The sequence below is a fragment of the Halobacillus seohaensis genome, from assembly GCF_042663045.1.
Taxonomy (GTDB): domain Bacteria; phylum Bacillota; class Bacilli; order Bacillales; family Halobacillaceae; genus Halobacillus_A; species Halobacillus_A seohaensis.
The window spans coordinates 1-44179 of record NZ_JBHSZV010000048.1 but is presented as its reverse complement, the minus strand read 5'-3'; the positions used below and the strand labels follow the sequence as shown (position 1 = coordinate 44179).

Annotated in this window: 38 protein-coding genes and 1 pseudogene; 14 read left to right on the top strand and 25 right to left on the bottom strand. The window is 39.0% G+C overall.

Annotation, left to right across the window (positions count from 1 at the left end; translation table 11 throughout):
- Positions 1–841: 841 nt before the first annotated feature.
- The 5 genes from ltrA to ACFQIC_RS17325 form a co-directional block, all read right to left on the bottom strand.
- On the bottom strand, positions 842–2077 hold the full coding sequence (gene ltrA / locus ACFQIC_RS17345) for a group II intron reverse transcriptase/maturase (RefSeq protein ID WP_204711390.1): 1236 nt from the start codon (positions 2075–2077) through the stop codon (positions 842–844).
- A gap of 649 nt (positions 2078–2726) precedes the next feature.
- Positions 2727–6422, bottom strand: a complete 3696-nt coding sequence (gene addA / locus ACFQIC_RS17340; RefSeq protein WP_204711391.1) for a helicase-exonuclease AddAB subunit AddA — start codon at positions 6420–6422, stop codon at positions 2727–2729.
- Positions 6406–9921 carry a helicase-exonuclease AddAB subunit AddB gene (gene addB, locus ACFQIC_RS17335; RefSeq protein ID WP_204711392.1) on the bottom strand — a complete coding sequence of 1172 codons (3516 nt, stop codon included), beginning with the start codon at positions 9919–9921 and terminating at the stop codon, positions 6406–6408. The genes addA and addB overlap by 17 nt, the downstream gene beginning before the upstream one ends.
- Before the next feature lie 539 nt (positions 9922–10460).
- Positions 10461–10997, bottom strand: coding sequence for a signal peptidase I (gene lepB, locus ACFQIC_RS17330; RefSeq protein ID WP_204711394.1), 537 nt, complete (start codon positions 10995–10997; stop codon positions 10461–10463).
- 54 nt (positions 10998–11051) lie between these two features.
- Positions 11052–11699: a TVP38/TMEM64 family protein gene (locus ACFQIC_RS17325; RefSeq protein WP_390217519.1), complete on the bottom strand. Its 648-nt coding sequence runs from the start codon at positions 11697–11699 to the stop codon at positions 11052–11054.
- A 197-nt stretch (positions 11700–11896) separates the two neighbouring features.
- Between ACFQIC_RS17325 and ACFQIC_RS17320 the strand changes: the two genes are divergently transcribed.
- On the top strand, positions 11897–12301 hold the full coding sequence (locus ACFQIC_RS17320; RefSeq protein ID WP_204711395.1) for a YhjD family protein: 405 nt from the start codon (positions 11897–11899) through the stop codon (positions 12299–12301).
- Here ACFQIC_RS17320 and ACFQIC_RS17315 read toward each other — a convergent pair.
- Complete coding sequence (locus ACFQIC_RS17315; protein ID WP_390217518.1) at positions 12234–12743, bottom strand: competence protein ComK; 510 nt, start codon at positions 12741–12743, stop codon at positions 12234–12236. The two genes, ACFQIC_RS17320 and ACFQIC_RS17315, sit on opposite strands and share 68 nt — an antisense overlap.
- Before the next feature lie 217 nt (positions 12744–12960).
- Here ACFQIC_RS17315 and ACFQIC_RS17310 point away from each other — a divergent pair, with 217 nt between their 5' ends.
- A complete protein-coding gene (locus ACFQIC_RS17310; RefSeq protein ID WP_204711397.1) occupies positions 12961–13416 on the top strand; it encodes a DUF3939 domain-containing protein in 456 nt (151 codons plus the stop codon).
- Positions 13417–13750: 334 nt separating this feature from the next.
- On the opposite strand, the gene ACFQIC_RS17305 is transcribed toward ACFQIC_RS17310, so the two are convergent.
- Positions 13751–15283, bottom strand: a complete 1533-nt coding sequence (locus ACFQIC_RS17305; protein WP_204711398.1) for a fatty acid--CoA ligase family protein — start codon at positions 15281–15283, stop codon at positions 13751–13753.
- 350 nt (positions 15284–15633) lie between these two features.
- On the opposite strand from ACFQIC_RS17305, the pseudogene ACFQIC_RS17300 reads away from it, so the two are divergent.
- Positions 15634–16030 (top strand): annotated as a pseudogene (locus ACFQIC_RS17300) (IS4-like element ISHaha1 family transposase); the annotation flags it as partial.
- A gap of 786 nt (positions 16031–16816) precedes the next feature.
- On the opposite strand, the gene ACFQIC_RS17295 reads toward ACFQIC_RS17300, so the two are convergent.
- Together ACFQIC_RS17295 and ACFQIC_RS17290 are read right to left on the bottom strand one after the other, a co-directional pair.
- On the bottom strand, positions 16817–17815 hold the full coding sequence (locus ACFQIC_RS17295) for a lipoate--protein ligase (protein WP_204711399.1): 999 nt from the start codon (positions 17813–17815) through the stop codon (positions 16817–16819).
- A gap of 66 nt (positions 17816–17881) precedes the next feature.
- A complete protein-coding gene (locus ACFQIC_RS17290; protein WP_204711400.1) occupies positions 17882–18619 on the bottom strand; it encodes an MBL fold metallo-hydrolase in 738 nt (245 codons plus the stop codon).
- 119 nt (positions 18620–18738) lie between these two features.
- On the opposite strand from ACFQIC_RS17290, the gene yhfH reads away from it, so the two are divergent.
- Complete coding sequence (gene yhfH / locus ACFQIC_RS17285) at positions 18739–18867, top strand: protein YhfH (protein ID WP_204711402.1); 129 nt, start codon at positions 18739–18741, stop codon at positions 18865–18867.
- 114 nt (positions 18868–18981) lie between these two features.
- Here the strand turns inward: yhfH and ACFQIC_RS17280 are convergent, their stop codons facing one another.
- The 5 genes from ACFQIC_RS17280 to ACFQIC_RS17260 form a co-directional block, all read right to left on the bottom strand.
- Complete coding sequence (locus ACFQIC_RS17280) at positions 18982–20001, bottom strand: LacI family DNA-binding transcriptional regulator (RefSeq protein WP_204711404.1); 1020 nt, start codon at positions 19999–20001, stop codon at positions 18982–18984.
- A 416-nt stretch (positions 20002–20417) separates the two neighbouring features.
- Positions 20418–21815 (bottom strand): protoporphyrinogen oxidase, encoded by a 1398-nt coding sequence (hemY, locus tag ACFQIC_RS17275; protein WP_204711406.1) that lies wholly within the window; start codon positions 21813–21815, stop codon positions 20418–20420.
- A gap of 1 nt (position 21816) precedes the next feature.
- On the bottom strand, positions 21817–22752 hold the full coding sequence (hemH, locus tag ACFQIC_RS17270) for a ferrochelatase (protein WP_204711409.1): 936 nt from the start codon (positions 22750–22752) through the stop codon (positions 21817–21819).
- 13 nt (positions 22753–22765) lie between these two features.
- Positions 22766–23803 carry a uroporphyrinogen decarboxylase gene (gene hemE / locus ACFQIC_RS17265; RefSeq protein ID WP_204711411.1) on the bottom strand — a complete coding sequence of 346 codons (1038 nt, stop codon included), beginning with the start codon at positions 23801–23803 and terminating at the stop codon, positions 22766–22768.
- Positions 23804–23928: 125 nt separating this feature from the next.
- The gene (locus tag ACFQIC_RS17260) at positions 23929–26091 is read right to left on the bottom strand and encodes a transglycosylase domain-containing protein (RefSeq protein ID WP_390217514.1); all 2163 of its coding nucleotides are present in this window, start codon (positions 26089–26091) and stop codon (positions 23929–23931) included.
- A 94-nt stretch (positions 26092–26185) separates the two neighbouring features.
- Between ACFQIC_RS17260 and ACFQIC_RS17255 the strand changes: the two genes are divergently transcribed.
- Entirely contained in the window at positions 26186–26692 is a 507-nt protein-coding gene (locus tag ACFQIC_RS17255) for an antibiotic biosynthesis monooxygenase family protein (protein WP_204711413.1), read from the top strand.
- 41 nt (positions 26693–26733) lie between these two features.
- Here the strand turns inward: ACFQIC_RS17255 and ACFQIC_RS17250 are convergent, their stop codons facing one another.
- Positions 26734–27213 (bottom strand): thioredoxin family protein, encoded by a 480-nt coding sequence (locus ACFQIC_RS17250; protein ID WP_204711415.1) that lies wholly within the window; start codon positions 27211–27213, stop codon positions 26734–26736.
- On the bottom strand, positions 27213–27638 hold the full coding sequence (locus ACFQIC_RS17245) for a disulfide oxidoreductase (protein ID WP_204711417.1): 426 nt from the start codon (positions 27636–27638) through the stop codon (positions 27213–27215). Before ACFQIC_RS17245 ends, ACFQIC_RS17250 begins: the two co-directional genes overlap by 1 nt.
- 171 nt (positions 27639–27809) lie before the next feature.
- Between ACFQIC_RS17245 and ACFQIC_RS17240 the strand changes: the two genes are divergently transcribed.
- Both ACFQIC_RS17240 and ACFQIC_RS17235 read left to right on the top strand, forming a co-directional pair.
- A complete protein-coding gene (locus ACFQIC_RS17240; RefSeq protein WP_204711418.1) occupies positions 27810–28247 on the top strand; it encodes a ferritin-like domain-containing protein in 438 nt (145 codons plus the stop codon).
- Positions 28248–28564: 317 nt separating this feature from the next.
- The gene (locus ACFQIC_RS17235) at positions 28565–29740 is read left to right on the top strand and encodes a M20 metallopeptidase family protein (protein WP_204711419.1); all 1176 of its coding nucleotides are present in this window, start codon (positions 28565–28567) and stop codon (positions 29738–29740) included.
- Here ACFQIC_RS17235 and ACFQIC_RS17230 read toward each other — a convergent pair.
- Genes ACFQIC_RS17230 through ACFQIC_RS17220 form a run of 3 tightly spaced genes read right to left on the bottom strand, consistent with a single transcriptional unit; the run spans position 29737 to position 32437 of the window.
- A complete protein-coding gene (locus tag ACFQIC_RS17230) occupies positions 29737–30441 on the bottom strand; it encodes an EcsC family protein (protein WP_204711420.1) in 705 nt (234 codons plus the stop codon). The genes ACFQIC_RS17235 and ACFQIC_RS17230 overlap by 4 nt on opposite strands.
- Positions 30442–30486: 45 nt before the next feature.
- On the bottom strand, positions 30487–31701 hold the full coding sequence (locus tag ACFQIC_RS17225; RefSeq protein WP_204711421.1) for an ABC transporter permease: 1215 nt from the start codon (positions 31699–31701) through the stop codon (positions 30487–30489).
- Entirely contained in the window at positions 31694–32437 is a 744-nt protein-coding gene (locus tag ACFQIC_RS17220) for an ABC transporter ATP-binding protein (protein ID WP_204711422.1), read from the bottom strand. Before ACFQIC_RS17220 ends, ACFQIC_RS17225 begins: the two co-directional genes overlap by 8 nt.
- Positions 32438–32587: 150 nt before the next feature.
- On the opposite strand from ACFQIC_RS17220, the gene ACFQIC_RS17215 reads away from it, so the two are divergent.
- The 3 genes from ACFQIC_RS17215 (at position 32588) to ACFQIC_RS17205 (ending at position 34259) form a co-directional block, all read left to right on the top strand.
- Positions 32588–33019: an HIT family protein gene (locus ACFQIC_RS17215; protein ID WP_204711423.1), complete on the top strand. Its 432-nt coding sequence runs from the start codon at positions 32588–32590 to the stop codon at positions 33017–33019.
- A 117-nt stretch (positions 33020–33136) separates the two neighbouring features.
- On the top strand, positions 33137–33664 hold the full coding sequence (locus ACFQIC_RS17210) for a tryptophan transporter (RefSeq protein ID WP_204711424.1): 528 nt from the start codon (positions 33137–33139) through the stop codon (positions 33662–33664).
- Positions 33665–33824: 160 nt separating this feature from the next.
- A complete protein-coding gene (locus tag ACFQIC_RS17205; protein ID WP_204711425.1) occupies positions 33825–34259 on the top strand; it encodes a YtxH domain-containing protein in 435 nt (144 codons plus the stop codon).
- 1435 nt (positions 34260–35694) lie between these two features.
- Here the strand turns inward: ACFQIC_RS17205 and ACFQIC_RS17200 are convergent.
- The 3 genes from ACFQIC_RS17200 to ACFQIC_RS17190 form a co-directional block, all read right to left on the bottom strand.
- A complete protein-coding gene (locus ACFQIC_RS17200; RefSeq protein ID WP_204711427.1) occupies positions 35695–36639 on the bottom strand; it encodes a glycine betaine ABC transporter substrate-binding protein in 945 nt (314 codons plus the stop codon).
- Between the two features lie 70 nt (positions 36640–36709).
- Positions 36710–37561 (bottom strand): ABC transporter permease, encoded by an 852-nt coding sequence (locus ACFQIC_RS17195; RefSeq protein ID WP_204711429.1) that lies wholly within the window; start codon positions 37559–37561, stop codon positions 36710–36712.
- On the bottom strand, positions 37545–38747 hold the full coding sequence (locus ACFQIC_RS17190; RefSeq protein WP_204711431.1) for a quaternary amine ABC transporter ATP-binding protein: 1203 nt from the start codon (positions 38745–38747) through the stop codon (positions 37545–37547). The genes ACFQIC_RS17195 and ACFQIC_RS17190 overlap by 17 nt, the downstream gene beginning before the upstream one ends.
- 272 nt (positions 38748–39019) lie before the next feature.
- On the opposite strand from ACFQIC_RS17190, the gene ACFQIC_RS17185 reads away from it, so the two are divergent.
- Together ACFQIC_RS17185 and ACFQIC_RS17180 are read left to right on the top strand one after the other, a co-directional pair.
- Positions 39020–39517 (top strand): GbsR/MarR family transcriptional regulator, encoded by a 498-nt coding sequence (locus tag ACFQIC_RS17185; RefSeq protein WP_204711433.1) that lies wholly within the window; start codon positions 39020–39022, stop codon positions 39515–39517.
- Between the two features lie 187 nt (positions 39518–39704).
- Positions 39705–40277, top strand: coding sequence for an HTH-type transcriptional regulator Hpr (locus tag ACFQIC_RS17180; protein ID WP_204711435.1), 573 nt, complete (start codon positions 39705–39707; stop codon positions 40275–40277).
- 30 nt (positions 40278–40307) lie between these two features.
- On the opposite strand, the gene ACFQIC_RS17175 is transcribed toward ACFQIC_RS17180, so the two are convergent.
- Positions 40308–40646, bottom strand: a complete 339-nt coding sequence (locus ACFQIC_RS17175; protein ID WP_204711437.1) for a DUF1878 family protein — start codon at positions 40644–40646, stop codon at positions 40308–40310.
- A 213-nt stretch (positions 40647–40859) separates the two neighbouring features.
- Between ACFQIC_RS17175 and ACFQIC_RS17170 the strand changes: the two genes are divergently transcribed.
- Positions 40860–41408 (top strand): DUF3267 domain-containing protein, encoded by a 549-nt coding sequence (locus ACFQIC_RS17170; RefSeq protein ID WP_204711439.1) that lies wholly within the window; start codon positions 40860–40862, stop codon positions 41406–41408.
- Between the two features lie 345 nt (positions 41409–41753).
- Here ACFQIC_RS17170 and ACFQIC_RS17165 read toward each other — a convergent pair whose 3' ends face one another.
- Entirely contained in the window at positions 41754–41837 is an 84-nt protein-coding gene (locus ACFQIC_RS17165) for a YjcZ family sporulation protein (protein ID WP_204711449.1), read from the bottom strand.
- Positions 41838–42007: 170 nt separating this feature from the next.
- Between ACFQIC_RS17165 and ACFQIC_RS17160 the strand changes: the two genes are divergently transcribed.
- Positions 42008–42916 (top strand): peptidylprolyl isomerase, encoded by a 909-nt coding sequence (locus ACFQIC_RS17160; RefSeq protein ID WP_204711441.1) that lies wholly within the window; start codon positions 42008–42010, stop codon positions 42914–42916.
- A gap of 33 nt (positions 42917–42949) precedes the next feature.
- Here ACFQIC_RS17160 and ACFQIC_RS17155 read toward each other — a convergent pair whose 3' ends face one another.
- Positions 42950–43162: a sporulation YhaL family protein gene (locus ACFQIC_RS17155; RefSeq protein ID WP_204711443.1), complete on the bottom strand. Its 213-nt coding sequence runs from the start codon at positions 43160–43162 to the stop codon at positions 42950–42952.
- Between the last annotated feature and the right edge of the window lie 1017 nt (positions 43163–44179).

Below are 44179 nucleotides of genomic sequence, written 5' to 3'. Positions count from 1 at the left end.
CCTGCAAAACAGAGAAACTGATAGGTAGTTTTTTATCAGTGTCTGTTTTACAGGGTCCATTTTATAATGTCCAATCGTTTTTTTATATTTTCTTGTTAAACTAAACCCCAGATTGTTTAATAAAAGAATGGCGGTTCCGTTGCTTTTTATCGGGGGATGGGAAACCACTCGCTTTCCGCGGGGAAGACGACAAGCCTCCTCGAGCTAAAGCTGAGGCCGCTGAAAAAGTGTTTAAATTTAATAAGAGCAGAGAATCACAGTCAACATGTAGCGAACACAGAAGACGACTTATGGCAGTAGGGCCGTTCATTAAAAGCAAAGGATGGGTGGATAGGAAACGGGGAGATTCTCAAGCCCCCCCATTCGATGTGTGAGAAACGAATCCCTTTCCCAGAAGGACTATTCTTCCACTATCCGTGTTCTATTGCAATGAATCTCTCTATATCAAGGGTTTTAATAGGACCGCCCGCTATCAAGATGTGCATGCAAACTTAGGAATGACTGCCTTTTCTTGAAGTGGTATCGAGACACTTATATGGTAAAGGGGCGGAGGGAAACGGGGAGACTCCTATGGGATGTGCGGGACAGCTGAGACCCCACAGGACGAAGTCCGAGGAGGCTCAGCGCCCGCCCCATGGAAAGCGAGCCGTTTCCCGCAGCCCCTACATTCACACAAACATCTCGAGTTCACACAATCTCTGATTTTTTATGCAATTTATATGTTAAATACCGATAATCGTTGATATAACAAGGAATCGAGTAGAAGGAGGTGACTAACCTCCGTCCTCTCACACCACCGTACGTACGGTTCCGTATACGGCGGTTTCATAAAATTCTAACGTTAGTTCAATGACTTCAAACCCATACGATGCCAATATTGGTCATTGAGGGTCCGATGGAGGATGGGGCTACTGGCGATGCGCCAGTAGCCCTTTCTTGTGTTTCCCCATTCAAAAGCTTTCGCTTTCGTCACACCCAAGGACATCAAGTTCTTCACTTTCGTCTTTGGCATCTTCCATTCCTTCCACCGAATCATTCGGAGTCTTCTTCTCAGCCATTCCATTATCCTTTTGAAGACAGAAGGCGTTTCCGCCAATTTGAAGTAGTTATACCATCCTGTAAGAAATTGATTGATTTTCTTTAACCGGAATTCCATATCAGTACTCCATTTTCGGCTTGTCAGTTGACGTAAACGTTGTTTAGCCTTTTGAATCGACTCTTTGTGGACGCGAACTCTAGCTTTTCCTTTCACCGAAGAGGTAAAGCTGAACCCCAGAAACTTACGTTTCCATGGGCGGCTTACCGCACTTTTCTCTCGGTTGACCTTGAGTTTTAACGTCTTTTCAATGAAGGTTGTCATATTCTTGAGGATCCTCTCGGCCGCACGTTTTGACCGTGCATACATTTGGCAGTCATCCGCAAACCGAACGAAGCGAATCCCTCTGGACTCCAGTTCTTTATCCAGTTCATCGAGCACAATATTGGAAAGGAGGGGACTTAACGGACTTCCTTGTGGTGTCCCTTCTCGGTTTGGTGTCACAAGTCCTTCTTCCATAATGCCTGCTTGGAGGTATTTACGGATGAGACGAAGTACCTGAGGGTCTTGGATACGAAAACTTAATGTCCGCATCAAGCGGTCATGGTTGACTCGGTCGAAGAATTTCTCGAGGTCGATGTCCACCACCCAGGTGTACCCTTCATTGATATAGGTTTTCGCCTGTCTTACCGCATCATGTGCCCGTTTTCCTGGTCGGAATCCATAACTTTTCGTGGAAAATATTGGGTCATACATCGATTGAAGATAGAGGTTAATCGCTTGTTGGATCATACGATCCATCACCGTAGGGATCCCTAGCTTCCGTTTGCCTCCGTTCGATTTCGGGATTTCGATTCGACGGACGGGAGACGGTTGATACGTACCCTTCTGAATTTGGTTGTAGATGGTGTCCCATTCTTCCGAAATCTGAGCTTTCAGTTCGGAGGTAGAGACGCCATCCACGCCGTGACTTCCTTTGTTCTTTGTCACCTTGAGATAGGCGGCATTCAAATTATTCCGGTGTAGGATGTGTTCCAACATGTTTCTTAACCTCCACGTGACCATTTCGTTCTATTGTGTGGCATCAATCCTCCACCCTAACGGCGCCCTCGAAGACTTCACTTCTCTCTCGTCGTTAGTTGGTATATTCTGTGTCATCGGATGACGCGTACGCCAGGGAAATAGTACTCATTTTATGATTCAGCCCTTCCCTTACCTTCCGGAAGGTAAGGTACTATGGCTTCGGCTGACTTCTGATGGTTCAGCGATTCTTTAGGAATCAGTTACCGCATGTGTACGGCTTTCCCATCAGACCTCCCCGGGTAAAAGCATAAACTTCCCTTCCACATCCCTGCCTCATTTACTGCCTGTCCCTTTGGTCGTTGGGACTTCGACTTGTTATGCAGACTCATCCCAGACAGACAGCCTTCTATGAGATTCGTGTTCCTCAGGGCGGAAGTTTGTCTCCGGCTTCCTTCAGATTCCAGGTTGCCCCGGACACCCTTGCCTTTAACTAGCGGCTACAACGACCTTCGCCGTTCGGGACTTGAACCCTAGAGTTTATACCCATGCCGGGCACACATAATAAGAGACCAAATCATATGCGATTTGGTCTGCTAATTCGTATGCTATTTCGTAAGTTCCTCCACCAAAACGGAACTACTTAGGGTAAAAGCCATCCCCTTTTCCTTTAATCAACCTCTACAATTAAAGGCCCATTAAAGAAGTATAAATAACTTCTTCTAATCGGTTTTTTCCATATTTTTTCTAGCGCTGTTCGGTATAATTGAATTTGCGTTCGGTAACGGTCTTGCAATTGTTGCGATGTTCCTTTACCTTCTGGGATAGCATCCGTTTTATAATCTACAATGAACCATCCATCTGCATAAGGAATGACGGCATCAATCACACCTTGGATAAACACTTTTTCGTCAGTAGGTTCTTGCCAATCCTGATAGACTTCATGTGCTGGCAGCGTCAAACTGAACGGAACTTCCCGCTCAATATGATCCACTTCTTGCAAAATCCTTCCGATGGGTGTTCGGAAAAATTCTGAAATAGCATGGTGATTAATTTCATCCGCTTCTTCCCGACGAATGACTTCCTTATGAACAAGATGCTCAACAAATTCTTCTACTTCTTCTGGAGTTCGCTCCTGATCAAATGGAATATGCTGCATTACCGTATGCATGGCTGTTCCGATTTCACCAGAAGATAACCCTTGTTTTTCCTGCATAAACCGTGGACGGGTCGTAAGTGGTGCTCGATGAGGAGTTAAGAGCTGATCACTTGAGTATTCATCGGCCACTTCACGCTGTCGTTTGATTTCGGTCACCGTTTGCTTTGCTCGAGAAGTTGCAGCTTGCTGATACGGATAGCTAAAATCAAGTCGATCAACTTTTGGATCTTCTTCTACTTCCATAGGCTTCCACTGCTCAATATGGTTTTGCAGTTTCTCATCACGTTGTTTTTCTAACTCCTCGACAACGGCATAGTCTCGCCCATGCGCAAGTTTGATTTGCCACTCGGAAGCATCCTTTTCAATTTCTTCTGCTGTTCTTACTTCTACACCATCTGCTCGTAACTCATGGCTATCCTGGTGCCTAATTAAGGACGGCCCTACCCAATCCAAATAAGATTTTGCCTCTAACCGATCGTGAGGAGGTAACACCCATTCTGAATCCTCAACATAGGTTAACCACTTTTCCTGTTTCTTTTCAAAGGAAGCTACGTTACCAACCATCACTAATTTTTCTTTGGCACGGGTGAGAGCTACATAGAGCACACGCATTTCTTCAGCTAGCAATTCTCTTAGCTTCACCCTTTTGAGTGCATGATAAGCAAGTGTCGGAAACATGAGGCGTTTTTTTGGATCAATGTATCTCGTTCCAAACCCATAATCTTTGTGTAATAAATAGCGATTTTTCAAGTCCATCATATTAAACTGCTTATCCATTCCGCCTAATAAAACAACAGGAAATTCGAGCCCCTTACTTTTGTGTATTGTCATAATACGGACAACATCTTCTTGTTCACCAAGAGCTCGTGCCGCTCCTAGATCATCTCCGCGCTCTTCCATTCTCTCTATGAAACGCAAGAAGCGGAATAAACCACGAAAGGAAGTCGATTCATATGATCGGGCTCGATCATACAAAGCCCGCAAATTTGCTTGCCGTTGTCTTCCACCAGGCATACCGCCAACAAAATCATAATACCCGGTTTCTCGATAAATCTGCCAAATTAAGTCAGATAGTGCTCCTTGACGAGCCCGCTCTCGAAAGCCTTCTAACTGTATTAAAAAGTTCTTTATTTTACTTCCTAATGCAGAAGAATCTGCAGCTTTTTTAATAGACTCATAATAACTTACCCGTTTTTCTTCTAAACGAAGTTTCATGAGCTCATCTTCATTAAGTCCGACAATTGGAGATTTCAATACAGACGCCAGCGGAATATCTTGCATCGGATTATCAATAATTTTTAACATGTTAAGCATGATCTTAATTTCAATGGCTTCAAAATATCCTGTAGACAGTTCGGCATATACAGGAATCCCCTGTTGCTTTAACTCCTCTACAATTGTAGAGGCCCATGGCATCGACCTCATCAAAATGACGATATCCCGATACTGGACAGGGCGCTTCATTCCCGTTTCCTTATCAACGACTTGCAAAGGTTCTTCCTCTCCATACCCGATCCAAGTACGAATTTTATCAGCATAAGCCCGAGCTTCCAGCTGAGCTTTCTCTAAATCCTCAAAGCTTTCATCTTCTGAATCTGAATCTTCTTCTTTAACTTCCCGATCGATGAGTAAAAGTTCAGCCTTTGCATTTTCTAAAGGGACTTCATCATACATACTGTTACTATAAATGAGTTCAGCTTCGGGCTCATAATTCATTTCCCCAACTTCTTTATCCAGAACTTGACGAAACACATAGTTCGTTGCGTCTAATACTTGCTTTCGACTTCTGAAGTTACGAGCTAAGTCTATTCGTTCCCCATCATTCTCTTCTTGGCCATACTGTTGATACTTATTCAAAAATAAGGAAGGCTCCGCATGTCTGAACCGATAAATACTTTGCTTCACATCCCCCACCATAAACAAATGACCGGCATCAGGTGCATCAGTAAGTAACAGTAAAAGTGTTTCCTGAACAAGGTTCGTATCTTGATACTCGTCTATGAGGACTTCTGAAAATTGATCATGAAAGCTTTTAGCTACCGATGAGGGAACCAGCTGATCTTTTGTCGAAGATTCATCTAGCAATACTTGCAGACAATAATGCTCTAAGTCAGAAAAATCAACGAGTGCTTTTTCCTTTTTAAGCTGCTGATAGCGTCCTTTAAAATCTTTAACCACTGTAGCTAGCTGGTTCATGACAGGATAAAGATCATGCATATCTTTTAGATAGCTATCTAGCCGACGATGAAACCATTCTTCCTTCATTCCAGTCCAACGCTTCTTATAACGATCTCTTATTTTCTTAGCCCGTTCCTTTTTCGTCTCATCACATTCCATTTTTTTGCGAGAAAGGGTCATAAATTTACTTGTGCTTATATAAGATTGCATCTCTTCCCATGAAACCGCTAATGCACCTTTTGCTTGCTGGACCATTTCAAGATCAGCTTCAGCTGTTTCACCATAACTTGACGGTCCATCTGGCTCTCTTGTTAAATCAAGGAGCTGATGGATTTCGGCCTCCATAGAGTCGAGTTGGCTGTGGACATCGCGCTTTAGAAGCTGTAGCCACGGAAGGTCTTCAGGATTATCTACTTCATCCGTCCTATACATGTCCACCATTTCATCGAGCCACTGTTCTGGCCAAGGATTTTGCGTGGCAAATGTATAGAGATCAAGAATGAGTTTTTCGACATCTAAATCGTTACGGTCGCTTGAAAATCGATCAACTACGTCAAAAAAGCGCTGTTGCTCCTCCCCTTCTTTTCCATACCAGTCTTCAAATAAATCCTCCAACACTTCCTGACGAATTAAATCAGCTTCAACGGAATCTGCAATACGAAAGCTAGGATCTAAATCTAGTAAGTAGGCGTGACGACGTACGACGTCCATACAAAATGAATGAAGAGTAGATATAGACGCATTCTGTAAAAGAGATAATTGTTTTTTTAAATGATGCGATTCTGGGTTGCTCTCTAAGGCCTTTCCAAGGGCTAATCCGACTCTATTCCTCATCTCTTGGGCTGCAGCATTTGTAAATGTAACAACAAGTAGAGAATCAATATCTACGGGGGATTGCTTATTTAATAACTTTTGAATAATACGCTCAACAAGAACGGCTGTTTTTCCAGAGCCCGCAGCCGCCGAAACCAGTATATTTTTTCCTTCTGTATAAATGGCACGTTCCTGTTCTTTAGTCCAGTTGACCACGGTCATTCTCCTTTCGACTTGCCATTTGCTGAATAACATCATCTTCATTTAAATCGTTAAGTTTACGATATTGATGATCCTCTAATGACGGATCGAATTGGCAAACGGCGCGAAATGGACAATAATCACAAGCGGCTTGCCCGCCTTTTAGGAAAGGATTTAAATCAACTTCCCCATCCGTAACCCTCTCTCCGGCATCCTTCATTAGATCACGAATGTACGCTCTTAACTGATCGAATTTTTCATTCTCGATCGTCTTCGATCCTTTATAAAATCCGCCCCCAGCCTTAAGGCCAGCTGGAATAATTTGACTTCGACCTTTTTCAAGACCCGTATCCATCATCGATACAAGATGCTCATCCTCTAGTAGTAAGCCCGACATTTTGAACTTTTTAAAAATCTCTTTTTCTACTTCATCATCGTCTAGCCATTGTTTACCTGAAACCATCGGATTATGCACATGGAAATAGAGCATCCCACCAGGCAATGCTTTAGATCCCAGCCAATGTTCAGAATTTGTTAACACAACATCTAAATAAGCAAGCATTTGTAAGGCAAGTCCATAGTAAACATCGACTAATTCCAGGCCTTTAGCACTCGACTTATAATCTATAATTCGCAAATATAAAGATTGTTCATGCAGGGCGCGGTCTACTCTATCTATACGACCTCGGAGCATGAGCTCATGACCATTTGCAAGGGAAAGCGATAAAGGAGGAAGCTTGGAGTCTCGTTCCATCCCAAAGCCTAACTCTAAACCAACAGGAGAAAATTCACTCTTTCTTGCCTGTTCACTTAAAATAAAAGCGGCCCGACTAATTACACCTTGTAGTTTATATTTAATATAGTGATGACGGTTTGAACTGTGTAAGATTTGATTTTGTAAAATCGGAGCCAATAAATTTGTAGCCTTTTCCGCATACTGACTTGTATCGGTTTGATTTAACTGGGAAAAATCTCGCCCTTCCTGCTGTACCCACTCGGTGATTTGTTTTAATGCTTCATGGAAGAGCTGACCAATGTCTGGGGCATCAAGTTTATACGTTTTTCTTTCCTGTAACTTAAGGCTATGCCTTGTAAAATATTGATAGGAACAGCGATGATACGTCTCCAGCTGTGAAACACTTGTTTTCACAGGGCCGTCAAACAACCGGTTTTTCGTATCTGCTGACAAATTAACGGGCTGATTACGGTAAAATAGACTTTGTAATACCCGATTTGTCAAACCTCCTTGCTCTTCCTTTTCCATATACCAATTAAGAACACTCCACCATACGGAATCCACTGGGTAACCTCTTAAATGGCGGGCTAACTGTGAAGTTAACGCCGACCTTGTTTTTACAGGTGTAGTAATAAACCTCGATGCATCTTTCAAATCATCCGGATCCTGTAACAAAAGATGATCTTTTATCATTGGAAAGAGATCATCTATTCGTTGAATAATTTGGGAAGGAACTTTCGACTTTCCTTCTTCATTACTTAATGGATAACTCATCCATAAATAATCCTTGGCCATAGTTAAAGCCAAGTACATATAAAACCGATCATCCAACAATTGACGATTCATTCCATCTGCGAGCTGTAATCCACTTTCCGAGAGAATTTCACGTTCTTTTTCAGAGATCATCCCATCTCCTGAAGGTTTCATTGGCCAGACTCCATCCGTAACCCCAAGTAAGAAAGATGCTTTGATCCCGATAATACGTGAACGATCAACGTTTCCTACAATGACATGATCCATACTTGGAGGAACATGAGCGAAGGTGAGGGCTTCTAATCCACTTTCTATCGTACTTCTAAATATTTGTAAGGAAATTTTTTCTTTACCAGCTATTTCCACAAGTTCATCTAATAATTGAAGCACAGCATCCCACACTTGTTCTTGTTCTCTACCCTGCTCAATTTTCCCACGATGATCATACAACTCACGCCATTTCTCTAACTGTGAAGGAACATCCATGGCAATCAACCAGTGGTAAATGGCTTTAGCTCGGTCAGCGATGGTATTGGCCTCTCGTAATGATTGATCAAAGGGTTGTAGATACTTCGTTACTTGATCACGATAAGCGTTAATTCGCTCTTGTTTTAATTTTTCCTCGTCTGTCTGGGATGCTTGTTCAAACCCTTTAAAACGCTGGTATACCCACGGTTGATCGCTAAACCATCGATCTCTCCTGCGAATACCATATTCCAAAACATAATTCTCCAATTCATCAATCGCTTCCTCATTTAATGGATAACGTTGATGAGTTGATGGAATAAATCCTGTTTTCAACAGACGGAAGACAGAATCGTAGCGGAAATTACCTTCAATTACGTCCAATCCCGATCGGATCAATTCAACCATGGGATGGTTAAGCATCGTTGGCTTTTCATCAATAAAAACAGGAATACCATAATCGTTAAATAACGTATCAATCAAGCTATGATAAATGTCTGGCTCACGTATTAGAATCGCAATATCTTTGTAGCGATACCCTTCCTCACGAACGAGGCGCAAGATTTCCTGAGCCACCCCCTCAACTTCAGCTCTTGGGTGTACGGCTTCAGCAATTTGAATCGGAACTTGATGTTCAAAAGGAGGAGCAGGACGTTCATCAAAGTATTGCTCTAAATGCAACAGTCCAGGTTTCTCTTGAAAACGACCTCGTTCAGGACTAAGCACCTCGACATCTTCAACAGCTAATCCTGATTCTTCCGCAAGTCCTTTTAACGCGAAATAAGTATCTTTCGTTTCATAAAATAAATCAAGCTCTTCTTGTTTATCAGCTTCAGGAAATTCTGTCGTTAACGTGACCCGAACGTTCTGGCACTTCTTTAACAAGGCTTCGATCACAGTATACTCTTGAGGAGTGAAACTGTGGAAACCATCTATATAAATCTCAGCATTTTCTAAAAAGGATGCATCCGGTATTTTATCAGCTAAAAGTTGTAATTGGTCTTCACTATCAATGTATTGCTCACGCAACGAATCGACTAAACGATCATAGATATAGGACAAGTCATCCAGCTTATCACGCAAACCTTCTTCGTGGCTTGTACGATGCACAAATTGATCCATAGCATTCATCTGGGCTTGCAAGGTTTCCGGGGTTACTTTGTAGCGTTTAAATTCAGTAATCATCCCTTCCAATTGTTCAATAAACCCCTGCTTTTCAATAGCCTTTTGAAAAACTTTCCAATCGGATGTACGCTCTTCAACAATTTTCCTTAACATCATTTGGACACCTGTAGAGCTTATGAAATCTTTCGTCCCGCCACCTGTTTCCTGAAGAACACGCCATGCTAATCGAGAGAAACTAAACACTTGAGCACGTATTGACCCTTCAATGTTTCCTCCTGTTAATAGGGCATATTCCTGCTGAAACGTCATTTGGTCCGGGACTATATACATTATTGGAGGCCCAGCTGGGTCTTCGTTAAGCTTTGTTCTAATTTCTTCTAAGCAGCGCGTTCCTTTTCCAGTTCCTGAACGGCCGAGTAAAAATTCAATGCCCATGATAAACCTCTCCTCTTCCCTTTCATCGTACCTTTAATTCTACCATTTTCCTTACAGTCAATGAAGTAAGCTATCTTGAAGAAAATAGAAATTCTTTGGTAGCACAAAGCGCATAAGCAAATCAGGAAGGAGAAAAAGTTCCGCTAAAATGGCAACATGTCGTTTTGGACACACCGAATCATTTACATTTAATTCCAAACAAAAAACGCCCCTTTCTTAAAGTAAACAGGGAAAAATTTTGTACGCAAATGTGGATGAATTGGATGGGAAACTCTGCTCGCTTTCCGCGGACGAACTTCGGGATCGCAAATTTGTAACCGTACAGAACTTTATATTGAAAAGTGCACAAGACAGTTAACTTAAAACGCTTGGATTTAATAACAATCCAAACGTTTTTGTGTACGAATTATACTTGACGCTTAAAGCTGTGGTTTGATTTACTATTTACAATGTTTTATATAAAAAAAAGTAGTTCAGTTAAGGGGTACAAGTTGTGTCTTTGTACTTCAAAACTGACTACTTATCTATTCTGGACGACTTTAAAACTGAAGAGCTACTTGCGAAAATGGCCAATAGCGCACATCTACTTTTCCAACAACTTGTTCTATTGAAACAAGACCAAACGACCGACTATCCAAGCTATCTCGTCGGTTATCTCCCATTACAAATAAATGTCCCTCGGGTATCGCACTTTCACCTGTGATACTTTCCAGTGTGAATTCCTTGGTAAACACTGCTCCATCATTTGGTCTTAGTACGTTTAGATAAGGTTCAGCAACTGCCTCGCGATTGATTTGTAGCATGTCATCTTCCATGGCCACATGATCACCAGGCAAACCAATCACTCGCTTCACATAGTCCTCTTCTTCATTAGCATGAAATACAATGACATCCGCACGATCAATACTTTGCCAATCATAAACTATTTTATTTACCATTAATAAATTTCCATCATATAGCGTGGGTTCCATTGATTTCCCATCTACTATATAACTTGCAAATAAATATGTTTTAAACACGAAAGCTACTAGTAAAGCGAGCAAAGCTGTTCTCAGGATCGCCCAGACTTTTTTCATTAGCGGTTCCCCCAGGTAGATTACTATTTACTCTATACCCTATCCTGGCCATACTTAACCACTACGATAAATTCTTTTTTCAGCTTTTTTTTGAATTTTTTTCTCCACTAACTTCCCTATAATCCAAAAAGTTAATATGCATATCCCGACAACAATTGATTTAACTGGATTTTGTGCAAATGAAGCTATACTGCTTCCTACATAAGCAATAGTAAATATCATGACGGATTTACCCAAAACGGCCGCTAATATAAACTGCTGTCGGCTCACATTAGATAAACCTGAGACAACATTAATAATCGACGACGGAGAAAAAGGAAAACACATCAGTAAAAAAAGTGGTCCAAACCCGTGCTCCTCCACCCAATTCATTACTCGCTTCACTTGCTTATGGCGACTGATAAAATGAAAGAATCGCTGTTGGCCCAATTTACGCACTAATAAAAATACGAGTACAGATCCTGTCACAGCTCCGATCCAAGAATATAAAAAACCTTTAAATAAACCATAGACAACCGCATTAGCCAGTACAAAAGCAACGAGAGGGAGAATGGGTAAGAAGGCTTCAATTAAAGGAAGAAGAATTCCTGGTAAAGGTCCAAATCGCTCGAGTTGTTCGAGTTGATCAATGGCGTAATCAAATAAACGATCATTCTCAGCCATGTATTTTATCTCTTCAAAATTAATCATTAACAACTCCATGACCGGCTCCCCTTATTGTTTACATTAATAGCGAGTACTCTTTCTTCTATTTTAATAGAAAAACTCCCAGATGCCTACTATTTACCAGTTTCTCCATGCCAAAATCTTTTTAACCATCAGCAAAATTTAGTTGCATATATTGGAGGGTCTCGTGGTATAATATAGAACAAACGTTCGTATAAGAGAGGGGGAGCAGCATGCGTCATTTAAAACAAAAAGAATTAGAGATTGCCTCACGATACCTCTTTTTATCTATGGCTATTACCGTTATACGTCAGGATCGCAAGCACTTCGAGCGAGGTAATTTCAAAATTAAAGAGCCCTATATGGAACTACTCGGAATGATGGAACTTGAAGGAAGAGAAGAAAGGAAATCGTTAAAATACCAAATGGACACACATAAACTACAAGTCATTGAATCCGGACGGAATGATTCATTTACTTCTTTTTTATTTTTAGCTCACGGATATGAAGAAAAAAGAAACTACTTTAATCCGGCTATTCGTAAGAAAGTAAAAACGATTTTATTTGAACTTATGAAAAAGTCTCTGCAACAATCTCAGGTTGAGAATGATAGTGTTTCAAGCGATCTTCCAGTTTGACACGGAATTGGGCCGTACGTTGTATTTGATTGATAATCATTCCGACAGATACAGGTACATTTACGGTATCTCCGTTCATAAAATAAATCGTTGTCGACTGATCAGATTCGCCTTTATGAGTTCGAATGTACTTAGGAGCGATCCAGGTACACTCTTTTCGTTTAGGGGAAATAATAGGAAAGAAATACATGTCCATCGCTTGAGATATAACAATCGGGGGTTTATGGGTAAAGCCAGCTACTTGTTTAGTACCAGATAATCGTCCTTCTAAGCTGCTTGCAAAATAACGGCACGACTGATCAACAATCTTTCCAGGATAGCCAGGGAGATAAAACCTTTCTCCATTTTCTACAACTTCAGTAATAATTTGACCTTGCGCATCATAATTTGCTACAAGAGCCATAGTTTGCGGGTTAACTTCATATTCTTTTTTGTAAACCATATCCATCCTATTTAACACCCTTTCTTTTCAAAGTGCGGCATGAGCGTTTTCACTTGCCACCTCTACTTTATAAATTTACCAAATTTTGATGGAAAAGTCTAAATATTCTTATGTTTTTTTATCGTTTTTTGTAATTTTTGTTATAATCTTAGGAAAAGAGAATAAATTACCTCTCACTCATCGTTTGTCCCCATCCTAAAAATAAGGAGGCTCGCCCATGTGGAAAAAGAAAAATAAGAAAGCAGTACAACCCTCATTAGAAGTGAAAGAGTTATCCATTCAAGACGTACGAAAAGCAGTTCATGCTTATGCTGATAACAAACCAAATAAAGTTCCGCTAAGCGTTATTATTAAACAGGATCTTACAATCGATTATGACTTACTTTCTCCGTACATCGAAGGCATTCCTCAAAAAACGTATTATATGTCCCGCGAAACCTACGAAATATTCGAAGAAGAAGATTTCGAACTTGCCCAAGAAATCGATCGTGTCCAACAAGCTGTAGATCTATATATTCAACAAAGCGAAGACATGCCTATTATTGATATGGATCCTTACAAACGAATAAGTTTTTTTAAATTGGAACGGCTACATTTATTATCTGAACGTCCAACAAGGGATTTTTATTTAACAGATGAGGAGTTTATGATTTCCTATAAGAAACCGGAATGAGGGAAGCTTGAAAGCATGAGGAAATAAAAAAAAAAAAATGCCAATGCTCGTATGAAGAGCATTGGCCAATGAGACGACTGGTTAACTTTTGAGTGAGGGAATTAATGTATGAAAAAGCCTTCGCTTCTTCATCATAACACTCATCAGTAAATGCATTACTGACCCACTTATGAACCGATTCATTAGTGGTGTGTAACAAATAAGCATGATCGCTTATCTAATTCTCATTATAGTATAACTCGATAAGCTCTTCACCGAAAACATCTTGCGGAGAACCGCAAACCATTGCGTCTTTTCTAATTATTGTCATACGTACATCAGCTTACACTCAAGCTTAATTCTGTGAAAGCTTATCCCTAAGGTTCTTCCTTAATATTTTACCTGTTGTGTTCTTAGGAAGTTCCTCCATAAAGTGAATTCTTGCTGGTTGTTTATATTTTGTTAATGATTCGCTACAAAACTCTTTTAACATCTCTTCATCCAAAGATGGATTGGTTGAAACAACGAAACTTATAACTGCCTCCCCAATTTGTGGATCAGGGGCTCCAACTACAGCAACCTCTGAAATATCTGGATGACTATATAGCACTTCCTCCACTTCACGAGGATACACGTTATAACCACCAACTAGAATCATATCTTTTTTACGATCAACGATATAAAAATATCCCTCATCATCCTGTCGAGCCATATCACCTGTGAACAGCCAGCCATCTCGAATTGACACCGCTGTTTCCTCAGGAAGCTTATAGTACCCTTTCATAACGTTAGGTCCTCTTACAACTAACTCTCCTACTTCCCCATGAGGTACCTCTTCCCCCAGTTCGTCCACAACTTTGTTTTCCACATTTTTGATATTTGTTCCAATGGATCCTGGTTTGCGAGGTTTATCTAATGGATTAAAAGCGGTTACAGGAGAAGCTTCCGACAAACCATATCCTTCTGAAACCCGTACATTAAATTGTTTCTCAAAGTCATTAAGCAAAGCCACTGGTAAAGACGAACCACCTGCAATACATATTCGCATATTTTTGAAGCTATCTACCTGTTCCTTCCCTGTTTGCAACAAATAGTTATACATGGTAGGTACTCCTGCAAATACTGTTGCCTCTTGGCCAGCAGCCACTTCGAAGACTTCTGCGGGAGAAAACTTCGGTACAATTAACACTGTCCCTCCATTCATAATTGGAGCATTCAATGCCACTGTTAAACAAAACACGTGAAACATTGGAAGGGTTGCAATTACACGGTCATCAGCAGTGATTTTTAGATAATCAGCAACATCTGTTGCATTGGAGTATAAGTTTTTATGAGTAAGCATCGCCCCTTTGGGTTTCCCTGTCGTACCGGAAGTGTAAAGAATTACAGCTACTTCATCCTGATGAAGGGTTGGGGTTTCAAACGAAAGATCGCCGTCCTCCACTGTTTTTGTAAACGATTTCATTTTTGCCGTTAAAGAAGAATCCGTTACTTCTTCTCCTGTCGTAGCAACAAAATAATCTTCAACGTTCAGTAAGGCATCCATGGGCTCAAATTTCTCCATAAGCACATCCATTGTAATGACACCTTTGACGTCCCCATTTTTCAAAATATAACTCATTTCATCAACTGTGTACGTAGGGTTAATCGGAATTACTGTAACTCCAGCTCGTAAAGCTCCATACAATCCAATCATAAATAATGGACTATTCCCACTAACTAAAGCAATATGGTCACCTTTACCATATCCGAATTCATTTAATTTCGAAGCAAATTTAGTTACTAAAGCATCAAACTCTTGATAGCTTACTTCTTTTTCATTAAATATGTAAGCTACTTTCTTAGGGTTATTCTGAGCGGTTCTTGTCAGTTGATCACTCAAGTTCATATGTTTCTCCCCTTCCAATGAATGAATGGTCATTCATTCACATATTTTAAAATACCCATACTAATTATAAAATACTGACAATTAATTAGCAACATATTCTGTTGTCCTGTTTGTGAAACTGAGTGTTTGATGACCTCCAAAGGCACTCGTTTATCGATGTTTCAGGGTAACTTATAGGCACATGGGATCCATTTACCGACGACCCTATTAAAAAAAGCCAACAGAAATTCTGTAAGTAGTTCCGATACTGTGGAGAAAATTTAAAATAACAGATGAAATAACATACTAAAACACACTATGTTTAGCACCATCTTGAAAGAAGAAATTTCTAGGGAAGGATGATTTTATGAATCAAAAGAAACATACTTAGCCGGGATTCTGAAAGACAAACAGCTAAAGAAACCGGCTTTTTGAATCGTTCCAGTACATTCAAGGCTGAAATTCTTGAGTCTCTGTACACTGTTAAAAGCAACAGCTTACATCATTTATGGAGCGCTATATCCTTTCAATTCAACACCTCGATCTTCAAACAAGCTCTGCATGAACATTTCAATGTCAACGCTGTTTCCTTTTTAAAACAAGGGTATATTCAATTAGCTAGTAGACAGTTAGGAATTTCATTTTTTTAGAACGAAATCCATTACTTTCATGCATTAGGATTATGATTCGATCCTTTCGTCTCCCGAATGATTATACCGACTATCCGGAAATTAAATTCATGGTTTTGGAGTAAAGGTGCAGTTGGAATAAAAAGAAGGCGGTTCCGTTGCTTTTTATCGGAGAATGGGGTTGTGTGAATATTGCCATTGAAATGATCTACTTGTGCCATTAATAGATCCTGTACTATTGATCTGTACTATAAATTCAGAAACGGTCTTCACAAGGAGAGGTGGTGGTGGTAGGCATACATACCAGGTAAGCCTCCTACACTTCATATAAACAGGCTATCACACCCGATTTTCAACTTATCTAATGGCTCAATCTGATCGCCATATTCCCTGTTCCTGATCTGTATCAGGCTTCAATTGGTGTTCACTAGCTTTTTCGGACCTTCTTGCTTTCGTGAGGGGAACGGAAGCATCGGATAAGCTAGTTCACGTGAGCAGAACGACTCATGTGTTAGCATCGTGTTGAGTAAGGATTTATTTTATAGCAAAGGTAAGACACATTCTCCTATGCCGGGGGTTCGTTCATTTCCATATCGAATGGGGTGTGGTTTTGAAACGACGAGACTCCCGCGGGAGAAGGGGCTAGGTGAGATCCCGCAGGGCGCAGCCCGAGGAAGCTCGCCAGTTCCCCCGCAGGAAAGCGAGTTGTTTCAAAGCCACACCTATCCCTTATACGGTAACGAAGCCTCATCATCTCGGAATCGAGTCTTCAACAATCCTGAGAAGTTAGTTTAAGAACAATCCTTTGATATATAAGGGGAAAATAAGAGACCAAATCATATGCGATTTGGCCTGCAAATTCGTATGCTATTTCATAGGTTTCTCCATCGAAACAGAACTACTTAGAAATTCTGCTGGCCTTTTTTTAATAAATAATATCCAAAAAGTCTTCCTTCGTGATTTTACCTAAGTAATGAGAGACATCTACATTTGCAAGAGCTTCAGATATTGCCTCGCGTTCATACTTCACTTCAAGTAACATTTCTTCAATTTCAGAAATATCACCTACCCCAAAGAAATCACCGTAAATTTTAATATTACGAATATACCCTTTAGCAACATCTAAACGAATATCATAGCTGCCAGCACCTTCCACCCGCTTCGTCTGTTGAACATTAAATTTCGGTGACTTACCGTAGTTCCATCCCCAATTGTTATAACGTTCTTTGGAAAGCTTATAAATTTCCTGCCAATCTTCTTCCGTTAGCTTGTACTGCGGAACATCACTAACATCTTCCACATCAAAAATATAACGAAGAATCAAACTTTTAAATTCCTCCATTGTAATGGGTTCTTCTAAAAATTCAGATATATTCGCTACTCGACTGCGAATAGATTTTATCCCTTTTGACTTAATTTTTTCGGTTTTGACATTCAACGAAGAAACTACATTTTCAATTTCTGAATCTAGCATGAGCGTTCCGTGACTAAACATCCGTCCTTTTGTAGAAAATTGAGCATTTCCTGAGATCTTTCGTCCATCAACAACCACATCATTACGTCCGGAAAGTTCTGCGGCTACTCCTAATTTATTGAGTGCTTCAGTTACAGGTTTTGTGAATTTAGCAAAATCATGAAAGCTATCTCCATCATCTTTTGTAATAAAGCTAAAGCTAAGATTACCAAGATCATGGTAAACAGCACCACCACCAGAAAGGCGACGCACAACATGTATACCTTGTTCTTCTACATATTTCGTGTTGATCTCTTCTATGGTATTCTGATTTTTCCCAATAATGATAGAAGGCTCGTTAATATAAAATAGTAAATACGTCTCGTTTATATCAAGATTTTTTAGCGCATATTCCTCAATAGCCAAGTTTATATGTGGGTCATTAATTCCTTCGTGATCGATAAATAACATCGTCTCATCCTTTCAACGTTTACTCTGGCCTCCATTGTATAGAATTCGACGCTATTACACAATTTATTAAGCATTCCCATACCAAGTTAGTTCATCTGATGCCAGTTCGATATTTCCCTGAAAAACATCTGTCGCTTCTTGTTTCAGCAAATTCAACTCACCAAAATGAGGTAAATGACTAAGCCAAAGAGTATCAACCTTGGCAGAGTCTGCCACAGTTGCCGCTTCTTCACTAGTCATATGTCCAGGGCCACTGCCATCCATTCCTTTATAAAAATTCGTGTCCGTAATCAGCAGGTCTGCCCCCTTGGAAAATTCCTCTAATTCCTTAAAATAACTGGTATCCGCAGTATATACCATCGTATCTGTACCATCACAGATCCTCATAGCATAGCATGTAACAGGATGACTTGTTTTTAAAAAATTGATGGTGAATGGACCGATTTGTAGGGGTTGTTCAGGATCAAAGGCAACTCCTTCTGTGTTCTTATGAGTTAACGATTTAAACGAGTCTATGTCCTCGTCATGTCCATAGATTGGTAAAATATCACTAGTCTCATGGATAGTGTTTTGTACGAGCCAGGCATACTGTAATACCCCTATGTCCGCTATGTGATCATTATGATAATGAGACAGTATAACAGCATCTAAGTCCGTCACCTCTACCTTTTGCTGCACTTTTGAAAGAGCCCCACTTCCGCAATCAACTAAGAGGCGAAAACCATCTTGTTCGATTAAGTAGCTTGACGTTGCACTGTTCACTGCAGGGTATCCACCCCAATAGCCTATCGTCATTACTTTCATTACATACCCACTCCTTATGACTTTTTACTTATTTTAAAATTGTTTTATAACAGATGGTTGTTTTTTGCATATTGTTATAATACAATGACTATACAATAACGAATTGGAGGCGATTGATTATGATGAATGTCATTGAATTTTTCCGTAACCTTCCAAAGAAACAATGTTCAACTTGTGGCCACGCTATTAACGAGCAAGCTGACTGCTATGGCAACATTTGCGACGATTGCAGTCACCCTGCACATTAAGCATAGTATTAGTCTTCCACATCTTGATTATTTTTGAACATGAAAATTTTCTGAGTAGCTGAGAAAGCTACTCTTTTTTTGTTTTTTAACGAGCACACTAAAAAATCCGCCCATTTAATGAACGGATTGAGTAACGGAAGATCGATCTGTTGAATTTCTCTTTAACAACTCGTACGGGTATACAAATCGAGTATGACGCTGAGGTTGTTTGCTCTGCATTTTTTCAACAAGTACCTCAATTGTCTTTCGAGCCATGTCTTCTACCGGTTGTTCAATCGTAGTGATCGAAGGGACCATTAATAGTGACAACATTTGATTATCAAATCCAACGACCGCCAAGTCTTCAGGAATTCTCCAATTCCCTTGAGCGGCTGCATAAACAATTCCTGCCGCTACTTCATCAGAACCTGTAAAAATACCATCGATATAAGGGTGAACACTTTTTAAATGTTCAAGTACTTTTTGTCCATCTTTAACATCTAGTGCCTCCGTCCATTTACTATCTGAGTAAAATGGAAGATTATGTTCAGATAGCGCTTGATGAAAGCCGGATTTTCGCTGACGACTAATATGGGTTTCCTGTCCACCGCTTGTAAAAGCAATATGTTGACACCCCTGTTCAATTAAATGAATCGTTGCATCATAAGCTGCTTGCCGATGATCAATGTGGACCATCGAAACTTGGTCTGTATCCATATATTCATTACATAACACTATAGGACCGGAATCAAGGAACGGTTTAATTTCCATCCAATCATTTGTAAAAGAAGCCATAACCACACCGTCAACTTGCTTCGTTTTTAATAGTTGCAAATAATCAAGCTCTTTTTGTTTTTTGTCATGAGTTTGACAAACAATTACTTGATAACCATACTTAGAAGCTTCTTCCTCAATTGCTTCAATTAAATGACCGAAAAAAGGATTGGTTATACGGGGCAAAAGAACAGCAATAGTTTCCGTCCGCTGACTACGTAACCGACGAGCTGATGAATTTGGGACATACCCTAGTTGTCTCATCGCATCCATTATTTTCTCTTTTTTATCTTTGGTGACATAGGGTTGATCATTAATGACTCGCGACACCGTAGTCCGCGACGATCCGGCCAACTTTGCTACATCTTCTATAGTAGCCATTGTAATTCCTCCTGATTCAGCCACATTTTGAAATCGTTTTCATATAAAATCATACTAATAGAAACATAAATATGCAAGAGGAAATTGTATGGAACCTGGTAGTAAAGAAAACCGCTGCAAATCATTGAAAAAAGAAAAGGAATTTGTTTATTGGTTCGGTATCTTTCCTCTGGTATTAGAGATCACAAGACAATGCGCCCCCAAATAAAAAAAGTGAAAAACAAGAATCGGAATAAAAAATGCTCAGAGCTTTAATACTCCGAGCATTTTTTATGTTGGTTTGTTGAACAAACGACCTCTTATTATGGAACAAGAACAAAGTGATACAGTTCCGTCGCTTTTGGTAGAATATGATGGACATGGTGAGTCCCTTAGCTAAGAGAAGGCTCACCGCACCCCCGCGGAACCATTCTATTTTACAAATTTAAATATTGTAAAACATTTTCCACAGCAGCTTCTCCCTGGTCAATACAGTCTGGCAGACCTATACCATGATAAGAGCCTCCAGCTAAATAAACACCAGGTAATACTGCTCCCATCTGCTCAATCACTCGATTCAAGCGATCCTTATGACCTACAGAATACTGCGGCATGGAATCACGCCATCTGGTCACTACAGAAAATTCCGGTGTTTCCTCAATATTCATAATCTGATTCAAATCATTTAATGCAATTTTAGTAATTTCTTCATCCGATCGGTCGATTACTTCTTGATCATCTGGCTTTCCTAAATAACAACGAAGCATAACCTTGCCTTCTGGTGTAGAGTGGGGCCATTTTTTATGGGTCCACGTACAGGCTGTAATACGGAATTTACTATTTCTAGATACAACAAAGCCAGTTCCATCTACATCTTTTTTAATCGCTGAAGCATCAAAAGCCATGGCGACGTTGGCAACAGATGTCGCACGCATGTCATTAAACAGATCCATAAAGTCATACTGGGATAACATGCGTTGGGCTGCAAAATATGGTGCAGCAATGATTACAGCATCCGCCTTTTCAACTGTCCCATCACTTAGTAGTAGATGATAAACATCCTCTTTTTTCTCTATATGATCCACTCCTGTATTTCTCTGTACTATACCGGGAGTTAGTTGATCATCCACTGCGTTAACGAGTGTTTCCAATCCCCCTTCAAATGTGCGGAACATACTTGGTTTGGGTTTATTTCTCGGAGTCTTTGATGTTGTTTTTCTTAATCCTTTAATTAAACTTCCATATTCCTGTTCCAGTGCATAGAAGTTTGGAAATGTGGATTGTAAGCTTAAATCATCAATATCTCCAGCATATATTCCAGATAATAAAGGTTCTATTAAATTTTCAACCACCTGATTTCCAAGGCGTCTTCTGAAAAATAACCCTAAGGATTGATCCTCTTCAACCGTTTGTTTCGACTTGATCAGATCAAGTGCCGCACGCGCTTTTCCAAGCGGGGTAAACAAACTTGAGAAAAGAAACGGACGAATACGAGTGGGAATTCCCATATAGGAACCCGTTGGCATTTTGTGAAGTTTATTATTCACTAAAATGTAGGATTGTCCCGTACCATTCGGAACGAGCTGATCCTCTAAACCTACTTCACGTGCTAAACGTGTAGCACTTTTCTTCCGTTCTAGAAAAGAATCTGGCCCTCTTTCAATTGTAAAGCCATCATGCTTCACGGTTTCAATTTTACCACCTAAATGTTCACTTTCTTCGAATAGTTTGATATCTAGCGGTAATTGCTTCTCCCGTTTTTCCTTTTGTAAGTAGTAAGCAGCAGTCAGTCCTGAGATACCACCGCCTACTACTACTATTCTTTTTTGTTCCATATTAAACCTGCTCTTCTATCTTATCGAGAACGACACCGGCTAACGTGCGAATGAATTTAGGATGAGTATTTGGCATTTCTGGACGATAATAGTTCGCTCCGACTTCATCGCAAACTACTTTACATTCATAATCATTGTCATACAACACTTCTAAGTGGTCGGAAACGAAACCTACAGGTGCGTAAACGAAAGAACGATAGTCTTTTTCATTAAAAAGATCACGCGTTAAGTCTTGAACGTCTGGGCCAAGCCACGGATCCGGCGTATTTCCCTCACTTTGCCAACCAATCTCGTATTGAGTAATACCAGTTTCCTCAGAAATCAGCTCAGCTGTTTTCTGAAGCTGGTCAGGGTAAGGATCGCCGCCATCTAAAATCTTCATCGGTAGGCTATGAGCGGAAATAACTAAACAAGCTTTCGTTTTCTCTTCTTCACTCATTTTTTCATATTCAGCTAAAATGTGTTCACTCCAGTAATCGATAAATCCAGGAGCATCATACCAACTTTCCACCGAGCGAATAGAAATCCCGTGTTTCTCTGCTTCTTCCTGGGCACGTCCATTATAAGATTTCACACTGAATGTAGAATAATGAGGAGCTAACACAATCGACACAGCTTCTTCAATTCCATCATCCGCCATTTGTTGTACGGCATCTTCCACGAATGGCTCGATATGTTTAAGACCTAAGTACATTTTGAAATCAATATCGTCCTGTTCTTCATTTAATGTATCTTGCAAAGCGGTTGCTTGGTCTTTCGTAATCCGCGCTAGTGGTGAAATGCCACCAATGGCATCGTAACGATCGCGAAGGTCTTGAAGCATTTCGTCAGAAGGTTTACGCCCCCTTCGAATATGTGTGTAATATCGTTCTACATCTTCTTCTTTATAAGGCGTTCCGTACGCCATGACGAGTAATCCTACTTGTTTCTTTTCCATGATCGTTCACCTCTTAATTCTTCTTTGAATAGTCGTGAATAAGTTGGGTTAACCGACGCAATGTTTCTGGTTGAATATCAGGTGTAACCCCATGCCCTAAATTAAAAATATGGCTTGGATGTTGCTTTCCTTCATCTATAATTCTTTTCGTCCGCTCTTCAATAACACTCCAGTCAGATAGAAGGAGCGAAGGATCTAAGTTTCCTTGAAGTGGTTTCGTAATGCCCATATCCCTCGCTTCAGTAATGGAAAGTCTCCAATCCAAACCTATAACGTCTACGGGGAGGTCATTCCACTCCAGTGCCAAATGCCTTGCACCTACACCGAATAAAATGAGCGGAACGCCTTCTGTGCGCAACTCTGTGAAAATACGCTTCATAATCGGTTTAATAAATGTCCGATAATCCTCTACATTTAAAGCACCTACCCATGAATCAAAAATTTGAATCGCACTGGCTCCAGCTGCAATTTGTGCACGTGCATAAGTTATTGTCGTATCCGCTAGCTTATCCATAAGCGTAAACCATGTTTCTGGTTCACTATACATTAGGGCTTTCGTCTTATTATAATTCTTTGAAGGTCCACCCTCAATCATATAGCTTGCTAGAGTAAAAGGGGCTCCAGCAAATCCGATAAGTGGTACGTTCAATTGCTCTTTCGTTAATAATCGAATCGTATCCATTACATAAGATACATCCGATTCTGGATCAATTGTTCCCAATTTCTCCACATCCGCTTTACTTTGAATCGGATTATCGATAACAGGGCCGATCCCTTTCTTTATTTCGACATCGACTCCAATGGCAGGCAAGGGGGTCATAATGTCTTTATAAAGAATCGCCGCATCCACACCATACTGTTCCACAGGCAACCGCGTAACATAGGCTCCAAGCTCTGGTTGATGGGTAATTTCAAAGAGAGAGTATTTTTCTTTTAACTTTCGATATTCCGGTTGAGAACGACCAGCCTGACGCATATACCATACCGGTGTATGATCTGTCGGTTCTCCTCTAAATGCTTTTAAAATTGTGTCATTAAATGATTTTGTCATTACAAAAAACTCCTTTATACACGTTCAACGTTCATCCGATTCCACTATACCCATTATTTTAGCTTGTGTATAGAAAAACGATGCTTTTGTCACGATATTGTGCATTTTTTCACACGCTTGTTTTTTTAGTTAACAGTAACACTACTAGAAGCCTCTCCTTCAAGCCCTGTCAAGGGATCATAAGGTACAACGACGTAAGAGGGGTTGTTTAAAATCCCCGCACTTACACGATATTCTCCTTCTCCTGTCACTTGACCAACGAGTTCACGACGATCCTCTTCTTTTCGATAAACTCGATAGACCACTCGTTTATCATCTGCTGGAGTCCATTGTATTTTTCCGGAAATGAGGCGGAATCCACCAAAACCAACCGATCCAGAAACATCCTTGATTTCCGGCAAAATAATAGGCTCTGGCAAATTAGCAAGACCTTCTGGTATCTCGAATCTGTCTGACAAATCTTTTTCTTCATCTAATTCGGATAAAATAGACTTCATGAGCGAAGTAGGATACGAACTCCCCCCAGTCAAATAATAATCTTCTCCAGACTGATCGTATCCCATCCAAAGTGTTCCTACATATTCGGGAGTATAGCCACTAAACCATACATCTTTATTCCCACCTTCCACAGAGGGGTGTTGCTGAGTTCCCGTTTTGCCTGCTAGAGCTTTCGTATAATGACCAGCTTTTGCTGTACCCGATTCCACTGTTGTTTGTAGAATCTGTGTCATATTCCATGCCGTTTCATTATTAAACACTTGCTTTTCACTTTGTTGATGTCGATGGATTACTTCATCCTGACGATTTAATACTTGTGAGATTGTATATCCTTCCGTAATCTCACCATTACTTATGAAACTTCGATAAGCTTCGGTTAATTGCAAAGGAGTATATCCTTCAGATAACCCTCCAAGAGCAATAGCTAACCCTTCATCTTCGGTCGACAACCCGAGTTCATCTAAGTAATCTTTCACATAAGCAATTCCCATTTGGTCGAGAAGCCAAACAGCTGGAGCATTTTTTGAATCAACTAATGCTTGATACAATGAAGTAAGACCAGCATACGTATCATCATAATTGCTCGGTGTGTAATCTCCATAACTCCTTTGTTCATCTATTAATAAGGAGTACGGAATATATTTATCATCCATTAGAGCAGGTCCATAAACTGAAAACGGCTTAATCACCGACCCTGGCTGTTTTTTCGTTGTTACCCTGTTTCTGTCTCCATGCTTAAAATCGCGTCCACCTACAACAGCAACAAACCCACCGGTAGACTGATCCATTAATGTAAAAGCACCCTCCGTTTCACCTCGGGATCCCGGCACAAATTCCCCCTCACTCATTTGCGAAGCAGCAATTTGCTGGGCGGTCGGGTCCATTTCAACGATTAGACGATATCCCCCTCTTTTTAATTCCTCACGGGAAATATGATACTTTTGAGAAGCTTCTTTAATAACTAGATCTACATAGCTATTACTCCACGTTTCTTGGTTAGACTCTCTTTGTTCCTCCCCTAAAGTGGACCCTTGTAAGCTCACCATTGATTCAGAATCAATCATATCGAGAGATTCCATACGGGCAAGCACTATATTTCTTCGATCCATAGCCGCTTCCGGATTGTCAAAAGGAGAATATGAATTGGGCGCCTTTGGCATACCTGCTAAAAGAGCTCCTTGGGCTACAGTTAACTCAGAAGCTGAAACATTGAAATAAGTTTTTGAAGCTTCTTCGATGCCATATGCCCCCTTACCAAAGTAGATAGTATTTAAATACATTTCTAGAATTTTGTCTTTTGTATAATTACGTTCTAAATAGATCGCCGCCATGACTTCTTTTGTTTTACGCATCCAAGACTTATCATTTGTTAGAAAAAGGTTTTTAGCTAATTGCTGAGTAATTGTACTTGCCCCTTCAACTTTATCCATTGCAATGATATCTCGGTAAACAGCACGGAGAACAGACTTGAAATCAACTCCTGCATGCTCATAGAAACGACCATCTTCAATTGCAACGAAAGCCTCTTGAACATGCTCGGGTACATTTGAAATACTCAGGAGAGTTCGATTTTCCGAATAAATCCGTTCAATCACTTCCCCCTCTTTAGTTTCAATTGTAGTGGCGGAATCCAAAATAAGTTCTTCCTCAGATACTACAAAACGACCACCATAAATAATCGACAAATAACCTATAATTGACAGCAAGAATAAACCACCTATTATGATGGCAGGCCATTTTATACGTTTTAGCCATTTTGCCATTGGTGGGATCTTTAATTTATTTTTCAAACATCGTGCATCCTCTCTCGTATCATATGTTCAAACTTGCAGATCATCAGCCCCGCTTGCTACACTTAACTTGATGTAGGAAAGGGGACAGATCATGAAAGTATCTATGACAAATGGTACATTAAACTATTTAGCAAAGCTAGATCAGGAACACAAGGATGCCCATCTCTTATTGATGCAAGATCAGGACAAAACCGTTGCTTATTATGAAGGGAAACAGGATTCCTTTTTCGCTGAAGGCCGCGACTTTGAAATTGTCGAAGCGGTCGGGAATGTTCAGCCCTCAGGTTTCGTCGTGATGAATAACATTCCTGTTTCCGATGAAGGTCGGCCTGTATTTGAAGACCGATTTAAGAAGCGGGCGGGTAGTGTTGAAAACATGGAAGGTTTCCAAGCCTTTCGCATCCTAAGACCTACAAAAGGAAATACGTACGTTGTATTCACTCAATGGCGAAACGAACAAGACTTTGAAGACTGGAAAAACTCCAAAGACTTTGAAAAAGCCCATGAAAATTCCGGACCGAAGCACGAACAAAAGCCTTCTTTTATTGATGGAAAACCCTATATTACCAAATACCAAATGATTCAACTAGAAAAATAACATTAAAAAGTGAGCGACCGCGGTCGCTCACTTTTCCCCTATTATTCGGAAGATAATACTTCACTTTCGAAAAAGCTCTTAAATGCACTTTCAGATCTTTCTCCAACAATTCTTGCTTGTTCTTCTCCATTTTCAAAGTGAATAAGCGTAGGCGTGGAATCAATTTGATAATTATTCCATTCGCTTTGAAATTCACGTAAATTCAATTTCTTCATATCAATACCTAAATCTTGGGCAACCGGTACTAAAACTGGCGTCGTATTTTGGCAGTGAACGCATTCCGGGTCATAAAAATAAACCGTTATAGGATCACCTGATGCAACTTCCTCCGCTAATTCACCTGGCAATATTTGATTCTGGTAATTTGGATTATCTAACTGATCAATAGTACTCTGCTCTAAATCTTCCTTACCATAGGGATTCCCTTCCGTTTTCTGTGTGTTCTGGTAGTTCACAACAAAAGCAAGTACAACCACAAGCACTACAAGAATGCTTGCAAATATAATCATATTTCTCTTCATTAGGCGTTTCTCCTTTGTTCACGAATCGTTAGTAGATGACTAACAAAAATTAAAATAAAAGCAATACCTGCTAAAAATGGAATTGTAACAAAACCAAATCCATTAATATATTCTGCATTACAAGGAACAACTCCACAAGAACCTCCGGCCGATTGGAAAGCAGGAACTTTTTGTATCATATAATGATAAATAGATACACAAGCACCTATTCCACTTAAAATCAATCCTGATAAGGCTGCATCAGTTTTTCCTTTAATTAACGCTACTCCATAAATAACAACTAGGGGATACATAAGAATTCGTTGATACCAGCAAAGTTCGCATGGTGTATACCCCATTACTTCCGAGAAAAACAAACTACCTAGAGTAGCAACTAGGGATACAGCCCATGCTATAAATAATAACGTCTCGCTTCTTTTTTTCATGAAAAGTTTCCTTTCTACCTCTCTCCCTCTGTTATTATACTAGGTATTTATTTGAATTCAAAATAGATTACTTTACTAGTTTTAATTTTCTTTTTGAATGTCTACGTTTAAACTCACTATAACAGGGAATATTTGATTATGTGCTAACTTTATTGGAAAGGATGATGAACAATGGATAAAAAGATGCAACATTTAATTGAAGGATTAAACGAAGACTTAGCTAACGAATACGCTGCTTCCATTATGTATACTTATAACGCAGCAGTTGTCACAGGCTTATATCGTTCTGTGCTTAAACCTTTCTTTGAGAGTGAAGTAGCTGATGAACAAGCACACGCTTTATACTTAGCTGAAAAGATCAGCACTCTAGGAGGAACACCAACTACAACCCCTGCTGAAGTTGAACAACACACAGAAGTGAAAGAGATGCTTAAAGCTGCGCGTGAAGCAGAGCGTGCCACAATTTCACGTTATGAAGAACGTAAAGTACAAGCTGAAGAACTAAACCTAACAGAGTTATCTGTTAAATTAGATGATCTTATTTCTGATGAAACAGGTCACATGGAAGAAATTGACCGTCTACTTCAAGATTCTCGTTTACATGAATAAAACATTTTCCTTATAGCTTGCCGAACCAATCGTAAGTGGTTCAGTTTCAAAGTAGAACAAATAAAATCACAACCTAAAAGGTATGCAAATTCGTAATTGAATTTGCATACCTTTTTTAATTGTTATAACAGCATTCACCTATAATTAGCAGGAGATCTTAGCATCTATCGTATTCCTGCTTAAATATTGTAGTCTTTAAACTATTCTTATGGATAGTTTCTATGGCAGAAGGTCTTCAACTCCAATGCTTCCAATATTAAAAATTGTCTGATATATTAAAATCAACATAAAAAGTAAACAAGGAGATGCAATAACATATGTGGAACAATATCTTTACAGCGATCGACGAACAGTATGAATCAATGGTAAACACTCGCAGATACTTACATCAATATCCTGAGGTTTCATTTGAAGAAAAAGAAACAGCCAAGTTCATAACAAGTACGTATGATCGTTTAGGTATTCCTTATGAAAGCAATGTCGGTGGAAATGGTATATTAGCAACACTTAAAGGTGGGAAACCTGGGAAAAAAGTAGCCCTACGTGCAGACTTCGATGCACTACCTATCCAAGAGGAAAATCGGGTAGACTATAAATCTAAAATTGACGGAGTTATGCATGCTTGTGGACACGACGGCCACACTGCCTCCCTGCTTGGATTGGCCGAAGCATTGCTTCCTTTTCAAGAAGAACTGCCTGGTACTCTTGTTTTCCTTCACCAGCATGCAGAAGAATACGCACCAGGAGGAGCTAAACCTATTATAGAATCTGGTGCTCTAGATGACGTCGACGCTGTATTTGGTACTCATTTATGGGTTAACACTCCACTAGGTGTCATTCAAACTAGCAGAGGCCCTTTTATGGCAGGAGCCGACCGCTTTCACATTAAAGTAAAAGGAAAAGGCGGTCATGGAGCGATCCCTCATCAAACTAAAGACGCCATCGTCATCGCTTCGCAGCTCGTCACGTCCTTGCAACAAATTATCAGCCGGCGTGTAAACCCATTAGATACAGCTGTTTTAACCGTCGGTACCTTTGAAGCCGGAGATGCCTTCAATGTTATTGCTGATTCTGCTACTATAACAGGTACAGTTCGTACATTTGATGCGTCTGTTCAAGAAATGATTATAGAAGAAATGGAGAAAATCATAAAAGGAACATGCACTGGATATGATGCCGATTATGATTTTGACTACCTAAAAGGTTATACCCCTGTCATTAACCATCCAGAAGAAGCCGATTTAATTTTACAAGATGCTCCTAAAGCAGATGCTTCACTTATAACAGAAGAAGTGGAACCTTCAATGGCAGGAGAAGACTTTGCTTATTATTTAGAAAATAAGCCCGGTGCTTATTATTTCACGGGTGCCCAAATTCCAGATCATTACTATCCACACCATCACCCAAAATTCAACTTTGATGAAAGAGCACTTCCCCATGCTGCCAAAACTTTAATCCAAGCTTATCGATCCTATCAAGAAGAGCATAACTAAGAGAACAAACGGAGACGATGGACATTCATTGTCGTCTCCCCTAATTGTTCTAATAATCGACCATTAGCTACATATCCTACAATAGCACCTATACCAGGTACAAGCTGCATCAATTTCACTAAATCGATAGTATCTCGATATTCGATTTGTAACGTCCTCCAATCAATTTTCTTTCTTTCAAGTGGTTCATTCTCCCAATTTAGCAGCAAGTCCCTCACTCTAACCCTTTCTTTATCACTCGAAAAAGCTAGCATAAAAATATGCAGCAAAAAGACCCTCTCTTCATAACGATTAACATCCAAACCATAATATTGGCCCGCATCAAACAGGAACTTCATTTTAATACTTAAAAGCAACGGGAAGTCAGCTACCCCTAACCAGAAGCCACCAGCTCCCGTTCCCGCTCCTTCCCAAGCGGCTGTCGATTTGTACTGTTTCAATCGATCTTGTACAAGCTGTTCCCGTTGTTCAAATGTCCAATCAGTTTCTTGTTCAATCGGTCGAATATATTGTGATGTAGTCAGAGCCAATTCAATCATCTTTTTAATGCTTTCCGTTACGACATTATGGACACGATCAGGAATTTTACTATTGATGGTAGACTGAAATCCTTTAGATGATCGTTGAATAAGGCCAGACCGTTTCTCTAAGGATCGACTCCACCTTAACGCCTCTTTATACATTTGCTGGTCATAATTCACACTATTCCCTCCTAAAAATGCGGTTCCAAGAGGAACCGCATTCACCTATACTATTCGTTGTTTTACATATCCTTGAATAAAAGCGAAACTAAACAAAGTTCCACCAATAGCAACGATGATTGCACCTAGCAAATTCCACTGAATAATGAATAATATAGTAAATAGTAACGTTTGAAAAAGCATAAGTTGCCTAAGGAACGTGACCATTGCTTTTTGTTTCCATTTTTCGTCAACTGGATATATGTCCATCCACACAATCGTACGATGATGATTCCAAAGTGACATCATTTGAAATGCACTCAAGTATAAGAATAAAATCGCAAACGCAATCTTAACCCAAAGATTCGGAACAAACCATATGGCTAGACCGCCAATCGCAATAAGGCGGAAATACATCCCTAAATAATCACTGCTACGCACAAAAGTAATTCGATAAAGGTAAGTAAACGTTTCATCTTGCCTATAGCTGATTCCAGCCGTCAGTAAGCGGACAAGACTGTGCCTTTTTTTCACGGTATTTCTTAAATGTGGCACATCCGTAAACATATTGGCAATTCGATAAAAAGTCCGCATTCTCGCTTGATCCTTAATCACTAATAAGTCAAAAATAAGCCCAGCTTTTTTGCGAGCTAACGAATAGATGTACACAGTCACACCAATCAGTAAGAGGCTGAGGATAATAGCAAATCCCCATTCACCTTGTGCTAGGAAAAAGAAGATGCAAATACTTAAAACATTTCTTACTACCTGATCACCCAGACGAACATTTGCGTTTCTTTCCTTCAACATCCACCAATTGGCTAGCATATTAATAAGCTTAACAACCAAAACACCGATCAACATTAATAAATAATGATTCATCCCTAATTCAGGATAGGAAGCAAAATACAGTGGTCCAATTGCAGCCACTACAATCAAAATTAAATACAGTTGAATAACAAAACTGTAGATAAGACAACGTTTGAAATAATCACCAAGCTGATACTCAGCCGGAAGCAAAAACACTAAATCTGGTTCTTTTAATAACGTACGTACAGGGCTATAACTCGCTATTAAACCAAAAGCAATTCCAACTACCCAGGCTGTAGGAAAATCTTCAGGAAGTTCCATTAACCATTGTTGATAATAGTAAGCCAGCGCTGAAATGAAAAAAAACATCGCAATGGCAATATGTCCATTAAAAATATATTTTAAATAACGACTGGTTTCTTTCAGATGATCTTGAAAACGCTGATTCCAAAACTCTTGTGCATTAATCATCGGCGTCTTCCTTTGTCAGTTGAATATATATGTCATCTAACGAGGCAGAAGGTCGACCAAATGAGCTTCTAAGTTCATTCAATGTCCCCATGGCTCGGATTTCACCATCATGAAGGATGACAAAACGATCACAATATTTTTCTGCAGTCGCCAAAATATGTGTGGACATTAGTATGCCCGCTCCCCTATCCTTCATTTCATCCATAAGTTCTAAATAGGATTGAATACCGAGAGGATCAAGACCAACAAAAGGCTCATCTACTATATATAGCTCAGGTTCAATTAAAAACGCACACATAATCATTACTTTTTGACGCATTCCTTTTGAAAAATGAACAGGAAACCAGTTTAACTTTTTAGAGAGTCTAAATTCCTTTAATAGTGGTTCTAATCGCTTCTTAAACGCTTCTTCTGGGATGTTGTAAGCCATCGCTGTTAAATGTAGATGTTCATATAAAGTGAGTTCATCATACAAAATAGGCGTTTCAGGAATATAGGCTAATTGTTGACGATACCCTTCAGGATTTTCGTCAAAAGTGGTTCCATTTATGGCAACCCTACCTTTTTTCCCCTGCATCATTCCAATAACGTGTTTAATCGTTGTACTTTTTCCAGCTCCGTTCAAACCAATAAGACCGACAATTTCATTTGGAAAAACATCAAACGAAATCCCGTGTAACACATTTTTATGGGTATAACCTCCATGAAGGTCATCTATATGTAAAAGTGAGTTCAAGTTCATCCCTCTTTCCGGTAACTGCTTCTGTTAAAATTCTATCATAATTTGATAAAGCTGACACTTATATGCTATATGAAGGTTTATAATCGAGAAAAACAACGGAAATGTGGTACAATTATACAAAGAATTAAAAGGAGTGAATGGACAATGAGTCACGATAATAACTGTATTTTTTGCAAAATCATTAATGGAGATATCCCTTCAGCTAAAGTATATGAGGACCATGATGTTTATGCATTCCTTGATCTCAGTCAAGTAACAAAAGGACATACTTTAATCATACCAAAAACTCATACAAAAGATATTTATGAAACTGACGAAAAAGTAGCTGAACAATTTTTTTCACGTGTTCCTAAAGTAGCTAATGCCATTAAATCTGCTTATGACCCTATAGGTTTAAATTTACTAAATAACAACGAAGAGCCTGCAGGACAATCTGTCTTCCACCTGCATATCCATCTCATTCCACGCTACGGTGATAATGATGGTTTTGAGCCTAATTGGACGGTGCACACAGACGATTATACAAATGATGATTTGCAAATGATCGCTCAAGAGATCAGTCAAAATATTAAATAGCCATAGATTGTATCATAAGTTTTTGCTATAATTACTGCATACATTCGCTAACGATCATAAGGATACGTTTGGGATGTAAATATAGTTGAGTTTAGTCGAGATGAGGAGAGAATAAAAATGAATACTCGTGTTTTAGTTATGCTTTCATTACTAGTTGGTATGGGTGCCGTGCTTCATGCTGTTGTTCCACCGTTTTTCTTAGGAATGCGACCAGATATGATGTTGGCGATGATGTTTTTAGGAATAATCTTATTTCCAAAGCTACCCTATGTTTTAGTGCTATCTATTGCAACAGGACTAATTTCCGCTTTAACTACTACGGTTCCTGGTGGCCAATTAGCCAACCTGATAGATAAACCTTTAACAGCATTAGCCTTTTTCGGATTATTTCTTTTTCTGCGAAAAGTTTTAAAGCAAGCCACAGCTCCTGTATTAACGGCCATCGGTACGTTGATTAGTGGTACAATCTTTTTAAGTTGTGTGCTTTTTGTTATCGGAATGATGGAAGCAAGCTTTGGTATCATGTTTGCCACAGTGGTACTGCCTACTGCAGTAGTAAACACACTAGTTATGATTGTTATTTATCCTATTGCCCAGACTATTATGAAAAGAACGAATAGCACCCAATCTTTGAGCCTGTCATAACGCAGTGGTTCCTCAAGTTTTAAATGATAAATGAACACCTTAGGAGACTGCTATTTTAACTGATGTAGCGGTCTCTTTCATTTCTTTTTCTATTTTTAGGTTTCAAACGTACATATTAAGAGAAAATAATAATAGTGAAGTTTTTGAAAGGAGTATTTTCATGGCAAATGCGAAATCTTTAGTTATAGGAATTATTGTGGGAGGAGTAGCAGGTGCAACTTATACCTTACTTAGTACCCCCTCATCAGGGAGAGACTTTAGAGAGAACGCCAAATTGAAAAGCGAAAATTTAAAAACAACGGTTTTAAGTTTAAAAGAAGAGGGACTACAGCTAAAAGATCAGATCGCTCAAACTTCTAAAGAAGGAGCAGAGTTAGTTAAGGAACTATCAGAAGATGTAAAAAACTCTGTAGAAAGCTGGAAGCGCACAGTTGAGCCCCATCAGAAAAACATCCAAAAGTATTTGGAACAGATCGAAGAAAGCTTAAAAGAACTAGAAGAGAAGACAAAAATAGAACAAAATGATGTTAAAGATCATGATGATGATGAAGATGAAAACGGAACACAGCCGAGCCATGAAGTTGTAAAGCATTAGGTTTTTGAGATATATAAAGAGAATGCTTCTAAGGATAATACCTTAGAAGCATTCTCTTTTTTAAAAATTTATAGGCTGAGTTAAATCCTATTGTTGATTTTTCTTACAAAACATATTGAGTTCTTTATTAGGTAAGTTACTTATCTGAACTCGTTAATCTCCATTCATAGAAAAAGGGAATCGCTACTTTTGTTTAGGTAAATGGGGATATGAAACGACTGCCTCGAGGTCCCCCCCTTGTATTTAGCATTTAATCAGTAGACCATTCCGGTGGTTTCCGTTACAAAGAATGGCGTTTGAAGGTCCGGGAAATCCACTCACTTTCCGTGGGCATGTGGTGAGCCTCCTTAGGCTACGCCGAGACCACTGAAAAAGTCCGATAAATTTTAAGAAAAGCATCCCTAAAAATTCCATCCCCACTTTCGGTTTATAAATTAGGGGTAAATTGGACTTAATCCTCCACTTTGACAGGAAAAAACAATGTGTTTTTGGGTAAATAGTTCGGTTTTGGAGTACAAAAACATATGTAGAGGGAAAAATAGCAACAGAATTATCGAACCAATTAACATACTAAATAACATTACAATTGGTAAAGAAAAACGCTTGGATATTTTAATATCCAAGCGTTTTTCTTTATATTTTCTTCTTCAACTAAAGCATTCTTTACTTGAAGACTCAGCTTCGAGAGATGTTGTTTCCGTTATGGTTGAAAGCGTTTGGAGGTCCGGGAAATCGCGAGACTCCTTGCCATTGTGAGGCAGACGGAAACCTCAGTAATGGGTTCTTCACATTGTAGGCTATTCATAGATGGGAGTTTGCAACTGCACACTTGTTCCATATGGTGTAGCGAACACAGAAGACGACTCATGGCAGTAGGGCCATTCATTAAAAGCAAAGGATGGGTGGTGAGGAAACGGTGAGATTCCAAGCCCCCCATTCGATGTGTGAGAAACGAATCCCTTTCCCAGAAGGACTATCTACCACTATCTTTGTTCTATTGCAATGAACCTCTCTATATCAAGGATTTTAATAGGACCGCCCGCTATCAGGATTTGCATGCAAACTTAGGAATGGCTACCTTTTCTTGAAGGGGTATCGAGACACTTATATGGTAAAGGGGCGGAGGGAAACGGTGAGACCCCTATGGGATGTGCGGGACAGCTGAGACCCCACAGGACGAAGTCCGAGGAGGCTCAGCGCCCGCCCCATGGAAAGCGAACCGTTTCCCGCAGCCCCTACATTCACACAAACATCTCGAATTCAAGCACAATCTCTGATTTTGTATGCTAATTTATATGTTAAATACCGATAATCGTTGATATAACAAGGAACAATAAGAGACCAAATCATATGCAATTTGGTCTCTTCATTCGTATGTTCTCTCTACTAAAAACAAAAAAACCGCCTCATAAAGAGACGGTTTTCATTTCATACTTTAGTTATCTGGCTGTAGATCTTCGATTGAATCAACATCCATGTACTTAGGTACTACAAGTCCAATCTTAGCACCTTCAAGGTTTGCTCCTAAGTCTTCAATACTATCTTGATTACTTTCATACTGATCACCATGAGTGGCTGGTAACCATGCAGCTACCATTCCATCAGCATCTCCTGATGCAACAGATTCCCACATAGGTCCATTATCTAGAGCTGTAATGGTTACATCAAAACCTTGGGCTTTCATTACTTCAGCTATTACGTTTGTAGAAGCAATTTCAGAATCCCAGTTTACATATACTAGTTCGATTTCATTGCCATCGACTTCTTCCGTTCCATCTGTCCACTCGGCTACTTTTTCTTCATTTGCATCAATCCAGTTTTGAGCAGCTTCTTGAGGATCAGCACCGCCATCAACTTCTAGCATAACTTCTTCCATATCTGCTGGAGTCCAATTAAACTGGTCCAAGATTTGGTAGGCTTCAGGTTGATCATCTTCAAGACCTTGACGAACCATAGTTTTAATTTCTTCAGCTTCCCCGAAAGAGCCTTCAGGATCTTCTAAATATTTCAAGTCGAATTTAGCGAATTTCCAGTGTGGTGTCCAGCCTGTAACGATAACTGGTTCTTCGTTTTCAACAGCTTCAGTAAGCTCTGTAGCCATTGCACCAGATGAAGAAGTTGCTACTTCCCAGCCTTCAAGATTGTCATAAGTTTCTACAGCAGATTCTGCACTAGCAACAACACCTGCACCTGCTTCAATACCTGTGATTGTATAGTCTAATTGTTCACCATAACTTGCTTCTTCTTCAGTATTCCCTTCATTTCCTTCACTTCCCTCATCACCAGAGCCTTCCTCTTCAGATGAGCCACAGCCTGCAGCTATAAGTGTAAGTGAAAGTCCAGCAGTGATACCTAGACGTTTCCAGTCTAATTTAAACATGTAAATCTCTCCCCTTCTAAATAAATAATAATATCTATTGTAACAGAGTCATTTTGACTCTTTACAAACATTAAGCTTGATCTCCACGTTGAGTATTTAAATTCTGTGTGAATCGATCAATAATAATTGCTAATATAACAATACCTAAACCAGCAACAAATCCAGTTCCTACATCAGCACGCTGAAGCCCTGTAATAACAGTTTGCCCCAATCCTTTTGCACCAATCATAGAGGCGATAACAACCATAGATAGGGCAAGCATCACCGTTTGGTTGATTCCGGCCATGATTGTTTTTTGAGCCATAGGAAGTTGAACTTTAAATAGTTTCTGCACACCTGTTGTACCAAAGGCATCAGAAGCTTCAATTAATTCATGGGAAACTTGTCTAATCCCAAGGTTCGTAAAACGTACAGTTGGAGGCGTTGCAAAAATAACAGAAGCAAATACCCCAGGAACCATACCAATACTAAAGAATGCAACGGCAGGAATTAAGTAAACAAATGCCGGCATCGTCTGCATGAAGTCAAGTATCGGACTTAAGATTTTTTCTGCAATTGTACTCTTAGCCATCCAAATACCGAACGGCACACCTATAATGACACATAAAATACTAGAGAAAATTACGAGAGTGAATGTATTCATTAACTCTTCCCATAATTCTTGGTTCTGTATAAACCATAAACCAACTATGGAAAATAGAGTTAAGCCAATCTTTTTACCAGAGATAAAGAATGCAATGGCTCCTATTGCTAAAATAAATAACCAAATCGGGACCTGCATTAATAAACCTTCAGCAACAAATTCAATAAAATCTCCAAAGTCTTCTTTAACAAAATCAAATAAAAATCCAAATGTATCTGTTATCCACTCTGTACCAGCTGAAATCCAATCAGCAACTGGTAATTTAGGAATCAGTTCCATTTATGTTCACCTCATTTCCAGCTAATGCCGCAATAACAGTACCACGCACAATAATGCCAAGTAACTTTTCTCCTTCAACAACTGCGACAGGTACAGGAGCATCATGAATAATTGTAAAAATATCATGCATCGTTGTATCTTTTTGAACTTTCGGAACATCCGTTCTTAATATCGACTTCAATTCTTTAACATCTTGCTTAGTCGCTTCAGATACATCATCTGCTGTTACATATCCATATAAATTTCTCTTAGCATCAGTTACGTAGATGCTTGAAAGACCTTCTTTACGCATACGCTCCAATGCTGTTCTCGGTCCATGTTTTTCAATATCAACAGTTTCAGGACGTTTCATAACGTTTTCTGCTGATAATATTTTAGAACGATCTACATCCTCAACGAATTTTTCAACGTATTCATTCGCTGGATTAACCAGAATTTCTTCAGGAGTTCCAATCTGGACAATACGTCCATCTTTCATTAAAGCTATACGATCACCAATTCTTAATGCCTCATCTAAATCGTGAGTAATAAACAGTATTGTTTTCTTCATAGTTACCTGAAGTTCTAACAATTCATCTTGCATTTCTTTACGAATAAGAGGATCTAGTGCAGAAAAAGCTTCATCCATTAATAAAACCTCAGGATCATTTGCTAATGCACGGGCAAGACCTACCCTTTGCTGCATTCCGCCTGATAGTTGTCTTGGGAAATGATTGATGTTCTGTCCGAGTCCTACCATTTCTAAAGACTCTTGCGCTTTATTCTTACGTTTTTCCTTATCCAATCCTTGAACTTCTAAACCAAACTCAGCGTTCTCAAGAATGGTACGATGCGGAAATAGAGCAAAACGCTGGAATACCATACTTAATTTTTCACGACGAACATTTCGCAAAGTTTTACTATCAACCTTCGCCAAGTCATCTCCATCGATTAACACGCTGCCTTCAGTTGGCTCTATTAATCGGTTAATGAGTCGTACTAGGGTTGATTTACCACTCCCAGAAAGACCCATGATAACAAAGATCTCTCCTTCTTCCACGTCAAAGGACGCACGGTTAACTCCAACCGTATTTCCTGTTTTCTCTAATATTTCATCTTTTGAATAGCCTTCATCCAAAAGTTTGGTTGCTTTTTTAGCATTTTTCCCAAAGATTTTAGATAAATTTTTCACCTGAATGATCGGCACGTCTTTCACCTCTTAATCCTAATAGTAAATTTGTATTATGACTTCGTTCCTTATGACACTTTACCTACTGTACCTTAAATGCAACACCAAGTTCAAACCATAAATACTTTTAATTTAGTTCAAATATTGCATACAGTTTGAACTGAATGAAGTTTTCCGTCCATTAATCTCCATTTTTCTACAAAATCCTTCATTTTTCAACCATCCCTTATATTTTTTTATTATTATCAAATATAGTAACGTATTGATGAAGATTATTAAGGAGGTTCTTAATGGGAATGAATAAAGACCAAACACTAGAAAACATACAAACAAATATCATCCATGAGTTTTCGAAAACATTAGAAATGTTTGGCTTAACACCATCAGATTCTAGGTTGTTCGTAGCCCTATACTTGCATGATGAACCAATGACCCTAGAAGAGTTGAGTGAGGCTTTAGGAAAAAGCAAAACTTCTATAAGTACTGGAATTCGCAGTTTATCTGATCAGGGGCTTGTAGAAAGAGTATGGATTAAAGGAGTAAGGAAAGACCTTTATCAAGCAGATGAAAAGCTTTATAAAAAATTCATGACTTCCTATATTCAAAAATGGATCGATGCCTCCCATACCCAATCAGCATCTTTGCATGCGATTCAAAACACTCTTCCCCCCTCCCATGAAGAACCACAATCAAGATTTCTACAAGATCGACTAGATCAAATGATTGGTTTTAATAAAGAAATTATGAAAGCGTTCAAAAAGATTGATCCAGCAATTACAGATCAATAAGCTTATTTCACTAATGAAAAGCGAATTTTTTTATAAAAATACTATTGGAAAACAATAAATCTTGAAATACTTTGAATTTTTACTACAATAGAGAGTAAGTAAAAGTTTTCGGAGAGACTATTATTACTATTAGCTAATTCGACGGTTTCTATGTGAAATAACCTTTACCCTAGAAAGGGTGGGAAGTATGAAAGATAAAATTTCCAAGCAAGAAGCTATTTTCTATAGTCATAAAATGGCTCAATTATCAAAGGCGCTTTGGAAAGCGATTGAAAAAGACTGGCAAGAATGGATCAAGCCTTTTAAGTTAAACATAAACGAACATCATATATTATGGATTGCTTATCATCTAGAAGGTGCAAGCATATCAGAGATATCTAAATATGGTGTTATGCATGTATCTACTTCCTTTAACTTTTCGAAGAAGTTAGAGGAACGGGGGTTGTTACAGTTTTCTAAACGTGAAAATGATAAGAGAAATACGTACATCGAATTGACAACTGAAGGAACTAGCTTATTAGAAGATACTCTAAATGAGTATGAACCTAATAATAATTCAGTGCTACGTGGTGTTCTTCCTATGACTGAAATGTACGGAAAACTACCTGAATTTCTAGATTTATCAGCACTCATTAAAGAGATCTATGGTGATGAATATATGGAAATTTTGGAGCGATCCCTACAGAGCATTGAAGAAGATAGCACTATTTCCGAGGAAACAACCGACCTAAACATTTACAAAAGTAGCAAGAGTTCTTAAAAAGTAGCCTTCTCATTTTATATGGGAGGGCTACCTTTTATAAGTTGTCCATTCGATAAATTTCGCCATAAGTCCAGGATAAATTTGCTCTTCGTACATAGCTATAAATGTTTTCTCTACGGGTAATTTATAGTTCAGCATTCCTGCAAAGTGAAATAATAAATGTTCTTGATGGATGTATCCTTCCCCGAGTTCTTCCAAATATGTATAATAAAGTTCTTTAACAAGCTCAATTGTTTGTTCGTATTCTTTTTCTGACAGGCCATGTTCAACTACTAATTTGGTAAAAGGATATTGACTCATTTCATCTATTTGAAGGAGTAACTTCAAGTGAAATTCTTTTCCTTTTAAACCTTCAATTTTCGACACGATTTCCCCCTCCTTACCTACTAAATAAATCCCGTCACCATGCACTTTAAGATGACTTTTAAAACTATCTGTATCTTTTTCCTTAAAACCTATTGCTTTTTACCGTGAAACATACTATTATTCCCTTTGTGCCACTAAGAATTAGCACTATCCATCATACTCGATTTTCCAAATGTATTCATAGTATTTTTTATAGCAAAGGGGGATTTTAAGATGAATTGCTGGAAAACAGTAAACATCAATAAGCAATTCGGTATTAACCGTGTTTATCTCATGTCATTTCTAACAGGATTATTGTCCTTTTTAGTTCTTTATTTACCTTTTTCTATATTACATGGTACACATGATGTTAGGGATCACGGATTTTTACCCTTATTGGTAATCTTATTCTTTCTCCCTTCGATGCATCGACTCATGCATATTTTACCTTTATTACTTTTTTATAAACGTATTCGGGTTAAATTCAAAATTAAAAATAGATTTACTCCAACATTTTCATATCAATGCAAATCTAAATTATCAAAACAAACTTCTATTTTAATAGCTATAGCACCAACTTTCTTTATTACGTTGCCTGCTCTTATGATGAGCGTAGTTTTCCCAGGGTATTTTGCTTACCTAGTAATCTTTGCATCTGTGAATATCGGTTTATCCTTTAGCGACTTTTTATATTTAAATCAATTTATAAGAGCTCCAAGGAAGTGCGTTATTGAGAATGCCAAAGAAGGCTATGATATATTAGTTCGCAACCAAGAAATTTAAACTAAAAAAATAGCGTCTCTCTTATATGAGAGCGCTATTTTTCATATGAGGGTTTCTTCTGTTCAATTTAAGGATTTTTTGATAAAGTAGTCTCATAGGGAATAAAGGAGGTTTTTACAATCGTATCAATTTTGTTTGTCATATATGGACTCATTGTTTTATTCATATTTAATTCTCTTACACATTCCTTATGTTTGAAAACTAAAATGTCTAATGAAAAACAACCTAAAGTATTTAGAACCATTAATATTCTCATTACGATTTTATTGATTACTTCCTACGTAGATGTAATCAATCATATGTAACAGACAGGCTATGCTTTGACATAGCCTGTTTTATTTCATTCTAGAACCAAGCAGCACCTACGATGATGAGTAGAATAAACAATACGACGATTAACGCAAAGCCTCCACCATATCCATAACCCATAACTTCACCCCCATGCTTAAGACATAACACATCATATGCCTTTATTAACAATCTGAATGGGCAACAACCTAACTACTAGCTAATTTCTTTCCTATATATAGAATAGTTAAGGCCAAATATGTTATATTAATTCATGGACATAAAACATAAGCTTGAGGAGTGTACGAGAAATGAAAAAAATAACACTAACGACTTTGCTTGCTGCAAGTTTGTTTACACTAGCGGCTTGTTCATCTGAAGAAAATAATTCGGAAACAGTCGTAGAAACAAATGGTGGAAACATAACAAAAGAAGAATTTTATGAAGAGTTAAAAAGCTCCTCAGGGGAAGAAGTTTTACAACAACTAGTAATGAATAAAGTACTTGAAAATAACTATGAAATTTCCGATGAGGAAGTAGATAAAGAATTAGAGGCATTGAAGGAGCAATATGGTGATCAATTTGAGATGGTGCTTCAACAAGAGGGATTTTCTGATGAGGACGAGTTTAAAGAATTAATTCGTTTAAGCTTACTTCAAGAACAGGCAGCCGCAGAAAATGTTGACATTACTGAAGAGGAAATGAAAGCTCATTACGAGCGCATGAAAACTGAAATTGAGGCTAGCCATATTCTTGTAGAAGATGAGGAAACCGCCAATCAAGTAAAAACTAAACTTGAAGAGGGCGAAAGTTTCGCAGACTTAGCCAGTGAGTATTCTACAGACGGAACATCTACACAAGGTGGAGAACTTGGCTTTTTTGGTCCAGGGGCTATGGATACTCAGTTTGAAGAAGCAGCCTATAATTTAGAAGTGGATGAAGTAAGCGATCCTGTTCAAACACAATTCGGTTACCATATTATTAAAGTAACAGACAAGCGCGAGGCTGAAGATGTTGAGTCTTTTGAAGATTCCAAGGATGAGATTAAACGTACACTTGTCAGCCAAAAAATCAGTCAAGAACAATTGCAATCTCAAGTTAACGAAATGATGCAGGATGCAGAAATCAGCGTTAAAATTGAAGAATTTGAAAATCTTTTTGAACAAGAAACTGAACCTGCCGAAGGGGAAGCAGCAGACGAAAAAAATACAGAAGAATAATATACTAAAAAAAGCAAGGTCGACATAAGTTGTCTACCTTGCTTTTTGTCTTACTACGGATGAACTTTTTTCTTTGTCTCTTTTCACTTTTTCTTCTTTCATTCGAGACAAGTATACTCGCCCCTCTTTCTCAATAAACTGTTGTTCAATTTTCTGTTCTGTTCTCATAGCTCGAAATGCCATAAGTCCACTTACAAAGATAAATATGATACAAAAGAATACCCATACTGGAAGACCTAAGATCATGTTGAATCCTCCCTGTCCATTCATTTATAACTATTCTATGAACAAGCTGTCACCTATATGACCATTACATTCTCTTTAAACTAAGGCTGTATTAAACCCTGTTGTTAATTTTTGTTCCATCAAAAATATGGAATATAGAATGGGCTGATGTATAAGAAGCCAAAAATAAATGCCATAACTTCCATCAGCAACGTTTCATATTGCCGTTTCCCCGTCTGTGACCGTCATTTAAAATGAAACAGTTTCTGCTAAAATAACTGACACACTTTACTGGAAATTATCATCCCCAATTTATAGTGAATTGCAGCCTCTAATAACAAAACATTTGTTAATCATTGTCCTGATTTATACGGTGGTTTCCGTTACAAAGGATGGCGTTAGAAGGTCCGAGAAATCACTCGCTTTCCGTGGGCATGTGGTGAGCTTCCTCAGGCTACGCCTTGCGGGATCTCACCGATCATGTTCATCCCACAGGAGTCTTGCGATTTCCCGGACCTTCTTGCTTTCGTGAGGAAAACGGAAGCATCAGATATGGTGTTTCAAGTGAAAATACTCCTTATGAGTGAAAATTGTGTTGGAGGGTATTTGTACCATCGCTTAAAGCGCCCGGTTATTCAATAAAAGAATGGCGATTCCATTGCTTTTCATCGGAGCATGGGGGATGCAACAGGTAATCTCCTACCCTTCATATAAACACGTTATCACACCCGATTTTTAACTTATCTAAATGGCTTAAACTGTGATGGCCATATCCCCTGATCTGTATCAGGCTTCAATTGGCGTTATGTCAGATATCTCATACTTTAACAGGGACGGTAGAACGGCACGATTTCGATAGAAACATACGGCAAGGGGCGGTGGGGAAGGGGGAGACTCCTGTGGGATACGCGGGTTAGATGGGTAGTGTCAAGAAGTCTGTGTAAATCAAGGAAGGTTCTCCTATGTTAAACATCAAGTTTTTTAGTTGTTGGCTGGGGGACCGTACCTTTTATCAAACATTTCATCTAACTCGCCGGA

Bases quoted from the DNA above. Each gene is read 5' to 3' on its own strand.
- lepB (WP_204711394.1), bottom strand. From the start codon at position 10,997: ATGAAAAAAGTCTGGGCGATCCTGAGAACAGCTTTGCTCGCTTTACTA.
- ACFQIC_RS17280 (WP_204711404.1), bottom strand. From the start codon at position 20,001: ATGGCTACTATAGAAGATGTAGCAAAGTTGGCCGGATCGTCGCGGACT.
- ACFQIC_RS17295 (WP_204711399.1), bottom strand. From the start codon at position 17,815: ATGTTATTTATCGATCACGAAGGAATTAATGACCCACATATAAACTTG.
- ACFQIC_RS17165 (WP_204711449.1), bottom strand. From the start codon at position 41,837: ATGGGTTATGGATATGGTGGAGGCTTTGCGTTAATCGTCGTATTGTTT.
- ACFQIC_RS17245 (WP_204711417.1), bottom strand. From the start codon at position 27,638: ATGAAAAAAAGAAGCGAGACGTTATTATTTATAGCATGGGCTGTATCC.
- ACFQIC_RS17210 (WP_204711424.1), top strand. From the start codon at position 33,137: ATGAATACTCGTGTTTTAGTTATGCTTTCATTACTAGTTGGTATGGGT.
- hemH (WP_204711409.1), bottom strand. From the start codon at position 22,752: ATGGAAAAGAAACAAGTAGGATTACTCGTCATGGCGTACGGAACGCCT.
- ltrA (WP_204711390.1), bottom strand. From the start codon at position 2,077: ATGTTGGAACACATCCTACACCGGAATAATTTGAATGCCGCCTATCTC.
- ACFQIC_RS17200 (WP_204711427.1), bottom strand. From the start codon at position 36,639: ATGTTTAAATTAGACTGGAAACGTCTAGGTATCACTGCTGGACTTTCA.
- ACFQIC_RS17225 (WP_204711421.1), bottom strand. From the start codon at position 31,701: ATGATTAATGCACAAGAGTTTTGGAATCAGCGTTTTCAAGATCATCTG.
- ACFQIC_RS17305 (WP_204711398.1), bottom strand. From the start codon at position 15,283: ATGAACTTGAGTGATCAACTGACAAGAACCGCTCAGAATAACCCTAAG.
- hemE (WP_204711411.1), bottom strand. From the start codon at position 23,803: ATGACAAAATCATTTAATGACACAATTTTAAAAGCATTTAGAGGAGAA.
- ACFQIC_RS17240 (WP_204711418.1), top strand. From the start codon at position 27,810: ATGGATAAAAAGATGCAACATTTAATTGAAGGATTAAACGAAGACTTA.
- ACFQIC_RS17180 (WP_204711435.1), top strand. From the start codon at position 39,705: ATGAAAGATAAAATTTCCAAGCAAGAAGCTATTTTCTATAGTCATAAA.
- ACFQIC_RS17320 (WP_204711395.1), top strand. From the start codon at position 11,897: ATGCGTCATTTAAAACAAAAAGAATTAGAGATTGCCTCACGATACCTC.
- ACFQIC_RS17255 (WP_204711413.1), top strand. From the start codon at position 26,186: ATGAAAGTATCTATGACAAATGGTACATTAAACTATTTAGCAAAGCTA.
- ACFQIC_RS17205 (WP_204711425.1), top strand. From the start codon at position 33,825: ATGGCAAATGCGAAATCTTTAGTTATAGGAATTATTGTGGGAGGAGTA.
- ACFQIC_RS17215 (WP_204711423.1), top strand. From the start codon at position 32,588: ATGAGTCACGATAATAACTGTATTTTTTGCAAAATCATTAATGGAGAT.
- ACFQIC_RS17195 (WP_204711429.1), bottom strand. From the start codon at position 37,561: ATGGAACTGATTCCTAAATTACCAGTTGCTGATTGGATTTCAGCTGGT.
- ACFQIC_RS17290 (WP_204711400.1), bottom strand. From the start codon at position 18,619: ATGAAAGTAATGACGATAGGCTATTGGGGTGGATACCCTGCAGTGAAC.
- yhfH (WP_204711402.1), top strand. From the start codon at position 18,739: ATGATGAATGTCATTGAATTTTTCCGTAACCTTCCAAAGAAACAATGT.
- ACFQIC_RS17170 (WP_204711439.1), top strand. From the start codon at position 40,860: ATGAATTGCTGGAAAACAGTAAACATCAATAAGCAATTCGGTATTAAC.
- ACFQIC_RS17325 (WP_390217519.1), bottom strand. From the start codon at position 11,699: ATGGAGTTGTTAATGATTAATTTTGAAGAGATAAAATACATGGCTGAG.
- ACFQIC_RS17155 (WP_204711443.1), bottom strand. From the start codon at position 43,162: ATGATCTTAGGTCTTCCAGTATGGGTATTCTTTTGTATCATATTTATC.
- ACFQIC_RS17250 (WP_204711415.1), bottom strand. From the start codon at position 27,213: ATGAAGAGAAATATGATTATATTTGCAAGCATTCTTGTAGTGCTTGTG.
- ACFQIC_RS17235 (WP_204711419.1), top strand. From the start codon at position 28,565: ATGTGGAACAATATCTTTACAGCGATCGACGAACAGTATGAATCAATG.
- addB (WP_204711392.1), bottom strand. From the start codon at position 9,921: ATGGGCATTGAATTTTTACTCGGCCGTTCAGGAACTGGAAAAGGAACG.
- hemY (WP_204711406.1), bottom strand. From the start codon at position 21,815: ATGGAACAAAAAAGAATAGTAGTAGTAGGCGGTGGTATCTCAGGACTG.
- ACFQIC_RS17185 (WP_204711433.1), top strand. From the start codon at position 39,020: ATGGGAATGAATAAAGACCAAACACTAGAAAACATACAAACAAATATC.
- ACFQIC_RS17315 (WP_390217518.1), bottom strand. From the start codon at position 12,743: ATGGTTTACAAAAAAGAATATGAAGTTAACCCGCAAACTATGGCTCTT.
- ACFQIC_RS17160 (WP_204711441.1), top strand. From the start codon at position 42,008: ATGAAAAAAATAACACTAACGACTTTGCTTGCTGCAAGTTTGTTTACA.
- ACFQIC_RS17310 (WP_204711397.1), top strand. From the start codon at position 12,961: ATGTGGAAAAAGAAAAATAAGAAAGCAGTACAACCCTCATTAGAAGTG.